Below are 57,230 nucleotides of genomic sequence, written 5' to 3' on the forward strand. Positions count from 1 at the left end.
TTCCCAGCGGCGCAGTGTCGTAATGGACACGCCCAGCGCGTTGGCGGCCTCACCGATGCTTGCCAATCTTTTCATATTGGAGAGTATCGGTAATATATGAATAGATTTCAAGTGAACTGCTCAAGCCCTGAAATCGGTGCACAGTACCGGTTTGTACTTCATCAGTAGCCCGCTTCTTTCTGGTGTCTGAAGGCCAGAATATACACCGCATCATCGGCCAACTCGTGGCGGTACAGGGCCACATAGCCGGAGTCACCGAAGGCGATCACCAGTTCGCGCAACTCGGGCATTTCGGGTAATGGGCGGCCAATCTCGGGCGTCGTTTCCAGCAGCAGGAATTGCCGCTCAATGGCCTGGCTGGCTCGGCTAGTGGCTTCGGTGTCCTTGGCAGACAAGAATTGCCGGCATCGCTCTAAGCCCTTCGCCGCGCCTTCAGTCACGATTACTCGTGGCACTCAGGCACCGCTTTTTCGTCCTGGGTGCCCCAGGTGTTCAACCAGCTTCGCACCTCTTGGCCGGTCAGATGCCGGCCGGTTTCCTTGTAAGCCACCCAGGAGGCCAAGGCTTCCTGCTTGAGGCTGTTGCGCGCCTCCTCACGCTCGACATACTCCCGGATGGCTTCCAGCATGATCCAGTGCGGTGAGCGGCGGCGCTGGCTGGCGAGCTCATGGACGCGGCTCTTCAGGGCGTCGTCGATCTTGAGGGATGTTGCCATGGTCAGCCTCTTATCACTCGGTGATACCTAATGATAACTTAGCCCTTTCCTGCCACTGAGTCCATCGGCTCGCGGACAGGTTATGGTTCTCGGCCCTCTCGTTTGCCAGGCACTTGCCCATTGATTGCGTTTATATGATGATGCAATCAATGATGTCTTGGGAGTGACAAGATGGCAAGCGTGACCGTAAGAAATTTGCCAGATGAGGTACACCGTGCGATTCGCGTGCAGGCCGCCCATCATGGCCGCAGCACCGAGGCGGAAATACGCGTCATTCTGGAAGCCGCCGCCCGGCCACCCGAGCGCGTCAAACTCGGTTCCATGCTGGTATCCATCGCCCGCGAGGCAGGTGAAATGACCGATGCCGAAGTCGAGCACCTCAACCAGCTCCGCGACAAGACGCCGGCCGAACCGATGGGTTTCGGATGATCGTCCTGGATACCAACGTCATTTCGGAGTTGTGGAGGGTCGAGCCGGATCCCAACGTGCTGGCCTGGATCGACGCACAGACGGTTGAAACGCTCTATCTTTCGGTCATCACCGTGGCCGAGCTGCGCTATGGTCTTGCCACGATGCCAGAGGGCAGGCGCCGCACGATCTACCAGGAGCGTCTTGAGCACGAGGTGTTGCCGATCTTTGGGGACCGCGTGCTGCCCTTTGATCTGGCTGCCTCTCAAGCCTATGCTGACTTGATGGCGAGGGCAGGAGGGAAGGCGATTGGCCAGGCAGATGGTTATATCGCCGCCACTGCCGCTGCTCACGGCTTGATGGTCGCAACACGGGACGTCAGTCCTTTCGATGCGGCACAGCTGAAAACCATCAATCCGTGGGAGGCATCGTCCTGAACATCCGCTCTCGGCGATACTGAGCAGATGACGGGGAGCAACGAAGAAATGGCCACTCAAAGAAAGCCTTCTTTGGATCCGGAAATCCTGTTGGGTGAGATCCTCATCGATGCGCATGGCGACGATGAGCAGCTCTGGGCGTTGCATGCAGGGATCAAGGATGGCCTGGATCTGCCGATGGATGTGCACGTCATTGGTGAGCCCCTCTCGCTCATCGCCATCGACCATGATGGCAATGCAAGGCGGGGGCCTCTGGCGGTTGCAGCGCTGGGAGGAGGCTGAGCACGTGTTTGAGCGCATCCTGCTGATGAACCCGCTGGACAACCAGGGGATCCGTTTCCTCCTGCCGGCCGTGCGGGGGCACGAGGCATGGGTGGATGATGAAGACTGAGAACTGACTGAGCGGCCCATGACCCGGAAGAAAAGCACCCCGACCTCCAACAAGGCCTCGACACGCCGACCCATGGCCGACAAGGTCATCAAGAAGATGCGCAGTCATGTGGGCGCCAGGGTCGTCGACCTCAGCGCCGTCATGGAAGGCAAAAAGAACGCCCAGGCCCTGCAGAAAACCGTCGCGAGTGCTGAGTATCTGGCTGACCTCCATCCTGCTCACGCGATCTACGTGTACGCGCAAAACCAGGCCTCTGTGATGGCCGAACCGCTCACCATTGGGTGGCAGGTGTTGTCGAGTCCGGCTCTGGCAAGGTCCACACTGCTCAAGTGGGGCGAGTACCAGCCAGACTGGGACCCCACCACCGGCAGCCCCCCAGTTGCCCCCGGCTTTCAAAGGAACCCCTTGCCCCTTACTGGAAGCCGAAAAAATAAAAAAGCCCGCATGGACGCGGGCTTAGGAACTTCTTGGGACTTTTCTGGAAGTGTGGTGGTGGAGCGGATGGGAGTCGAACCCACGACCTCAGCAGTGCGATTGCTGCGCTCTCCCAACTGAGCTACCGCCCCGTGCATGCTGAGTATAGGCCAGCGCGAGGGGTGTTCGCCAGAGGCGACGCTCAGGTGGAAACCGGCTTGAGCAGGATGCCTGCCAGCGGCGGCAGGGTGAGCACCACGGAGTAGGGGCGGCCCATCCAGGGCAGATCTTCGGCCTCGACCTCCAGGTTGCCCAGGTTGCTGCCGCAGTAGAAGTGCGAGTCGGAGTTGAAGATCTCCCGATATCTCCCCGGGGCTGGCACCCCGATGCGGTAGCCCTCGCGGGGGGCGGGGGTGAAGTTGAGGGTCGCAAGGATGAAATCGTCCTTGTCTTCCCCCTTGCGGATGAAGCTGAGCACCGATTGGGCGGCATCGTGACAGTCGATCCATTCAAAGCCCTGCCATTCGAAATCAAAGTGATGCAGAGCCTTCTCACGGGCGTAGAGGGCGTTGAGATCGGCCACCAGTTGCTTCACGCCCGAGTGGAAGGGGAACTGCAATAGATACCATTCCAGTTCCTTGGCATCGTCCCACTCATTGCCCTGACCGTATTCGCAGCCCATGAACAGCAGTTTCTTGCCCGGGTAGGACCACATGAGGGTGTACAGAAGGCGCAGATTGGCGAAGCGCTGCCACTCATCTCCCGGCATGCGGTAGAGCAGGGAGCGCTTGCCGTGCACGACTTCGTCGTGGGAGAAGGGCAGCACGAAGTTTTCGGTAAAGGCGTACAGCAGGCCAAAGGTGAGCTGGTCGTGATGGTAATGGCGGTGGATGGGGTCCTTCTTGAAGTACTCCAGGGTGTCGTTCATCCACCCCATGTTCCACTTGAGTGAGAAGCCCAGTCCCCCGAGCCAGGTGGGGCGTGTCACCTGGGGCCAGGAGGTGGACTCCTCGGCCATGATCAGGGCACCCGGATGGTTGCCTTGCACGCTGCTGTTGAGGTCCCGGAGGAACTCGATGGCGTCCAGGTTTTCCTGCCCTCCAAACTTGTTGGGCACCCATTCGCCTTCTTCCCGGGAGTAGTTCAGATAGAGCATGGAAGCCACAGCGTCCACCCGCAGGCCATCGATGTGGAACTCCTCCACCCAGTACATGGCGCTGGAAACGAGGAAGTTGCGTACCTCGTTACGCCCGTAGTTGAAGATCAGCGTACCCCAATCACGGTGCTCGCCCATGCGCGGGTCTTCATGCTCGTACAGGGCGCTGCCATCGAACCGGGCCAGGGCGTGGGCATCCTTGGGGAAATGTCCTGGAGCCCAGTCCAGTAGCACGCCAATGCCATTTTCGTGACAGTGGTTGACGAAATCCCTGAAGTCATCGGGGCTTCCAAAGCGGCTGGTGGGGGCGTAATAGCCAGTGGTCTGGTAGCCCCAGGAGCCATCGAAGGGGTGTTCGGTGACTGGCAGTAGTTCGATGTGGGTGAAGCCCATTTCCTTCACATAGGGCACCAGCGTGCGGGCCAGCTCACGATAGTTGAGGAAGTTGCCATCCTCACCAAGACGCCAGGAGCCCAGATGTACCTCATAGATGGACATGGGACGGTGCAGCCAGGCATCACCGGCCCGCTGTTTCAGCCATGCCTCGTCGGACCAGGAGAATGGTTCGGGGTCATGGACCACGGCGGCGGTCTGTGGGCGCAACTCGAAACGCTGCCCGTAGGGATCGGTCTTTACCTGGGTGGCCCCGGTATCCCGGTTGCGGATCTCGTACTTGTACAGGGTTCCGGGTTCAAGACCGGGGATGAAGAACTCCCACACGCCACTGCCCCCGCGCACCCGCATGGTATGGCAGCGGCCATCCCAGCGATTGAAGTCGCCCACCACGGAAACGCGTTCGGCGGAGGGGGCCCACACGGCGAAGCGCACGCCCTGGATGCCGTCCACCTCGTGGGCATGCGCCCCCAGGAAGCGATAGGCATGCCAGTGCCGGCCTTCGTTGAACAGGTGGATATCGAAATCCGACACGACGGGTCCGAAGCTGTAGGGGTCGTAGCCAACGTGTTCATGGCCATGACCGTCGTTCCAGCGGATGCGATAATGGCCTGGCAGGGCATCCAGGGGGCCACGCCACTCGAAGATTCCCCGGTCGTGGACCTTTTCCATGGGGTCATCCAGCTCGTCGATGCGGGCCTGGGTGGCGTGGGGCAGGTAGGCACGCACGACTCGCTGCTCCTGTTCCACGTGACTACCCAGCAGACTGAACGGGTCATGGTGTCTGGCGTCCAGGATGCGTTGAAGGTCTTCACGGTTGGTTGCACGCATGTGGGTTCCCGTCCTGGTTCGGCGGTTGGGCCTGCCTTGATGTGGCGGCCGGAAAATGTAATAGAATCGAAACGATCGCGTACCATGATGGCATGGGGACGCGATGTACCGGTCGGATGCAGCCCGGCGGAAAAAACCTTAACATGCTCCAGGGGCCACGTCCTCCACACACCCGGGTCACAGAAGGCAGGTATGAAACCACAATCCCAACGCTTCGTCAGCCGCATCACCCGAGATACCCTGGCACTCATCCTGGCAGGAGGGCGTGGCTCTCGCCTCAAGCAGTTGACCATGTGGCGGGCCAAGCCAGCGGTGCCCTTTGGGGGCAAGTTCCGGATCATCGATTTCCCGCTCTCCAACTGTATCAACTCGGGCATTCGCCAGGTGGGCGTGATCACCCAGTACAAGGCCCACTCCCTGATCCAGCATGTGCAGCGGGGCTGGAGCTTTCTGCGCGGCGAGTTTGGTGAGTTCATCGAGCTTTGGCCGGCCCAGCAGCGCATCGAGACCTCCTGGTACAAGGGCACGGCCGATGCGGTGTTTCAGAATCTGGACATCATCCGTGACCACGACCCCAGCTATGTGCTCATCCTGGCCGGTGATCACATCTACAAGATGGATTACGGAGACATGATCGCCTACCACGTGGAGTCCGGTGCCGACATGACCGTGGGTTGCCTGGAAGTGGACCTGGAAATGGCCCGGGGATTCGGTGTCATGGCCGTGGATGCCGATGGCCGTGTGGAGCGCTTCGACGAGAAGCCCGATCACCCAAGGTCCGTCCCCGGCAAGACGGACAAGGCGCTTGCCTCCATGGGCATCTATGTGTTCAACAAGGACTTCCTCTTCCAGCAACTGGTGGCCGATTCCGACACGCCCGGTTCCAGTCACGACTTCGGCAAGGACATCATCCCCAAGGTGCTCGAGTCCAGCCGGGTGATGGCCTACCCGTTCCGCGACGTGCAGACGGGCACGCAGGCCTATTGGCGGGACGTGGGTACCATCGATTCCTACTGGAGGGCCAATCTTGAGCTGATCGGGGTGACCCCGGAGCTCAACCTCTACGACATGGACTGGCCCATCTGGACCTACCAGGAACAACTGCCCCCGGCCAAGTTCGTGTTTGATGACGAGGACCGCCGTGGCATGGCCGTGGACTCCATGGTGTCCGGGGGCTGCATCATCTCCGGATCGCTGGTGCGGCACTCCCTGCTGTTCTCCAACGTCACCGTGAACTCCCATGCCCAGGTGACCGATTCGGTCATTCTTCCCGATGTGGATATCGGTCGTAACTGTGTGGTTCACAAGGCCGTGATCGACAAGGGATGCCGGATTCCCGAGGGCATGGTCATCGGACGGGATCGCGAGCAGGATGCCAAACGCTTCTACGTATCTGATGGCGGTGTGACGGTGGTGACACCGGATATGCTCGGCAACATGCCTCATCATGGCGTCTGATCAGCCGAACGCGGTCCATCCGCCGTTACGGGTGGTACTGTGCTGGCACATGCATCAGCCCCAGTACCTGGACGGCCATACCGGTGAATACGCACTGCCCTGGACGTATCTGCACGCCATCAAGGATTACGTGGATATGGCGGCGCACCTGGAGGCGGAGCCGGGCGCGCGGGCGGTAGTGAACTTTGCCCCGATCCTCCTGGATCAGATCGAGGACTACGCCGGCCAGGTAAGTGCCTTTCTCAAGGGCGAGGGCGAGATCCATGACCCGGTACTGGCCCTGCTGGTGGCCGATCGGCCACCCCATGAACCCTCCCAGCGACTCAACCTGGCAGAGGCTTGTACACGTGCCAATCGTCAGCGTCTGATCGAGCCGTTCGGCCCCTACCGCCTGCTGGCGGACATGGTGTCCTGGCTCAAGCAGCACCCCGACTATGTGTCCTATCAGGGGGATCACTTCTTCTTTGATCTGGTCACCTGGTATCACCTGGTCTGGCTGGGCGAGACGGTGCGCCGTACCGATCCACGCATCAAGCCCCTGATGGAACAGGGGCGGGATTTCACGCCGTCGCAGCGCCGGCTGCTCCTGGAGGTGATCGATGAACTGCTGGGTGGCCTCCTGGATCGGTATCGCCGCCTGGCGGACTCGGGTCGGGTGGAACTGTCCTTCAGCCCTTATGCTCATCCCATCATGCCGCTGATGCTGGACATGGCATCGGCTCACGAAGCGGCGCCATCGGCGGAATTACCCCTAAGCGGCCAGTATCCTGATGGCCGTGCGCGGGTGCAGTGGCATCTGCAACAGGGGCTGGAGAGCTTCGAGCGGCATTTTGGGCGGCGGCCGGCCGGCTGCTGGCCGTCCGAGGGCAGCGTCAGCGATGCGACGCTGGCTTTACTGGACGAGGCGGGTATCCGCTGGTCTGCGTCGGGGGAGGGGGTGCTCACCCATTCCCTCAGGCAGGGGCGGGACGAGGAGCTGCCCGAGGACCGTGACTGGCTGTACCAGCCCTACCGTTTTCAGGACCGTGAACTGTCCCTGTTCTTCCGCGACGATGGTCTTTCGGATTCCATTGGGTTTCGTTATACCGACTGGCACGGTGACGACGCCGTGGGGGATTTCGTGCATCATCTGGAGGGCATCGGTCAACGCTGGAACCGTGTCCATGGCAGCCAGGGGCGCGGCGCCCTGGTCACGGTGATTCTGGATGGTGAAAATGCCTGGGAGTATTACCCGGCCAATGGTTACTACTTCCTCTCCGCTCTGTACCGTCGGCTTGCGGAACACCCCGACATCGAACTCGCCACATTCGCCGATTGTCTCAACGTGAGTCCGCGGGAGTCGTTGAAGCATGTGGTGGCAGGGAGCTGGGTGTATGGCAACTTCGATACCTGGGTCGGTTCCCGGGACAAGAATCGAGGCTGGGAAATGCTCATTCAGGCCAAGCAGTGTTTTGATCGGGTGATGGCCCAAGGGCGGCTGACGGAGGCGCAAGTGGAGGCAGCCACCCGGCAACTGGCGGTATGCGAGGGGTCGGACTGGTGCTGGTGGTTTGGCGACTACAATCCGGCGGGCACCGTCAGCCTGTTTGAACGCCTGTATCGCCAACACCTGGTTCACCTCTACCGTTTGCTGGGAGAGGCCCCGCCAGAGGAGTTGTCGCACGTGCTCAGCCGGGGCAGTGGCGAACCCGCCGCCGGGGGCGTGATGCGGCAAGGACAAAAAACTGACGGGTGAGCCCGTCAGTTCGCCGAAGACCCGGAATCCCACGCACAGGACGGAGGAACTGTGGCAGAACACAGCGCCCAAGCATCATCCACGCTGGACCGGCGTCGTGCCGGCATCCTGCTCCATCCCACCTCCCTTCCCGGATCAGGTCGACAGGGCGCGCTGGGGTCACAGGCCCACCGTTTCGTCGACTTCCTGGCCTCTGCCGGCGTCACCGTCTGGCAGGTGCTGCCCCTGAATCAGCCCCATGAGGGCGGCTCACCTTACCAGTGCATGTCGGTGCATGCCGGCAGCACCCAGTTGATCTGCCTGGCCGATCTGAAAGCGCGTGGCTGGTTGGTGGATGATGCCCTGCCGGATGAGCAAGGGGCGCTGGATCCCTTCAACTCCGTGACTCTGCGCAAGGCCCACAAAGGGTTCATGGATGGGGCCAACGGCGATGATCGTCAGGCCTTCGAGGATTTCAGGGCGCAACATGCCTTCTGGCTGGAGGACTATGTCCTGTATCTGGCCCTCAAGCGTGAGCACGACCTGGCCCCCTGGTGGGACTGGGCGCCGGCGCTGCGCGACCGGGAGCCCGAAGCCATGGCCGGGGCGCGGGAGCGCCTGGCGGACAGCCTGGCGCAGTATCGTTTCGAGCAGTTTTTGTTCTATCTGCAATGGGCGGCGGTCAAACAGCACGCCAACCACCGGGGTATCCTGCTGTTCGGCGATATGCCCATCTTTGTGGCCCACGACAGCGCGGATGTGTGGGCCCATCGCGAGCTCTTCGATCTGGATGATCAAGGGCGACCGGTTCACGTGGCCGGTGTGCCACCGGATTATTTCTCTGCCACGGGCCAGCGCTGGGGCAACCCTCATTACGACTGGGAACGCATGCGGGAGGAGGGTTTCGCCTGGTGGATAGAACGCATCGGTGCTGCGCTGGAAATGGTGGATTTGATCCGAATCGACCATTTCCGTGGCTTCGAGTCCTACTGGTCCATCCCGGTCGAGGACGATACTGCCATGAACGGGCATTGGACCGTGGCGCCGGGCAAGGCGTTGTTCGAGCGCCTGCGGGAGCACTTTGGCAGCTTGCCTCTGGTGGCCGAGGATCTGGGGGTGATCACCGATCAGGTGGAGGCCCTGCGGGACGATAACGGTCTGCCGGGGATGAAGATCCTGCATTTCGCCTTCGAGGGCGGGGCGACAAACCCCTATCTGCCCCATCAGCATGTTGCCAATTCGGTGGTTTATACCGGCACCCATGACAATGACACCACCCTGGGGTGGTTCGAGACCTGTGACGAGAGCCTGCAACATCATGTGCTGGACTATCTGGGGCACCCGTCAGAGCCCATGCCCTGGCCGCTGATCCGCAGTGCTCTGGCCTCTGTGGCCCGCCTGGCGGTGGTGCCCATGCAGGACGCCCTGGCGCTGGACGGATCACATCGCATGAACGTGCCCGGGACCACGTCAGACAATTGGGCGTGGCGTTTCCAGTGGGAGGATGTGCCGCAGGAACTCGCCTCCGATCTGCGCCGCCTGGTGGAGTTATACGGGCGGGATTAGCCGGGTTGCAGTGTGCCTTGATGGCGCGATCCGGAGCGGTTCAGCTCGCTGCTGGGGAGACGGACGTTCAACGCAGGGCTGTGGGTGTGTCCATGTCGTCGGGCCAGGTCACTGTGTAGGAGAAGCGCAGGGTGAGCTCCTCGCCCGCTTCGACGGTGCGGTGCCAGGCCAGCAGGCCACGGTCGTCATTCATGTCCCGTTCCGAGGGTTCACTGGCGTCTTCGGCCAGGGTGACCGTGATGCGCTCGTCGCGGGAGACTGGCAGACGGTCAAGAATGGTCATCTCCACATCGCGGCCATGACTGTTGTGAAGTGTCATCAAGTAACTGCGTTGCAGCCTGTTCTGACGCCGAAGGCGGCCTTCCTGACCCTTTTCGTCACGCTCCATCCGGTAATCAATGCCGATGCGCTCGTCCACGCCGAAAGCCATCTCCAATTCACTGTTCGGGCGCAGCCCAGCGAGCTGATGCTGCCCCACCAGTGCGCCATCCTGAAACAGGGTCAGTGGACCCGGTAGCAGCGGCGTCTCACCCTCGAATACGCTTTCGGCAAACAGGTAGGCACGCGGCGCCATTCGGGGCGCGGCGCGCACCGAAAGCCGGGCTTCCATGACCTCTTCACCCAGGTTGTGGCGATGAGGCTGGTTATCCGAGGCGATGTTCACGCGGCCGGGCACCCGATAACGGGCCGTGAAGGTCGTGCCCTCCAGTTGTGCCGTGTCGGCTTCGGCCGCCAGGGCCGCTTCCGGCAACGACCTTGAGAGTCGTGTCGTGGTGGGTGCGGGCCTGGGGACATCCAGGTACCAGGGAGGGGGTAGCGGCAGATGCCCCCCCAGTCGAGGCTGGGCCGTGGACAGGTACAAGGGGATGTCCGACCAGTCCTGGCCGGTGTTCTGACGCACCTCGGCACGCTGGATCAGGCGCAGTTCCTGGGTGTCGGTGTCCAGGCGGGCCTCGTAGAGCGGAGTCCAGCGGGCGTCGCGGACGGTGTATTCCAGGGTGACCGTGGCACTGGCCGCCTCGGGGCTGTGATAGTGAATGCGTGCCTGGAGGCTGTCGCGTCGGCCACTTTGAAGTTGCTCAAGCTCGCGGCGCACACGCTGAATCTCGGCTTCCAGGGTGCGGCGGGCCCGTTCCTGTTGATGGATGGCGTCGAGAACGCTCAAGGCCCCTTCGCCCACCCGCTCCCAGGCCTTTGGCCATTCACCAGCGTCTGGCAGGGCCTCGGGATGCGTGCCCAGTTGCTCAATCAGGCGCATCTGCACCTGATGGGCACGAATCCGATCGTCGATGTGGCGCTTTTCATCCTCCAGTTCCCGGAGTTGCTCTGTGAGCGCCTGCTCACGTGGATGAGCGAGATCCCGTCCCGGGATGGTTCGGGTTTCCAGGGCCCCCAGCCGCATGCCCTGTGGCCCGCTGGCCCGCACGCGAACGGTGTTCACATCCAGCCGGGCGGGCAACCCATCGATGCTGACCACGCCTTCTCCCGCCTCCAGGGTCAGTTCCTTTTCCATGATGATGCCGGCCCGATCCGGGTAGACGGTCACCTGGGTGATTTGTCCGGCCTGGGCGGGAAGGGCAATGGCCAGGGTCATCAAGGCGGTACAAACAACAGGCTGGAGAGCGCGATGCATGATGGATTCCTGTCAGGCCGTGGGGAACTTCATCGCCAACGTACCTCGAATACGCAGTGGGCGACGCCTGCTGCGGCGCATTGTGTTTCCGTTACCCGGGTTTCGGGATGCACCAGCACCTGGAACAGACGCTGGAAGGTGCCCGCGTAGTAATCGCAGACCGGGTGCGCGGACTGCGCATCTCGGCACAGGGGGCTATTGGTGATGGTCAGCGTGAGGTTGGGGCGATGGCTGACCTGGAACTGGCCGCTGCCGGTGAAGGTCCAGGCATTGCGCTCGATGGCTTTGAGCAGTATGCGACTGGACGGGCCAGCAGGGAGGAGTTTCAGGATGGACTGCACCGGTTTGGGAATGCGGTTGGCCAGCAGGTAGTCGCCGGTGAGGTGACCTGCCTCCAAGGATACGGCGGCCGCCTGCTCCGGGGAGAGTGCTTCTCGCAGCGCCCGATGCAGGGCCGTCACGTCGCGCTCGTCCACCATGGTGGTGGGCGGGTGCGTCAGATGATCGGTGAGCCCTGCAGCCTCGAAGATGCGTGTCGTCAACGGCTCATCGTGCTGGTGGCGCAGCGCCTGGGCCATGCGAGTGATGGAGTTCGGCCCGATCCGGGCCACGGTTGGGTCGTGTTCGGTCATGGTGTGCAGTCAGTAACGAAGGCGACTGGGACTGACGGTCAGGCCCGGCGAGGGGGAATTCTTGTCCGGGTCGTTGGCCGCCTTGATGGTTGGGTAGATGGGCCTGAAATGGGCCTCATCGGGTTGGCGCGAGCGCAGCGCCCAATTCCATAGAGCCTGGGAGGGCAGGGGCAACACCAGGAACCAGTGTTCCAGGATCGCGAGGATCATGAGTATCGCCAGGAAGGTCGCGCCCGCCACCTGATGAGTGGTGGCAGATGGGTCCATGGCCGTCTGCACGATCAATACCGCGACGATGGTGGATGCGGTGACCGAGATCGGAAACAGCAGGTTCATGGGCTTCTTGCGGAAATAGCTTTCCAGATAGCGCAGATGATCGGGCAACCACTCTTCATTGAGGTTGCGAACACCCAGGAATACGTTGAGCTTGGTGCTGGTTCGCATCACCCACAGGATGAGGAAGGTGTACAGCCCCACCATGTTGGCGCCCCCCCAGGTGACCAGCACGATGGCCAGGGCTGCGATGATAAGGGCGAATTCATGGTAGAGGATGGCCTGAACGGCGTAGATGAATCGTCGCCAGCCCAGGGCACCTTCAGGGCAACGACTGCGCCTGGAGCCGGTGATCATGCCCATGAGGAAACTCATTTCCACCCAACCCCAGAGGATGATGGCGCCTGTGAAGGCCACATAGGCCCCAAACAGTGTTTCCTGATGGGCGGTCAAGGCCAGGGCGTAAAGCGCGATGCCCGCGAGCACCGAGGCGCCCAGCATGCTCCAGCGGTAGGTCCGTTGTGGCAGTCCGTCCAGATAGATGATGGCTCCGGTGCTGAACCACCAGAGGAATATCACGTAGAGGATAGGCAGACCGTATTGAATCACCGGCCCCTCACCGTGCACAGGTCATGGACACCCGGGCGGGCGTTGTCGTGGGTAGTGGGTGGGGCAAAGCGCTTGCCACGATGCCGTTCATCGCTGAATTCTCCTCATTTTCCCGGCACGCATGGGATCCCGGGGAACTGGGTTCGACTGCGGCCTGAGTCGATGGGCGAAACTTTACCGTCTTTTGGATACCGGTGGCGAGTCCCGCGAGGCGCTGCTAAGGAGAAGGCTCAGGAATCTTGAGCCGAATCAAGTAGCTCTGCAAAAGCAGCGGCGTTGGTGGAGCCAAACGCGTTGAGCTTGTAGCGGTTGCCGGTCACGGGATCTTCAAGGCTCAGACCACCATCCGACCAACGGGTCAGCAGGAAGGGTAGATCTTCATGGTCATCCAGATGCCGACGGTCCAGGGCAATGATGCGCAGGACGGTGCGCATGAAACCACCGCCACTGGGTTCGATGAGCTTGAGCACCTGGTTGGTGTCGGCGTCGACGATTTCCATGTAGCCGCCGGGCTTCTCCCGGGGCTTCAAGCGCACGGATTGCACAACCGTCAGATCCTGCTCGGCGGGTTCCGCTGTTGTCGCGGGTTCCGTCGAAGCCGGAGGGGAGACGGCGCTGCTGGCCAGATAGTACACGCCGAAGGCGATGGCCAGGAGAATAACGCCGATTCCTGGAAACAGGAATCGGCGCGGGGAACGGGAGGAGCCGTTGGAGTCAGTCATCAGGCGGTTTCACCGGCGGCTTGTCGGTGGGTCTGGGGTGCGGATGCCGTGTCAGCTGCTTCGGCCTGATCCGGGTTTTCGGCACGGTTCTTCTGATCTTCGGCCATGGCCTTGGCGAGGATATCCGCCACGCGCCGGGCATTGGGCACTCCGCGCAGCATGGGCTGTGGAGCCATCCAGCGCCAGGGTTTCACATGCGGCCAGAGGATGATGTAGGACACGCGCTCCGGCGGAATGAGCGTCAGCGGAATATCACCCGTGCCGTCCTTGTAGAGCTTGGCCGAGGCAGACTCAATCACGGAATAGGGCAGGTTTACACTCATCTGCAGTGCCACGCCAAATCGTATGACAATGCGCTGATTGGTGATGGTGTAGACCGAGGCTCTCGCCGTGAGCCAGGCCAACAGCAACAACAGGCCGACGGCAGTCACGGACAGGGTGAGCAGGAAGCTGGTGGAAGCGAGGGCCGTCACGAGGGACTGCGTTTCACCATAGGTAAAGATGGCTCGCAGGCCGATCAGGATGGCCAGATAGAGAATGACCTTTCTGACGTGAAATGCCCGAATGGCGAAGGTGCTCCAATGAGGAGCACCTTGCCACAAGATGCGCTCCCCCGAAGGGGGGAGCTCAGGCAGACCACGTATCGGTTCAGCGGCGTGGTCGTCGTGACTCACAGCAGGGGTTCCCTACGCTCCGGGGATGCATAGAAATGGCCACCACCGAAGTAGGCCATGATGCGGTCTTCTTCCAGACGCGTCACGCTCTCCATGCTCTTCGTGGAAGGGGCATCGGCGAAGTGCTTGGCCATCACGGAAGCCACACGAACCTCATAGGGGCGGCCGTCCTTCAGGCGCTGATCCATGGGCAGCTTGGGATCGGCATACTTGGCGCGGGTCACCTTGGAGAGGAACATGGGCACCAGGATACGGCGGGAGCTACCCTTGACTTCCACTTCCAGGTAGCGGGGCATGGCCTCGGAGCGGTCCACCCACACGTCGCGAACGGTGCCGGCGGGCTTGTCGTCGGCGGCGAACACGGTCATGCCGCGGGGATCGGGATCCTTCTTGGAGATCCCGAAGCCATGCTTGGTGATGCGCATGGGCACGATGCGGGCCTCGCCGTTCATGGTTACGTCAGGCTCATCGGCACGGTTGGCCCAGGAGGAGGGACCCACGCCGTCGATCATGGGGTTGCCAGTGGGATCCAGAGGGGCGCCGGGGAAGGGCCAGGCCGGCTTGGCATTGATGTCACGGGTATCGGGGTTGCCGTTGGCAATGATGAAGGAACCGCCGTCCATGGTGGGGTATTCCTTGGGACCCGGGGCAGCCGGATAACCTTGCACGGTAATGTGGGGGGAGCGGTCGGACTCCAGCGGGTAACCTTCCCGCTTGTTCTCCCGATGTAGATACCAGATTAGACCTGCGAAGAACAGCCAGAAGACGTACAGGGTGACCTGCGCGACGTCCATATATTCAGTAATGGCACCGGTTGGCATTGCTTTTCCTCCAAGTTTCGGGTGGGTTAGCCGGGTGATTTGGCTGGACCGAACCTCGATCAAGATTGCTTTCGGGTGACGCCCCCGCCATGCATGGGCGGCCCGAAGGCGTTGGGTGATACAAACAACATCAATTTCACTAGATTTTAGACCACAACATCGCCAATTTCCGGGTCTATAGGCCCCCTCGACCCGAAAAATCTTGCTTTCCCAAACGCTCCATACCTTGGGTGACCATACGGGCACACACCAGCTCTGGAGCGCTACTTTGAGATAATGCCAGACAAACCGTCAGGGTGTTGGTGTGAGCTGGCTTGAGCATGATCTGGATCAGCTTCGTCGGTCAAAGGCCGTGAACAGGGTGGATCAGGCCGGAGCCCCTCGCTTGAGTTCAAGGGCTTGCGAGGTATAAAAGCCACGAGAGATTCGCCGGGTACGCTCCGCACGCCACTCGTCCAGGGAGGGCTCTTCCCCGATCAGGCGCAGCAGCTTTTTCTCGGCCACCGGCTCAATGGCCGGGGAGCGGTCGCTCTTGGGGAACAGCTTGCCCACGGCGTGCATGACCGACAGGGCCGGGGTGCGTGGGGCGAAGGTGAACAGGATGGCAGCATGGGTGCGGCTCGTCAGGCCGGCCAGCACGCCCACAATGTCGGGCGCCTTGTAGTGGATGAAGGAATCCATGGCCACCACATAGTCGAACTCACCCAGTTCAGGACTGAGGAAATCGCCTACGCGGAAGTCGATTCGCCCTTCGCCCAGGTCCTCTGCCTCGGCACGTTCACGGGCCATGTCCACCAGATTGCCGGCCAGGTCAATGGCCACAACCTGGGCGCCGCGCTGGGCGGCAGCCACGGAGAGCATGCCGGTTCCGCAACCGGCGTCTAGCAGCCACTTGCCGCTGAGGTCGTCGGGCAGCCAGTCCAGCAGGTTCTGGCGCATCTCTTCACGCCCGGCGCGCACAGTGGCACGTACGCGCCCCACGGGGGTGTCGGAGGTCAGCTTTTTCCAGGCATCCACCGCGGTACGGTCGAAATAGGTCTCGAGCTGACCCCGGCGTTTTTGATAAGAGGGCGTTGGCATCAGTGGAATCCGTTGGCTTGGCTAACGCGTCAGCGCCCGAAGTGGGCCTTGGCGTCATAGAGCGTGTCGATGGAGATCTCGTGGAGACCCTTTTCCTTGGCAAAGCGTTCGGTGTTGCGGCGGGCCTTGCCGCGCACGAAGAAGGGGATCTTGCGAAGCTCCTTCTCGGCATCAGCTGACCACACGGGCTCACCGTCCTGCGCGGGTTCGGGGGCGGCGTCGGTCGTCACGGCTTCCGGTTGTACTTCCGCTGGAGCGGCCGCGACGCGGCGCTCGGTGGTGCCGGTACCGCCCAGGTGCGAGGGGGCTGCCTCGGCGTGGAATTCGAAGTCTTCCCGGAACATGCCCAGCAGGTGTTCCTCCAGGCCCATCATCAGTGGATGGACCCAGGTGTCGAACAGGACGTTGGCGCCACCAAATCCCATCTGCGGGGCGTAGCGGGCCGGGAAGTCCTGAACGTGTACCGGGGCCGAGATCACGGCACAGCCCACGCCCAGGCGCTTGGAGATGTGCCGCTCCATCTGGGTGCCGAGCACAAGTTCAGGCTGCAACTCTGCCACTTGCGCTTCCACTTCAAGATAGTCGTCGGTAATGAGCGGCGTTACATCGTAGAGCTTGGCCGCCTCACGTACCTCGCGGGCGAACTCGCGGCTGTAGGTGCCAAGGCCCACCACCTTGAAACCGAACTCTTCAGTGGCCACACGGGCGGCGGCGACGGCGTGGGTCGCATCGCCGAAGATGAAGACACGCTTTCCGGTCAGGTAGTTGGAGTCCACCGAGCGGGAATACCAGGGCAGGCGCGACTGGGCATTTTCCAGGGCAGGGCCAGGATCCACCTGGGCGATCCCGGCGACTTCCTGAATGAATTCCCGGGTGGCGCCCACGCCGATGGGGATCACGCGTGTGTAGGGCTGCTTGAAGGTTCGCTCAAGCCATTTGGCGGCGGTCTGGGCGATTTCCGGGTACAGCACCACGTTGAAGTCGGCTTCACCCAGGCGGGCGATATCGGCCGGAGTGGAACCCATGGGGGCGGTCACGTGAACGTCAATGCCCAGGCTGTCCAGTAGCTGGGTGATTTCCTGGATGTCGTCCCGGTGGCGAAAGCCCAGGGCCGTGGGGCCCAGCAGGTTGCACCGGGGGCGACGGGAAGCGGCCTCATCTGCGGGGCGGGCTTCAGCATTGCCAGCCAGTGAGCGCACCAGCTGATAAAAGGTTTCGGAGGCGCCCCAGTTTTCCTTGCGTGAATAGGAGGGCAGTTCCAGGGGGATGGCCGGCACCGGCAGGCCGAGAGTCTGGGACAGACCGCCCGGGTCGTCCTGGATGAGTTCGGCCGTGCAGGACGAGCCCACCAGCAAGGCCTGAGGCTTGAAGCGCTCGTAGGCCTCAATGGCAGTGTGGCGAAACAGCTCCGCCGTATCCTGACCCAGATCGCGAGCCTGGAATGTGGTGTAGGTCACGGGGGGGCGCTGATTGCGCCGCTCGATCATGGTGAATAGCAGGTCCGCATAGGTATCCCCCTGGGGGGCATGCAGGACATAGTGCAGACGTTCCATGCCGGTGGCCACACGCATGGCGCCCACGTGGGGTGGCCCTTCATAGGTCCATACCGTCAGTTGCACGAAATCAGACCCTCAATTTGGCTCGGCGCATCAGCGGCCGGGCAAACAGTTCAGCAAGATCGGCCGCCTGATCGTAGCCCTGAATCGGGGTGAAGACCAGTTCGATCGACCACTTGGTTGTCATGCCTTCTGCCTCCAGCGGATTCGCCAGGCCCAGGCCGCAGACCACGACGTCCGGGTGTGCCTCGCGGCAGCGGTCCAGCTGCTTGTCCAGGTGCTGTCCTTCGCTCAGGCAGGTGTCCTTTGGCAGCATGGCCAGCTCCTCGGCCAGGTGCTGGCGATGCAGGTAGGGCGTGCCCACCTCCACCAGTTCCATGCCCGCTTCACGGTGCAGGAAGCGAGCCAGGGGGATTTCCAGCTGGGAGTCCGGGAACAGGAAGATGCGCTTGCCCTTGAGCTCCTCGGCAATATGAGACAGACCGCGCCGTGCCCGCTCAATACCTGGTGCGGTGACTTTATCGAATAGCGCCGGATCCACACCGAAGGCATCGGCTGCGGCCCGCAACCACCCGGTCGTGCCTTCCACCCCAAGCGGGAACGGGGCTGACAGGCGTGTGGCACCCAGCCCCTCCAGGGCGCGCGCCGCCTCATTGAGGAAGGGCTGGGCCAGGATATAACGTGTGTTCGGCCCCACCGCCGGCAATTGATCGGAACGCCGGGCCGGCAGGTAGCGCACGTCATGGATGCCCATCTCCGCGAACAAGCGGGTGAACTGATCCTCGACGATATCCGCCAGCGAACCCACCACCAGCAAGGAGGCGGGATCGGCGTCGGTCTCCCGGGGGAGTTCCGGCACCAGGGCGGCGAGGCAGGTGTCCTCGCCCTGGGTGAAAGTGGTCTCGATGCCGCTGCCGGTGTAGTTGAGTACCCGTACCTGGGGCATGTGCTGCTGGGACAGGCGGGAGGCGGCCCTTTCAAGATCCAGCTTGATGACTTCGGAAGGGCAGGAACCCACCAGGAACAGCATGCGGATATCCGGGCGACGCTCCAGCAGCCGCGCCACGACGCGGTCCAACTCCTCGTTGGCATCCGCCAGCCCGGCCAGGTCGCGCTCTTCGATCAGCGCCGTGCCGAAGCGGGGTTCGGCAAAGATCATGACGCCGGCCGCCGATTGCATCAGGTGGGCACAGGTGCGCGAACCCACCACAAGGAAAAAGGCATCCTGAATCTTGCGATGCAGCCAGATGATGCTGGTCAGACCGCAGAAAACCGCATGCGGGCCGCGCTCGCGGATGATGTTGAAGTCCACCGTCTTCTCAGGACCGGCGCTGCTGGAAGGTTGCACTGGAACGGTCATTTGGAAGATTCCCCGCCGGAAGCAGCGGCTTGTGCCCGTTTCGCCTCGGCTTCGCCCAGGCGCGCAGCACGCAGCTTGATCAGGAACTGGGCGGCATTCACCACATACACGGCATAGGCCACCAGTGCCAGATACATCTGCTGCTCCACGGTCAGGAAGCTCCAGAACAGGGATGCCATGTAGATTGTGTGCAGGGCAATCACCATCATGCTGACCATGTCTTCCCAGAAGAAGGCCTTAGCGAACAGGTAATGGCCGAACACCACCTTCTCCCAGATGGCACCGGTCACCATGATGGTGTAAAGGATGAGGGTTTTGATGACGATGGAGGCGTGCGCCAGCCAGAGACCTTCTCCGGTCATCAGGTAACGCAATACCAGCCAGGTACTGACGATGAAGACCAGGAACTGCAACGGTGCCAGTATGCCTTGCACGAGGGTCCACGGGGTTTCATCCCGCCGCCGACGCTCCTCGGGGGTGTACAGGGGGCGGGTCTTGCGATCCCCGGCTCCGGCGTGCTGCATCGGGTATTTCTCCAGTCAACTCAACGTGGTGCGCTGAGTTTGTACAAGCCCCCCGGCTTTGTCAATCAAGCTGGACGTAAGGATTGGTTGACAATCCCGGGTGTCGTAACCATGATTTTCGTAGGTGAAAACGTTCGCAGGCCTGCTAAACTGCCTCCGTTGATGATGTCCGGACCGGTGGTTGGGTTTTCCGGGCAAATGGGAGGCCGCGTCGTTCCGGGCGGTCCGCTTTCAGCCTTTGGGGGAGATGTATGGTCACTGCGAGACGTCAGCTTGGTCGCGAGGGTGGGGAGTCCTCGCCGAACCCGAGACGGGAGGCCGACCGAAGTGCTGCGACTCGGCGTGATGCAGGAGCGGATGGGGCCTCTCGGTCGGCGGTGCCAGGCACCCACGGAATGTGTCCAGAGTCCATGCGCAAGGAACTCTCCCATGTGATCGAAGGCGAGATCATTCCGCGCCTGATGATGGCGCATCGCTCGGACGAGAGGACCCCGGCAGGCAGCACAACCCAGGACGCCCCCTCGGAAGGCGGCCATACCGGGGCAGTGCCCATTGGCGCACCGGTGGTGGAAGAGTTTTCGCGGATGGTGATCGAGCACGATGCCGCCGCAGCGCTGGCTTATGTGGAAACCCTGAGGACACAGGGTACGGCGCTTGAAAGTGTGTTCGTGCACCTGCTGGCCCCCACCGCGAAGCGGTTGGGCGAGTTGTGGGAAGAGGATCAGGCCGATTTCACCGAAGTGACGGTGGGGCTCTGTCGCCTGCAGCACGTTCTCCGGGAGTTGGGAGGGGCGTTTGAAGGGGAATTGGCCCTGCAGCAATCGGGTGGCAAGCGCATTCTCATGTCTCCCATTCCCGGGGAGCAACATACCTTCGGCCTGATGATGATTTCCGAATTCTTCCGTCGGGAGGGCTGGGACGTGACGTGCGACCCATCCCTGTCCACGCGGGACCTGAACCATCTGGTGCGCCAGGAATGGTTTGACGTGGTGGCTCTTTCGGTGAGCTGTCAGACCTTGCTCGATAAGGTCACCGCCACCGTGCGCGGGGTGCGGCGCGTTTCCCGCAATGCCTCCGTGGGGGTCATCGTGGGGGGGCGCCTCTTTACCGAGAACCCGCAACTGGTTTCAGTGGTCGGTGCAGATGAAACGGCCGCCGATGGTGCCTCCGCAGTGCGCCGGGCAGAAGCCATGCTGGCGCGACGCGCTGGGTGTTTCTCGCAAGGCCTCGGCCCGATGTGATGTTTTCAACCAGGATTTGAAACCGATAAGCGTGGAGCTCGTGAAGCCGTTCAAAGCCCCAAAGCAGGTGCTCGGGGATCTGGAGCCCGACGAAGTCGCCTCCCTGGTGGCTACGGCGGCCGATGTGTCCTTGGTGCTCGACGAGACGGGGATCATCCGGGATTTGGCCCTGGGAAGTGACGACCTCACCATGGAGGGGTATGGGCAGTGGGTGGGCAAGCCATGGGTGGATACGGTCACTGTGGAGAGTCGGGGCAAGATCGAGGCCTTGCTTCGTGATGCCTCCTCGCCGGCCAATGTGCGCTGGCGCCAGGTCAATCATCCCTCCAGCCGTGGCCACGACGTACCGGTCATGTACTCTGCCATTCAGGTGGGGGAGGGCGGGCGCGTGGTGGCCATGGGGCGGGATCTGCGAGGCGTGGCGGCGCTGCAACGCCGCCTCGTGGAGGCGCAACAGTCCATGGAGCGGGAGTATGCGCGCCTGCGCCACGCCGAAACCCGCTATCGCCTTCTGTTTCAGGTGTCTTCCGAGGCCGTGCTGATCATGGATGCGGCCACCCACAAGGTGGTGGAAGCGAATCCTGCGGCGGGGGAGCTCCTGGGGGATTCGCCCCATAAACTGGTCGGACGGGTCTTTCCGGAAGGTTTCGACCTGGAAAATACGCAGATGGTTCAGGACATGCTGGCAACCGTGCGTGCCACCGGCCGGGCTGAGGATATCCTGGTCCACTCGTTGGGTGCCGAGCGGGAATTCATCATCTCTTCCTCCTTGTTCCGTCAGGATAACGCCTCGCATTTCCTTGTACGCCTCCGGTGTCCTCGTTCCGAGGCCCTGGCCTCCGTGGGGCCACAGAGTGCCTCCCGCGTGCTCCAGATGGTGGAGCGGGCGCCGGATGGCTTCGTTGTCACCGATATGAGCGGCCGTATTCACAGTGCCAACCCGGCCTTCCTCGAAATGGCGCAACTACCCACCGAGGAGCAGGCCCGTGGGGAGTCCCTGGGTCGCTGGCTCGGGAGGCCAGGCGTGGACCTGGGGGTGCTCATTGGCAACCTGCGTGAGCACGGTGCAGTGAGATTGTTTGCCACGGCCCTGCGCGGTGAATACGGGTCTGCCTCCGAGGTGGAGATCTCCGCGGTGGCCGTGCTCGGCCTGGATGAGCCCTGTCTGGGCTTTACCATTCGCAACGTGGGCGCGCGCCTGGCTCGCGAGACCATGGTGAATCGGGATGGGCCGCGCTCCGTGGAACAGCTCACCGAGCTGGTGGGCCGGGTACCTCTCAAGGACCTGGTGCGCGAGAGCACCGACATGATCGAGCGCTTGTGCATTGAGGCAGCCCTGGAACTGACCAACGACAATCGGGCCTCGGCGGCGGAGATGCTGGGGCTGAGCCGGCAGAGTTTCTACGTGAAATTGCGCCGGTACGGGCTGGGTCACCTGGCTCACGAGAACGAAGAAAAGCTCTGAAACTTGACCTCCGTCAAGACGCCTTGCGACGCCCTTTCATTGGTGTCTATCTGACATTATCTATGGTGCTTCCTCGGGGTGTAAATGGTGCTTGACGAAAGGGGGGGGCGCGTATAATTTACCCGCCATGTCGCTCCCTCAGCCCCGTGCCATTCTCGAAGTCACTCACCCGGTCACCTGGTTTCCGCCCATGTGGGCCTACGCCTGCGGCGTGGTCTCCGCCGGCGTGGCGCTGGGAGAACGGTGGGTCCTGATCATCGTCGGTGTCATGCTGGCCGGCCCGCTGATCTGCGGTACGAGCCAGGTGGTGAACGACTGGTTCGATCGTCACGTGGATGCCATCAACGAGCCCCACCGACCGATCCCCTCAGGACGTATCCCGGGTCAATGGGGGCTTTGGCTGGCCATCATCTGGACGCTGGCCTCGCTGGCTCTGGCGACCGTGCTGGGTGTGTGGGGCTTCCTGGCTGCCGTCTTCGGCCTGATCCTGGCCTGGGCCTACAGCGCCCCGCCGACCCGACTCAAGCGTAATGGCTGGTGGGGTAATTCCGCCGTGGCCATATGCTACGAAGGTGTTCCCTGGTTCACGGGTGTCGTGGTCATGGCGGGCGTCTTCCCCGACTGGCGCATCATTGCCGTGGCTCTCCTTTACAGCATCGGCGCCCATGGCATCATGACCCTCAACGACTTCAAATCAGTGGAAGGCGATCGGCAGATGGGCCTGGGCTCGTTGCCGGTCAAGCTGGGCGTGGATCGCGCCGCCAAGCTGGCCTGCTGGGTGATGGCCATTCCTCAATTGTTCGTGGTTGCCTTGCTGCTGCTCTGGGGGGCTCCCATCTACGCCGCTGCCGTGGCCGCGTTGCTGGTGGTTCAGATCGGCCTGATGGTGCGCCTGCTCAAGCGGCCCAAGGAACTGGCTCCGTGGTATAACGCCACGGGGATCACGCTCTACGTCAGTGGCATGATGGTGACCGCCTTCGCCCTGGGCAGCATGGACCTGATGGCGTCGTGAGGGCCGATTGGGCAGGCGAACGGAGCTTGATTCAGGCGCCGTTCCCGGTCCCCGCCGCCTATCTGCAGGCGGCGCGCCCCGCTTCAGCGAGGGCCATGCCCGTCTCCCGTGACGACCGTTCGTCCATCAGGGCCCCGCAACCGGGCTCGGTGCATGCCCCACATGTCCTTGATCATCTTTCCTTGATCCCGTCCCTGATACCCTTTCGCGCGGGTAACAGAGACCGTGCGGGTGACCGGAAAGGCGGCACCCTCAGGTACAGTCTCCATCGTGGCGCTCCCCGGGGCGCGCTCTTCCCTGCGGCGACCCTGGGCGTCGTGGCAACCGGAACAGGTGAATGTAATGGCTGAAACACAGACCTTTGATATTGTTGTCGTGGGCGGTGGCCCTGCGGGGGCGACCGCGGCCAACGATCAGGCCCGCGCGGGCCGCAAGGTATTGCTGCTGGATCGTGGTGGGCGTATCAAGCCCTGTGGCGGGGCCATCCCGCCGGTAACCATGACCGAGTTCGATCTCCCCGAGTCGGTGCTGGTGGCCAAGATCCGCTGCGCCCGCATGTTCTCGCCCAAGGACCGCAAGGTGGACATGCCCATCCAGGGAGGTTACGTGGGCATGGTGGATCGCAAGACTTTCGACGAGTGGCTGCGCAAGCGTGCCGCCGAAGGTGGCGCCGAGCGACGCACCGGCACCTATGAGCGGATCGATCGTGACAGCGATGGCACGGCCATCGTCCGGTACAAGGATGAGTCGGGCGAAGAGGTGGGTGTGCGCGCCCGGGCGGTGATCGGCGCCGATGGCGCACGCTCCACGGTGGCCCGCCAGGAGGTTCCCGGTGCCGACAAGATCCCCCATGTGGCTGCTTATCACGAGATCATCAGCCGTCCCACCGCCAACGACGCGGAATTTGATCCTGAGCGTTGTGATGTGTATTACCAGGGCAAGCTGTCACCGGACTTCTATGCCTGGGTGTTCCCCCACGGCGACACGGTGAGCGTCGGCGTGGGCTCGGCCCACAAGGGCTTTTCCCTCAAGGGGGCTGTGGCGGATCTGCGCAAGGCTTCGGGCATGGAGGATTGCGAGACCCTGCGTCGTGAGGGCGCGCCAATTCCCTTGTACCCCATGAAGTGCTGGGACAATGGCAAGGACGTGCTGCTGGCAGGTGATGCCGCCGGTGTGGTGGCACCCGCCTCCGGTGAGGGCATCTACTATGCCATGCTCGGCGGGCGTCTGGCTGGCGAGGCGGTGGCGTCCTTCCTGGACTCCGGCAACCCGGCCATGCTCAAGCAGGCACGCAAGCGCTTCATGAAGGCCCACGGGCAGGTGTTCTGGATCCTGGGAATCATGCAGCGCTTCTGGTATAGCAGTGACAAGCGCCGCGAACGGTTTGTGGCCATCTGTCAGGACAAGGACGTACAGGAACTCACCTGGCAGGCCTATATGTACAAGAAGCTGGTCAAGGCCAAGCCTCTTGCCCACATCCGCATCTTCTTCAAGGACATGGGGCATCTGCTCGGGTTGTCCCGGGTGTGATCCGGCCTTGAGGCGCGCATGTCGGAACTCTTCGCCAACGGTCGCATTGTTGATTTCATCCTGCTGGCGATGCTGCTGGAGGGGGCCTTGCTCCTCTGGTGGCATCGTCGCACGGGGCGCGGACTTCCTGCGGATGTGATTGTGACCACGCTGCTGGCCGGGGGCTTTCTGTTGCTGGCGTTGCGTGCGGCCCTGACCGGTGCCGACTGGCCCTGGATATCCTTGTGGTTATCTGCAGGTCTGCTGGCCCATCTGGCTGACCTCTGGCGCAGGCTACGGTGATGCATGGGGTTTGAAGCGCACGAACCCGCTGGCGACGATTGCCGGGATCCCGAATCCAAGGGGCGCCATCTGGACGTATGCCTCTCGGGACCGGTGGGCTATCGCAAGTCCACTGGACTTGAGTGCTATGACCTGCTCAACCAGGCCTTGCCCGAATTGTGCCTGGACGAGATTGACCTGTCCGTCTCGCTGGCCGGTCGCATCCTGCGGGCCCCCCTGATGATTGCCCCCATGACGGGGGGCGATGCGCGTACCCATGAACTCAACCGCATCCTGGTAGCAGCGGCTCAGCGTTGGGGGGTGCCCATGGGGGTGGGCAGTCAGCGGGTGGCCATCGAGGATCCGTCCCGTGCTCGCTATTTCCAGCTTCGGGAGGAAGCCCCGGATGCGGTGCTTTTCGCCAATATTGGCGGGGCACAACTGGTCAAGGGCTGGGGGGTCGCCGAGGCCCGACGGGCTGTGGAGATGATCCGGGCCGATGCCCTGTTCGTGCATCTCAATCCCATGCAGGAGGCAGTGCAGGGGGGCGATCTGGATTTTCGCGGTCTGGCCGGCCGGCTGGCCCGGCTCTGTGAGGAACTGGCTGCTGATGGCGTCCCGGTGTTTGCCCGTGAGGTCTGTTTCGGGCTGAGCGAAGGCGCCGCCCGGGAGCTGCTGGCCTGTGGCGTGGCCGGCGTGGATTGCGCGGGTGCCGGCGGCACGTCGTGGGCCCGAGTGGAGGCCCTGTGTACCGATGGCGAGGGGGAGAGACACCTGGGCCAGGTCTTTGGTGAATGGGGGATTCCCACCGCCGAGAGTATCGTCAATGTCCGGCGGGTGGCGCCAGACCTCCCTCTGATCGCCTGCGGTGGCCTTCGAACCGGGCTGGACGTAGCCAAGGCTCTGGCCCTGGGGGCGGATGTAGCCGCCATGGCGAGACCGTTTCTGATCAAGGCCGCCCAAGGGCCCGAAGCACTGGACGCATTCATCGCGCAGGTGCTCAGGGAGTTGCGGGCGGCCATGTTTGCCAGCGGCGCCGGGGATGTGTCGGCCCTGCGCGGTACCCTGACTCCCCGCTGAACCAAGCCCTGTCCTCCTCTGTGCGAGTCCTGATGGCGGGAGCCGGCCTTGCCGGCGAATGGCGGTGTCCGCCGTAGCCGGGCTCTCGCGGCCAGGGTCGCTCCCACGGGGGGTTAGATCAGGGGGAACATCACCGTCAATGTCCACCCCAGGAAGGCAGCCAGGGCGAAGCCATCCGCCCAGGGCCGCTGAACCGGTCGGCTGACCAGCAGGGGCAGGGCCAGCATCACCGGCAGCAGGGGCAGGATGATCAACAGGAACATCATGCCATCCACGAGGGCGGCGGCAATACCTACCGTGACCATGGTGATCAGGGCCACACCCAGACCGACACCCAGTCCTCGCCAGCCGGCGCGTCCCTGCAGCGCGGTGGCAAACGCGATGGCCCAGGGCAGGATCAGCAGGGTCAGGATGGGCAGATAGGGCAGTCGATGCAGGGGCGGCCACCAGGCCAGCCAGAGCGCGGCCCCCATCACGCCAAAGCCCAGCACCAGCACACCCAGCATGATGGGACCCCACGCCAGGTCAGGCCATTCCGGCCGGGGTGGCCGGGTACCCAGCGCCAGCCAGATGCCCCCGGCCAGGGCCAGCCACAGGGCAAACTGGGGGCTGACCAGGATTCCGCCGATCCCGTCCAGATAGATGATCTCCCCAGTGCCGATGAGCAGCAGGGTGGCCAGCGCACCACTGATGGCGGCGCGTACCAGTGGGCGTCGGGTGCGCCCATGGGCCTGTGCCTGAGCCGTATCCAGGCGCAGCCGATCGTCATCCACCCAAAGCGGGGCCAGGGCACGCCAGAGGACGATGATGCCCACCAGGTTCAGCAACCACCAGAGCATGGGGCTGACCCTGGTGGCCGGCTGTGGGGAGATTTCCGATACCTGCGCCAGCCATTGAATGGAGGCTGCGTGCGCCTGGGGGCTGAACAGCACACCGATGTGTTCCACGCCGGGAACCACTTCAAGGGCCCGGGCAGTGCCTGTGGTGGGGTCCCCCCCTGGGCCACCCGCTTTTTCCAGCAGGTTCTGTGCTGCTTCCAGGAATGGTCCTTCCCAGGCCCCGGCCATCAGCAGCAGATTGGGTGGGCTGGACGGGGTGACCTCGCTCTGGCCTGGGGAGACTGCCACCACGGCCTGGATTGGCTGGACGGTGTCCATGGCCGCGTCGATCACCGCACCAGCACCCAGGGAGTGCCCCAGCAGGGACAGTCGCCTGGCATCCACTTCCGGCTGTTCGCCCAATAATGCCAGGGCCGACTGTACGTCACGCTGGAATTGCTCGGGGTCGTTCCACCAGTCCAGTGGTGCTCGGTTGCGCCCGTGCCCGCTCAGGTCGGGCAGGGCCACGACGAAGCCCGCGTCGGCGAGCGCCAGGCCCCAGCTGCGCATGAGCTGGGCGGAGCCCGCAAAACCATGGGCGACCACGACGCCGGGGGCATGGCTGGCATCGTTCGGCAGCAGCAAGGTGACGGGCACTCCATCGCGCTGCAGCTGGCGCTGCTCCACACCCTGTCCGGTATCGATGACCATGATCCAGGCCGTGATGATCACCGCGAGGGCGAGCAGGGCGGTGATGATCCTGAGAGCGGGACGGCTTGTGAGCATGGGTTGGATGTTCCTTGTGAGCGTGTGCCTGCTAAGCCCTGAGGCCCATTTCGTTATCCGTGGTCACGACGCCTGTCCGAGTCCCACCTGTGCCGGTAGCCAGTCCATGATGTCAACGGGGTGCTGGATGAAGCCATCAGCGCCCCAGGCGTCCGGGTTCTGGGTGGCATCGATATAGCCGTAGCGAGCTACCAGGGTGCGCATGCCCGCGGCCCGGCCCGCCTCGATATCCCGGTGAGCATCGCCGATATACAGACACTGCTCGGGCGTGCTCCCGGACTGCTCGCAGGCCAGCAGCATGGGCATGGGGTGGGGCTTGCGTTCGGCCGTCGTGTCGCCACTGATGACCGTGGCAGCGCGATCATACAGACCCATGGAGCGCAGCAGGGGGTCGGTCAGAAAGGCCGGCTTGTTGGTGACGATCCCCCAGTTCATGCCTCGGGATTCAATGGCTTCCAGGACCTCTTGCATGCCGGGGAAAAGTCGGCTTTCCCGATGGAGGTGGGCTGAGTAGATCTCCAGAAAGCGCTCACGCAGGCCATCGAATACCGCCCCGGCGGCTTCGGGGAACCCCAGGGTCACCAGGGCCGCACTGCCATGGGAAACATGATCCCGCACCTGCTCGAAGGGCAGGGGCGTGAGGCCCCGTTCCTGTTGCAGGCAGTGCAGGGCGTGGTGCAGGTCCGGCGCGGTGTCGGCCAGTGTGCCGTCCAGATCGAACAGGATGGTGCGCAAGGGTCACGCTTCCCGCACGGCGTGGGCCAGGTAGTTCACGTCCACGCCCGGACCCAGGCGATAGCTGCGGTTGAGCAAGTCGTAGTGCATGCCCGTGAGGTTGCGCATGGACAACCCGGCCTGCCGCATCCAGGCCTCCATTTCGGAGGGCCGGATGAATCGGGCATATTCATGGGTGCCCGGGGGCAGCATGCGCATCAGGTATTCAGCACCGAGGATGGCCATGGCAAACGACTTGGGCGTGCGATTCAGGGTGGCCACGCACAGATGACCACCCGGTTTGAGCAGACGCGCACAGGCATCGAGCACCGAGCCCGGATCGGGGACGTGTTCCAGCATCTCCATGCAGGTGACCACGTCGAACTGCCCCGGCATTTCCGCGGCCAGGGCCTCGGCGGAAGTCTGCCGGTAGTCCACTTCCAGACCGGATTCCAGCAGGTGCAGGCGGGCCACGCCCAGGGCGTTTTCACCCATGTCGATACCCATGACCCGGGCGCCACGGCGGGCCATGGCTTCCGACAGCAGGCCACCGCCGCAGCCCACGTCCAGCACCTTCTGGTCCTGCAGGCCACCGGTGCGTTCGTCGATATAGTCCAGCCTGAGCGGGTTGATCTCGTGCAAGGGGCGGCATTCGCCCTCAGGATCCCACCAGCGGTGGGCCATCTCGTCGAACTTGGCGATCTCGGCGGCGTCGACGTTCGTGTGTATCTCGGACATGGGAGTTGTCATCACGGGTCAGGTGGGCGGCTCAGTCGGCCTCCGCAATACGGGTTTGCCAACTGGATATCCGTTGGCGCAGCTGAGTGTCATCAATGGTGGTGAGTTGGCGATCCCGCAACAACGGGCGGCCTGCCACCCACGTATCGCTGACCTGGTGACGACCCACGGCATACACTAGATGGGAGACGGGGTCATACACGGGCTGACTTTCCAGTTCGCCCAGATTGACGGCGACCATGTCCGCGCTCTTGCCGGGGGTGAGGGATCCGATTTCATCGGCCAGGCCCAGGGCGCGAGCACCGTTGAGGGTGGCCATGCGCAGTGCGGTATGGGCAGGCAGTGCGGCGGCGTTGCCGCTGACGCCCTTGGCCAGCAGGGCGGCGGTGCGCATCTCGCCGAACATGTCCAGGTCGTTGTTGCTGGCTGTGCCGTCGGTGCCCAGGGCCACATTCACCCCCGCTTCCACCAGGGCCTGTACCGGGCAGAAACCGGAGGCCAGCTTCAGGTTGGATTCAGGGCAATGCACTACGTGGGTGCCGGCACCGGCCAGGTGCGCGATCTCGCCGCTTTCCAGCTGGGTCATGTGCACGGCCATGAGGTTGGGACCGGACAGCCCCAGTCGGGCCAGACGTTCCAGGGGGCGCACGCCAAAGCGGGCCTTGGATTCCTCCAGCTCGTGAGCCGTCTCATGCACGTGCATGTGCACGGGAATGTCCAGTTCTGCCGATAGGGTGGCCAGGCGCTTGAGGGGTTCATCGGCCACGGTGTATGGCGCATGCGGAGCAAAGCAGAACGACAGCAGGCTTTCGCCCTTGTGGCGGTCGAAGATGTCCAGCCCTTTCTCGATGTACTCGGATGCCTGCGACGCCCAGGCGCTGGGGAAGTCGATGACGATCAGGCCGATGGCGGCGCGGATGCCCACCTGGCCGCTGACCTGGGCGGTGGTCTCCGGGAAGAAATACATGTCGTTGAAGCAGGTGGTGCCACCGCGCAGCATCTCCGCTGCCGCCAGCAGGGTGCCGTCATGGACAAAGGCCTCACCCACGAAACGTCCCTCGGCGGGCCAGATATGGTTCTGCAGCCAGTCCATCAGCGGCAGATCATCGGCCAGGCCGCGCAGCAGGGTCATGGGAGAGTGGGTGTGGGCGTTCACCAGGCCGGGGATCAGGGCGTGCTGAGCCAGGCGACGATGGGTTTCACCGTGATAACGTGCTTCCGCCTCTGCGGTCGGTAGCAGGTCCAGGATGCGACCCTCGTGAACCACCAGGCTGTAGCCTTCCAGCACCGTCTCGTCCGGCTCCACTGGCACGATCCAGCGGGGGGTGATGATCTTGTCGACGCTTTGCATCCGCGCAAGATAACGATTACGCGGGGGTTGGACAAGTATTCAGCCCGCTGCAGAGCGGTGGGGTCGGGGTAGGGGGCTGTGGCACGGGGCGACATATCCTGGCAAAGTACCGGGCTTCCCACCGGCAACCCGACACGTCATGAGCACACACACGCACGACTCCATCCGCGCGGTCCAGTGGACCGGCACCCAACTCAGCCTGCTGGATCAGCGCCTGCTGCCCCATGAGAGTGTCTATCTGGAGATGGACACGGCGACCGCGGCGGCCGATGCCATCCGTGACATGGTGGTCCGCGGGGCGCCGGCCATCGGTGTAACCGCTGCTTATGCCGTGGTGCTGGCAGCTCGGCGTGCCTGGGCGGCTGATCAGCGTGGCTGGCGCGCCGGCATGGCGCCTGATCTCAAGGCCCTGGCCGATTCCCGCCCCACAGCAGTGAACCTGTTCTGGGCCCTGGCACGCATGGGGCAGGTGATGGAGGGGCTGCCCGATGATCAGGATCCGGAGCCCGCCCTGCTGGCGGAGGCCGAGCGCATTCATCAGGAGGATGTGGATGGCAATCGATACATGGGGGATCTGGGGGCGGCCCTGCTGCAGGATGGCCGGGATGTGCTCACCCATTGCAATACCGGGTCGCTGGCGACCGGTGGCTATGGGACGGCCCTGGGCGTTATTCGCAGCGCCTACGCCCAGGGCCGGGTCAAGCATGTGTATGCCGATGAGACCCGCCCCTGGTTACAGGGGGCGCGCCTGACTGCCTGGGAACTGGTGCAGGACGGAATTCCCGTGAGCCTTTTGTGCGAAGGGGCGGCCGCCAGTCTGATGCGCGAGGGTCGCGTAGGGTGGGTGATCGTCGGTTCTGATCGCATCGCTGCCAACGGTGATGCTGCCAACAAGATTGGCACCTATGGGCTGGCGGTGCTGGCCCGTCATCATGGGGTGAAGTTCATGGTGGCGGCACCCACCACCACCATCGACATGGAAGCGGCCACCGGGGCGGATATCCCCATCGAGCAGCGCGGCCAGGAAGAGGTGCTGGAACTGGCCGGGCGCCGCGTGGCCGCCCCCGGGGCGAATGCCTGGAATCCGGCCTTCGATGTGACCCCGGCAGAGTTGATTGACGCCATCGTCACGGAGCGTGGTGTGGTGGAGAATCCCGACGTGCAGAAGATGAAGGCGCTGTTCGCGGCTGACTGAGCCGAGCCGGCCCGGCAGAGGCCGCAACCGTTCGCGGGCCGGTCATCCCGGCCCGCATCACTGCTGCCCCCTTCGTCGATGTGGTATCATCCGGCGTTTGTTTCAGTCCTTCCATGTCAACTACAGCGCCCTGAGACTGAATGGTCGAATTCGCCAAAGAAATCCTGCCGGTCAACCTGGAAGACGAGATGCGTCAGTCCTATCTGGACTACGCCATGAGCGTCATCATCGGTCGAGCCCTGCCAGACGTGCGCGACGGGCTCAAGCCCGTGCACCGCCGGGTGCTCTTCGCCATGCGGGTGCTGGGCAACGACTGGAACAAGCCGTACAAGAAATCCGCCCGCGTGGTGGGTGACGTCATCGGTAAATACCATCCCCATGGTGATTCGGCCGTGTACGACACCATCGTGCGCATGGCTCAGTCCTTCTCCATGCGCTACATGCTGGTGGATGGACAGGGCAACTTCGGCTCGGTGGACGGTGACGCCCCGGCGGCCATGCGGTACACGGAAGTGCGCATGGCGAAGATTGCCCATGAGCTGCTGGCGGACATCGACAAGGAGACCGTGGATTTCGTCGATAACTACGACGGCTCCGAAACCGAGCCCTCCGTCTTCCCCACCCAGCTGCCCAACCTGCTGATCAATGGATCGGCGGGCATTGCCGTGGGCATGGCCACCAATATCCCGCCTCACAACCTCACCGAGGTGGTCAACGCCTGCGTGGCGCTGATCGACGATCCGGGCCTGGGTGTGGAAGGCCTGATGGAGCACATGCCGGGTCCGGACTTCCCCACCGCCGGCATCATCAACGGTGACCGGGGTATCCACGAGGCCTATCGCACCGGGCGGGGGCGCATCTATGTGCGGGCCCGCTCCCATGTGGAGACCGACGAATCCAACGGGCGCAACAGCATCGTGGTGACGGAGTTGCCCTACCAGGTGAACAAGGCGCGCCTTCTGGAGCGTATTGCCGAACTGGTCAAGGACAAGAAGCTGGAGGGCATCAGCGAGTTGCGGGACGAGTCCGACAAGGACGGCATGCGCATGGTGGTGGAGCTCAAGCGCGGGGAAGTCCCCGAGGTCGTGCTCAACAACCTCTACCTGCAAACCCAGATGCAGAATGTATTCGGCATCAACATGGTGGCCCTGGTGGACGGGCAACCCAGGTTGCTGGATCTCAAGCAGATTCTCGAGGCCTTTTTGCGCCACCGGCGCGAAGTGGTGACCCGCCGAACCATCTTTGAACTCCGCAAGGCCCGGGAGCGGGCCCACGTGCTGGAAGGCCTGGCCGTGGCCCTGGCGAACATTGACGAGATCATTGCCCTGATCAAGGCATCGGGCAGCCCGGCAGAGGCCAAGGAAGGGCTTCTGGGTCGTGTATGGGCCCCCGGTGTGGTGCAGGACATGCTGGATCGTGCCGGCGCCTGGGCCTCGCGACCGGAGGATCTGGCCAGCGACTTCGGGCTGCAGGAGGGCGGCTACCGGCTTTCCGAGGCCCAGGCCCAGGCCATCCTGGACCTGCGCCTGCACCGCCTGACCGGTCTTGAACAGGACAAGATCGTCAATGAATACCGGGAACTGCTGGGGCGCATCGAGGAGCTGCTGGAGATTCTGTCCAGCCCCGGGCGCCTGATGGAGGTCATCCGTGAGGAACTGGTCGCCATGCGCGAACAGTACGGCGATACGCGCCGCACCGAGATCCTCAGCAATCACGTGGATCTCACGCTGGCAGATCTGATCACCGAGGAAGATGTGGTGGTCACCCTCTCCCACGCCGGTTACGCCAAGTATCAGCCCCTGACCGCTTACCGGGCACAAAAGCGCGGCGGGCGTGGCAAGACGGCCACCACCTTCCGCGACGAGGACTTCATCGACCGTCTGGTGGTGGCCAATACCCACGACACCATTCTGTGCTTCTCCAGTCGCGGCAAGGCCTACTGGCTCAAGGTGTATGAGTTGCCCATGGGCAGTCGCGCCGCGCGCGGGCGGCCCATGGTGAACCTGCTGCCCCTGGAAGAGGGCGAGCGAATCAATGCCATCCTGCCGGTACGCGAGTACCGGGAGGATCTGTTTGTGTTCATGGCCACCAGCAGTGGCATTGTCAAGAAGACCCCCTTGGTGGACTTCTCCCGCCCCCGTTCGAACGGCATCATCGCCGTGGGCTTGCGCGAGGACGACTGGCTGGTGGATGTGAAGGTGACCGATGGGCATCAGGATGTGATGCTGCTCAGCTCCGCTGGCAAGGCAGTGCGGTTCAGCGAAGACACCGTGCGAGCCATGGGGCGCACCGCCAGCGGTGTGCGCGGCGTGCGTCTGGGGCCGGACCAGCAGGTGATTTCCCTGATCATCGTCGATCAGGGCAACATCCTGATCGCCACCGAGAATGGCTACGGCAAGCGCACATCACCCGAAGAATTCCCCTTGCATGGCCGCGGCGGCCAGGGTGTGATCGCCATCCAGACGGGAGGCCGCAACGGTGCGGTGGTAGGGGCTACCCTGGTGGGAGATGAGGATCAGGTGATGCTCATCACCAACGGCGGCACCCTCGTTCGCACCCCGATCGGGGATATCCCGGTGCTGGGGCGCAACACCCAGGGCGTGCGTCTGATACGCCTTGCCGATGACGAGAATCTGGTGGAACTGGCGCGCGTCGAGGGCCTCAATGGCGACGACAACGAGAGCGGTGATGGCAACGGCGATGAAGCCGACGACGGCGGGTCGCTGCCGGAAGACGCCTCCTGACCCGATTCGCCCCGTAATCAATCTGTCCGTGATCCAAACCAGGAGTGAAACATGACACGTGTCTATAACTTCAGCGCCGGCCCTGCCGTGCTCCCCGAACCGGTGCTGGAGCGCGCCCGCGCAGAGATGCTCGACTGGAATGGCACCGGCATGTCGGTGATGGAGATGAGTCACCGCGGCAAGGCCTTCGTGTCCATCGCTGCTCAGGCAGAGCAGGATCTGCGCGACCTGCTCAAGGTGCCGGACAACTACAAGGTCCTGTTCCTTCAGGGGGGCGCCTCGGGTCAGTTTGCTGCCGTGCCCATGAACCTGCTGCGCGGCAAGAAACAGGTGGATTACGTGAACACCGGGTCGTGGTCCAAGAAGGCCATCTCCGAGGCCAAAAAGTATGCAGACGTGAACGTGGTCGCCACCAGCGAGGCAGACAACTTCACTCACGTCCCCGCATTCGACTCCTGGCAGTGCAATGGCGAAGCCGCCTACCTGCACTACACCCCCAACGAGACCATCGGTGGTGTGGAGTTCCACTGGGTGCCCGAAACCGGTGACGTGCCCCTGGTGGCGGATATGTCTTCCAACATCCTCTCCCGCCCCATCGACGTCTCCAGATATGGTGTGATCTACGCTGGCGCCCAGAAAAACATCGGCCCTGCCGGTCTCACCCTGGTGATCGTGCGGGACGACCTGATCGGTAACCCCATGCCCGGTCTGCCCAGCATCCTGGACTACAGGATCCAGGCAGATGCGGACTCCATGTCCAATACCCCTCCCACCTATGGCTGGTACCTGGCCGGACTGGTCTTCCAGTGGCTCAAGGAACTGGGTGGTCTGGAAGCCATGGAACAGATCAATCGCCGCAAGGCCGAGAAGCTGTACACCGCCATCGATAACTCCGCCTTCTATCACAACCCGGTGGAGGTGTCCGCACGGTCACTGATGAATGTGCCCTTCACCCTGGCAGATGCCGAACTGGATGGGCTGTTCCTCAAGGAGGCCGAGCAGGCCGGGCTGACCACTCTCAAGGGTCACCGCTCCGTGGGTGGTATGCGGGCCAGCATCTACAACGCCATGCCGGAGGCGGGCGTGGATGCACTGGTGGAATTCATGGTGGACTTCGAACAGCGCAAGGCCTGACATGTACAAGATTCTCACGCTCAATAATATTTCCCCCAAGGGCCTGGACCAGTTCGGGCACGAGCACTATGAAGTGGCCTCGGAGATGTCTCAGCCGGATGCCATCATGGTGCGCTCAGCCAACATGCACGACATGGATATCCCCGGTAGCCTCAAGGCTGTGGGCCGTGCCGGTGCCGGTGTGAACAACATCCCCATCGATGCCATGAGCGAACGGGGCGTGGCCGTTTTCAATGCCCCGGGCGCCAATGCCAATGCCGTCAAGGAGATGGTGCTGGCAGGGATGCTGCTGGCAGCACGCAATATCCCCCAGGCCTGGGACTACGCGCGGCAACTGGAAGGGGATGATGCCAGTGTTCACAAGCAGGTGGAGGCGGGCAAGAAAAAATATGCCGGCTTCGAACTGCCCAGTCGCACCCTGGGTGTGGTGGGCCTGGGTGCCATCGGTGTGCAGGTGGCCAACGCCGCCCGCTTGCTGGGCATGCGGGTGGTGGGCTACGACCCCCACATGACCGTGAACCGGGCCTGGCAACTCAATGCCGGCGTGGAGCAGGCGGTGAGCGTGGATGACCTGCTCAACCGCTGCGACATGGTGACCTTCCACATACCCCTCAATGATCACACCCGTCACCTGATCAACAGTGACCGGCTGCACAACATGAAGCGTGGCTCGGTGGTGCTGAATTTCGCTCGGGACGAAATCGTTGACGAGCAGGCAGTGCTGGCGGCACTGGCCTCCGGGCAATTGCACGCCTATGTATGCGATTTCCCAAGCAATGGTCTCAAGGGGCAGGACAGGGTGATCGCACTGCCACATTTGGGCGCCTCCACCAGCGAGGCAGAGGAGAATTGCGCCATCATGGTGGGGGAGCAGCTGCGCGACTACCTTGAGAACGGCAACGTGCGCAATTCCGTGAACCTGCCCGAGGTCATTCTGCCGCGCGCGGGCAAGTCGCGCCTTGCGGTCATGAACCGCAACCGTCCGGACATGGTGGGGCAGATATCCCACGTGCTGGGACAGAGCAACATCAACATCGTGCACATGGTGAATGAATCCCGCAACGGCATTGCCTACAATCTGATCGACGTGGAGGATGAGATTGATGAAGAAGCGGCGCGGGGTATCGCAGGTATTGATGGCGTGTTGCGTGTGCGCGTCCTCTGACGGAGCCGAGACGGCGGGGCAGATTGATTGATGAGTGCCGGGGACGAGACAACGCTCGCTGATATCCGTCAGCGTATTGATTCGCTGGATGCGCAGATCATGGCACTGATCAGTGATCGTGCCGCCTGTGCCCAGGAAGTCGCCCGCATCAAGCGGGAGGCCGATGAGCAGGCGGAGTTCTATCGCCCGGAGCGCGAGGCCCAGGTGCTCCGACGTATCCATCAGTCGAACCCCGGCCCCCTGGATAGCGAGGAGATGACGCGGCTGTTCAGGGAAATCATGTCTGCCTGTCTGGCCCTTGAGCAGCAACTGTCGGTGGCCTTCCTGGGGCCGGAGGGCACCTTCACCCAGGCAGCGGCCCTGAAGCATTTTGGCCATTCCGTGAAGACGGTGGCCATGAGCGCCATCGACGAGGTGTTCCGGGAGGTGGAATCCGGCAGCGCCCACTATGGTGTGGTGCCGATAGAGAACTCCACCGAGGGCGTGGTGACCCACACCCTGGACCGCTTCATGCAGTCTCCGCTGAGTATTTGCGGTGAGGTGGAGCTGCGCATTCATCATCACCTGCTGTCCACCGAGAGGGACCTGGCTCAGGTGGAGCGGGTCTACTCCCATCAGCAGTCCCTGGCCCAGTGCCGGGAATGGCTGGATGCGCGCCTGAGCCATGTGGAGCGGGTCGCCGTGAGCAGCAACGCCGAGGCCGCACGCCGCTCCGCACGGGAACCGGGCACGGCGGCCATCGCCAGTGAGGCGGCAGCGGAGTTGTACGGCCTGGGGGTGCTCTCTGCCAATATCGAGGACTCCCCCGATAACACCACCCGTTTTCTGGTCATCGGGCCGCGCTCCAGCGGCCCTTCCGGCCATGACAAGACCACGCTGCTGCTGTCTGCGCGCAACCGTCCGGGCTCCCTGTTTGCTCTTTTGTCACCGTTTGCCAATCACGATGTCAGTCTGACCCGCATCGAATCCCGACCCTCCCAATGTGTGAACTGGGAGTATGTCTTCTTCATCGACATCGTCGGGCACGCCGCCGATCCTCCGGTGGCCGGGGCCCTGAAGGAATTGCGGGAGGCGGCAGAGTTGGTGAAGGTGCTTGGCTCTTATCCCAAGGCAGTGCTGTAGTTCTGGCCATCGATGGCCGGACCGCTCCCAGGGGACGGGGCGCCCATCGACACAAACAGGAGAGAGTATGAGTTGTGATTTCCAGGCCCTGGCCAACGCCGGGGTGCAGAAACTGATGCCCTACCAACCCGGCAAGCCGGTGGAAGAACTTGAGCGTGAGCTGGGTATCTCCGAGAGCATCAAGCTGGCCTCCAACGAGAACCCCCTCGGCCCCAGCCCCCGCGCCATCCAGGCCCTGGGAAGCCTGCTGGATCAGCTGGCGCAGTACCCTGATGGCAACGGTTTTGCGCTGCGTAACCGCCTGGCAGAAAAGCTCGGCGTGGAGGCTGAGTGCATCACCCTGGGTAATGGCTCCAACGATGTGCTGGAGCTCATCGCCCGCGCCTATCTGGCGCCTGGCCGCAGCGCGGTGTTTTCCGCCCACGCCTTTGCCGTTTACCCGCTGGCTGTGCAGGCCGTGGGCGCAGAGGCCCGGGTGGCCGCCGCTCATGCGCCAGACCATGCCATGCCCTGGGGGCATGATCTTGCTGCCATGGCGGACCAGGTGACTGCTACCACCCGGGTGATCTTCGTGGCCAATCCCAATAACCCCACAGGCACCTGGGTGGATGGTCAAAGCCTGCATGATTTCATCGCCGCCCAGCCGGCCGATACCCTGGTGGTGGTCGACGAGGCCTATTGCGAGTATGTGGAAGAACCGGATTACCCGGATGCCACGCGCTGGCTGGCCGAATTCCCCAACCTGATCGTGACCCGGACCTTCTCCAAGATCCACGGTCTTGCCGGGCTGCGCATTGGCTATGCCGTCTCTCACCCGCAGGTGGCAGACATCCTCAATCGGGTGCGCCAACCCTTCAATACCAATGCCCTGGCTCAGGCGGCGGCCCTGGAGGCCCTGGATGACGACGCCCACGTGAGACAGTCGGTACAGGTGAACCGCGAGGGCCTGCAGCAGCTCGGTCAGGCCTTCGACGAACGCGGTCTGGGTTACATCCCTTCCGTGGGTAATTTCATCTGTGTGGACGTGGGTGGCGAGGCCGAGCCGGTCTATCAGGCACTGCTTCACCAGGGGGTGATCGTCCGGCCTGTGGGCGGCTATGGCTTGCCCCGTCATCTGCGCGTCACTGTGGGGCGTGCCCATGAGAACCGGCGTTTCATCGACGCCCTGGACCAGGTGCTGAAGCGGTGATACGTCGTCTGACCATCTTTGGGGTGGGCCTCATCGGAGGCTCACTGTCCCTGGCCCTGCGGGCCGCGGGCACCTGCCAGGAAGTGGTGGGTTGCTCCCGCTCGGAAAGCCATCTGCGCGAGGCACAGGATCTCGGCGTCATCGACCGCTACACCCTGGACCCGGTGGAGGCCGTCAAGGGTGCGGATATGGTGGTGCTGGCCGTACCACTGGGGGCCATGCGAGGGGTTTGCGAGGCCATCCGCGGCCATCTGGAGCCGGATGCCTCCCTCACTGATGTGGGCAGTGCCAAGGCCAGCGTCGTCGAGGCTGTTCGTGAGGGGTTCGGCGAAATGCCGTTGGGGTTCGTTCCGGGGCACCCCATCGCCGGCACCGAGAAGAGCGGCGTAGCGGCTGCCTTTCCCACCCTGTTCCATGAGCGACGAGTGATCCTCACTCCCCTGGAGACCACGGATCTGGGTGCCCTGGCCCGGGTTCGGACCATGTGGGAAGAAGCCGGTGCGGTGGTTGAGACCATGTCGGTGGAACACCACGACGAGGTTCTGGCCGCCACCAGCCATCTGCCCCATCTGCTGGCCTTTGGCCTCGTGGACAGTCTGGCGCGCATGGGTGAGCGAGAGGAGATCTTTCGTTATGCCGCTGGCGGTTTTCGGGATTTCACCCGCATTGCATCCAGCGACCCGGTCATGTGGCGGGATGTCTGCCTGGCCAATCAGGAGGCCATCCTCAAGGTGATGGGTCGTTACCAGGAAGATCTGGGCATGATCACCCGGGCCATCGAAGCGGGTGATGGCGATTCCCTGCTGGAGATTTTCCAGCGTGCCAAGGGTGCTCGTGACCGTTTTTGCCCATGAGGGCGGCATCCAGCACCGTTTTTTGTTTTCAAGACCGAAGGCTACCTGATATGTCCGAGATGACCCGGCTGACCGCTGCCGAGGAGAGCATGCATGACTGACCCACAGGAGGTGATACTGCAGGTGGAGCCTGGCGGTCGGCTGCATGGCCAATGCCGGGTGCCCGGAGACAAGTCCATTTCCCATCGGGCCATCATGCTGGGTGCCCTGGCCGAAGGTGAAACCCGCATTACGGGATTTCTCGAAGGCGAGGATTGCCTGGCCACCCTGAAGGCTTTCCGTGCCATGGGCGTGGAAATCGATGGCCCTGAAAAGGGACAGGTGCATGTGCGGGGCGTGGGCCTGCATGGCCTCAAGGCGCCCGAGGGCGCCCTGGATGTCGGTAACTCGGGCACCTCCATGCGCTTGATGGCCGGGCTGCTCTCCGGCCAGGCCTTTGACTCCACCCTCACCGGCGATGCCTCCCTGACGCGTCGCCCCATGCGCCGGGTCACCGAGCCCCTGGCTCGCATGGGCGCACGCATCCGTACCAGCGATGATGGCACGCCGCCTCTTTGCATCGAGGGTGGTGCGCTGCTCCAGGGGATCGACTATCGCATGCCTATCGCCAGCGCCCAGGTGAAGTCCAGCCTGTTGCTGGCGGGGCTGTACGCGCAGGGGCAGACCTGCGTGACCGAACCGGCCCCCACCCGAGACCACACGGAGCGTATGCTGGCCGGCTTTGGCTACCGGGTGCAGCGTCATGATGGGTGTGTGTGCCTGCGCGGGGGAGGCCAGTTGCAGGGGGGCATCATTGATGTCCCGGCAGATATCTCCTCGGCAGCGTTCTTCCTGGTAGGGGCGAGCATTGCCCCGGATTGCGAGCTGCGCCTGGAGCACGTCGGCATGAACCCCACGCGCACAGGCATCATCGACATCCTCAAGCTCATGGGCGCCGATATTCAGGTGGAGAATCCGCGTGAGGTAGGGGGCGAGCCGGTGGCGGATCTGCTGGTGCGCTCGGCGCCACTGCGCGGTGTGCGCATCCCTCCTGAACTGGTGCCCCTGGCCATTGACGAATTCCCGGCGCTGTTCGTGGCAGCGGCCTGTGCCCAGGGCGAAACCGTGCTCACCGATGCCGAGGAATTGCGAGTGAAGGAGAGTGACCGGATCCAGGTGATGGCTGAAGGCCTGACCACGCTGGGCATTCGGGCTCGTCCCACGCCGGATGGGATCGTGATCGAAGGTGGGCAGTTCACCGGGGGAACCGTTGACAGTCACGGCGACCACCGGGTGGCCATGTCCTTTGCGATGGCCGCCCTGCGGGCCCAGACACCGATCCGGATACGCCACTGTGCCAATGTGAACACTTCCTTCCCCGGTTTTGTACAACTGGCGGGGCGCATGGGGCTCAATATTCAGCAGCAGGAGGGTGGGGCATGAGTGCGCCTGTCATCACCGTGGACGGGCCAAGTGGTTCGGGCAAGGGCACCATCAGTCGCCAGGTGGCCGAAAGGTTGGGGTGGGGTTTTCTTGATAGTGGTGCGCTGTATCGTCTGGTGGCCCTGGCTGCACTGCGCCGCGAACTGCCCCTGAATGATGCGGATGCCCTGTTCGATCTGGCCCGCAACCTGGATGTGCATTTTGAAACCGGGGGTGAAGAGGGTCCGCAGGTCTTTCTGGACGGCCAGCGCGTCGCCTCGGAACTGCGCACCGAGGCCTGTGGCGACGCTGCCTCCCAGGTGGCAGCCCTGCCGCCGGTTCGCGAGGCCCTGCTGGCCCGCCAACGGGACTTTCGCGTGGCCCCGGGATTGGTAGCCGATGGCCGCGACATGGGTACGGTTGTCTTCCCCGATGCACAGTTGAAGGTCTTTCTTACAGCCAGTCGTGAAGAGCGCGCCCAGAGGCGTTACAAGCAGTTGATGGAACAAGGACTTAGTGCTAACCTTCAGTCCCTTTTAGACGAGCTTGCCGAGCGTGACCGGCGTGACACCGAGCGGGCCGTGGCCCCGCTCAAACCGGCGGAGGATGCCGTTGAGGTGGACTCCACCCACATGAGCATCGACGCGGTGCTCGATGAGATATTCTCATTGGCGGCCAAGCGCGGCTTAAATACCGTCCCCGGCAGGTAAGCCAGGGATTCTTTTAAAAACAACCGGTTTGCAAACGGACTTATTGCAGGCCTTAATCAATGCAGGTTCAACTAACCCATGACAGAAAGTTTCGCGCAAATGCTCGAGGAGAGCATGGCCAGCACCCAGATGCGGCCCGGCTCCATCCTTCACGGCACCGTCATCGACATCCGCAACGACATGGTTGTGGTGAACGCCGGTCTGAAATCCGAAGGTGTGATTCCGATCGAGCAGTTCTATAACGACAAGGGAGAAGTCGAAATCCAGGTGGGTGACGAGGTTGAAGTCGCCCTGGAAACCCCCGAAGACGGCTTCGGCGAGACCCGCATGTCCCGCGAGAAGGCCAAGCGGGCCAAGGCCTGGGAACGCCTGGAAGAAGCCATGGAGAAGGACGAAACCATCTCCGGCATGATCAGCGGCAAGGTCAAGGGCGGCTTCACTGTCGAACTGGGCGATATCCGCGCATTCCTCCCCGGCTCCCTGGTGGATGTTCGCCCCGTGCGCGACACCGCCTACCTGGAAGGCAAGGAGCTGGAATTCAAGCTCATCAAGCTGGATCGCCGCCGCAACAACGTCGTGGTGTCCCGCCGTGCCGTGGTGGAAAAGGAATACAGTGCCGAGCGCGAGGCCCTGCTGCAGAACCTGCAGGAAGGCATGATGCTCACCGGTATCGTCAAGAACCTCACCGACTACGGTGCGTTCCTGGATCTGGGTGGTATCGACGGCCTGCTGCACATCACCGACATGGCCTGGAAGCGGGTCAAGCACCCCTCCGAGGTGGTCAATATCGGTGACGAGATCAACGTCAAGGTGCTCAAGTTTGATCGCGAGCGCAACCGTGTGTCCCTGGGCCTCAAGCAACTGGGTGAGGATCCGTGGGAGAACATCACTCGCCGCTACCCCGTCAGCACCCGCCTGTTCGGCAAGATCACCAACATCACCGACTACGGCTGCTTCGTGGAAGTGGAAGACGGCGTCGAGGGTCTGGTGCACGTCTCCGAAATGGATTGGACCAACAAGAACGTCAATCCCGCCAAGGTGGTGACCGTGGGCGAGGAAGTGGAAGTGATGATCCTCGATATCGACGAGGAGCGTCGCCGCATTTCCCTGGGCATGAAGCAGTGCCAGCCCAATCCGTGGGACGAATTCGCCGCCATGCACAACAAGGGCGAGAAGGTCACTGGTGTGATCAAGTCCATCACGGACTTCGGCATCTTTGTGGGCCTGGACGGCGGCATCGACGGTCTGGTTCACCTGTCCGATCTGTCCTGGAACATGCCTGGCGAAGAAGCCGTGCGCAACTTCCGCAAGGGCGAAGAGATCGACGCCGTGGTTCTGTCCGTGGACCCCGAGCGTGAGCGTATCTCCCTGGGCCTCAAGCAGCTGGACAAGGATCCCTTCTCCAACTTCGTGGCCGAGCACAGCAAGGGCAGCATCGTCAAGGGTGTGATCAAGGAAGTGGACGCCAAGGCAGCCATCATTGATCTGGGCGATGGCGTCGATGGCGTGCTGCGTGCTTCCGAACTGTCCCGGGATCGCGTTGAAGACGCCCGCACCATGTTGAATGTGGGTGAGCAGATTGATGCCAAGTTTGTCGGCGTGGACCGCAAGAACCGCACCGTGAGCCTGTCCATCAAGGCCAAGGAAACCGATGAAGAGCAGGAAATGATGCAGGACTACAGCAGCTCCTCGGTGGCCACCACCTCGCTGGGTGACATCCTCAAGGAACAGCTGGCCGGTAACGATTCGGATAAGAAGTAATCGGGAGGGCACCAAGCACGCTGGAGCCAGGGATGGCTCCATCGGGCCGCTGACTCCGCGCTCGAAGGCACCCGGCGAACCAGCCAGGGATTGTCATGGTGGTGTAACGTGCAACAGGGCAGAACGATGACGAAATCGGAACTCATCGATATACTAGCTCGCAAACAAAGCCATCTCGCGTACAAAGATGTCGAGCTGTCTGTGAAGACCATCCTCGAACAGATGAGCCAGGCCTTGGCGACTGGGGATCGCATCGAAATCCGTGGTTTCGGAAGTTTTTCCTTACACTTCCGCCCGCCACGGGTGGGGCGCAACCCGAAGACGGGCGAGACCGTGTCTCTTCCCGGGAAGTACGTGCCCCATTTCAAGCCTGGCAAGGAACTGCGGGAGCGGGTGAACGAGCCGGAAAAGCCTGACAAGGTGGCGATCCGCTGACGTGGCAACAACCAATGTCCACAATCGGGAATGCAGCCCATGAGTCGATTGATACTTATCTTGTTTGTTATCGTAGCCGTTGTGCTGGGAGCCAGCTTCACGGTCATCAACGCAGGGGACGTGGATGTCAACCTGTACCTGGAGACCTACCAGGTGCCCCTGTCCATCGTGGTGTTCGTGAGTCTGCTGCTGGGGGCCATCCTTGGGGGGTTGGCCACGTCCGGCATGGTGATGAGTCGGGGCCGTGAGGTGCGTCAGATGCGCAAGCGCTGCAAGCGTGCCGAAGACGAAATCGCCAGGCTGCGCCAGTTGCCCAGTAGCGGGAAGGTGTAAGCCTGCATGCTCGAACTCCTGTGGCTGCTGCTACCCGTAGCAGCAGCTTCGGGATGGCTCGCAGCGCGCCGTGCCCAACAGGGGTCCGAGGCCCCGGGTCGGGGCGCTGCCTTTTCGTCCGAGTACATCCAGGGCCTCAATTACCTGCTCAGTGAGCAGTCTGATCGTGCCCTGGAAGTCTTCATCGATATGGTGGAGGTGGATCCAGAGACGGTGGAGACCCACCTGATCCTGGGCAGCCTGTTCCGGCGAAGGGGCGAGGTGGACCGGGCCATCCGGATACACCAGAACCTCATGGAACGCCCCGGTCTTGAACCGGCCCAGCGGGCCAACGCCTTGATGGAACTGGGGCGTGACTACATGAAGGCCGGCGTACTGGACCAGGCAGAACATCTCTTCAAGGAACTGGTCGAGCTTGGCTACCTCCAGGCCGATGCTTACAAACGCCTCAGGTCCCTTTACGAACAGGAAAAGGACTGGTCGCAGGCCATCTGGGCCAGCGAGCAACTCTGCGAATTCTCCAGCGAACCCCAGAACCAACGCATCGCCCACTATCATTGCGAGTTGGGCGAAATGGCGCGTGGGCGGGGCGATCGCGAGGAAGCGGGGCGCTGCGCCCGCAGGGCGCTGAGCTTTGATCAGCATTGTGCCCGGGCCAGCATTCTCATGGGAGATCTGGCGCGGGAGGAGAATCATCCCCACTTGGCCATCGAGCACTACAGTCGGGTGATGCGTCAGGATGCGGGGTTCGTCACGCTGGTGCTGGAGCAGGCCCGGGAGGCATTCCAGACGCTGGGCGATACAGCGGGCTATGAGAATTTCCTGCAATCAGTGCGCGAGAATGATGCCTCGGTCAGTTCAGCCCTGGCGTTGGCACGACTGCTCCACGACAAGGGCCAGCGGGAGCCCCTGGACCAGTTGTTGACAGAAGAGATGGGGCGGGATCGGGTGCCTTTGCGGCTGGTGAAGGAATACCTTCTCATCATGTCTGCCCGCGGCGAAGCCGCTGATGTGGATGCGCTCGACAAGGTGGCCAGGGCTCTGGGCGCCTTCCTGAAAGAGCGCCCTCAATTTGGCTGTGTGCGTTGTGGCTTTCAGTCCCGTAATCATTTCTGGCATTGTCCAAGCTGCCATGCCTGGGGCAGTATCCGGCCCCTGGAACGGCCTCAGGTAGCCCGTCCGGAAACCTCCCTCACACCTCCGGCAGGTAGCTGAAGAGGCGGTGTGCACCCAAGCCTCCGTGCGTTGACCTCGCCTCTATCCATTTCATCCCTCACCCGAACTTCCGTTGCCCACATGCTGATCCAAAACTCTGAACCACGCATCATCATCGCCCTGGACTTTCCCGACGCCGATACGGCACTGTCGTTCGTGAAGTCCCTGGATCCTGCCCAATGTCGTCTCAAGGTGGGCTTCGAGTTGTTCGTGGCCGCTGGTCCGACGCTGATCGAAGCCTTGCAGACCCGCGGTTTCGAGGTCTTTCTGGATCTGAAATTCCATGATATCCCCAACACCGTCGCAGGCGCCTGCCGCACGGCCGCAGCCTTGGGTGTGTGGATGATCAACGTTCACGCCAGCGGTGGCCGACGCATGATGGAAGCGGCGCGGGAGGCGCTGGAAGGGGAGGGCAAGCGTCCTTTGCTGATCGCGGTGACCGTGCTCACCTCCATGGATGATGCGGAGCTGGAGACCTGTGGCATCGGGCGGGGTGTGGATGAGCAGGCCCGTTTCCTGGCTGGTTTAACCCAGGAAAGTGGCCTGGATGGAGTGGTGTGTTCGGCTCGGGAGGCCCCCGTTCTGCGACAGGAACTGGGTACCGAGTTCCTCAAGGTGACCCCGGGTATTCGCCCTCGCGGTAGTGAGGCGGGGGATCAAAAGCGCATCGTCACGCCCGCAGATGCCATCCGCGATGGGGCCACGCACCTGGTCATTGGCCGTCCCATCACCCGGGCGCAGGATCCGTCTGCCGTGCTTGCCGCCATCCATCAGGAGTTGTTGGGTCTGGAGACTTGAAGAACCCGCAGACTTGGGTAAGATAGCGGATGTGAGCCGCGGGATGGCAGGACAGACTGGCTCACGACACACCATGGATATGCCAAGGAGGCAATTGGTCATGAAGCATCTCTCCGTTTTGATCCTGTTTTTTCTTTGCACCTTCACCGCGGCTGGTTTGCAGGCCGGCGGCCCGGTGGATATCAACCGGGCGGACGCCCAGGCCCTTTCACAAGCCCTGCAGGGTGTGGGGCCTGCCAAGGCTCAGGCCATCGTGGAGTATCGCGAAGCGAATGGCCCGTTCCGGTCAGTCCACGAGCTGACACAGGTGGGGGGTATCGGCGTCCGGACTGTGGAAATCAATCTGGACGTCATTACGCTGGATCAGGATGTGGCAGCCAACCAATAGACGTCGGGAATATTGACCTGGCGACGAGGACCAAGGGGCAGCAGCGCTGCCCCTTGTCTTTTTGTGGGGCGGTCGCGCATGCTTCCACTACCACTCAACTGGACGCTGAAGACTCATTATGCACAAGAAGATTCGCAAGGCCGTCTTTCCCGTGGCAGGGATGGGAACGCGTTTCCTGCCGGCCACGAAGGCCAATCCCAAGGAAATGTTGCCGGTGGTGGATAAGCCGTTGATCCAGTACGCCGCCGAGGAGGCTGTGGCGGCCGGGATTGATGTTCTCGTGTTCGTCACGGGCCGTAACAAGCGCTCCATCCCTGACCACTTCGACAAGGCCTATGAACTGGAAACGGAGCTGGAAGAACGTGGCAAGGAGAAGATGCTGGAGATCGTGCGAAATATCCTGCCACCCCACGTGACGTGTGTGTATATCCGTCAGGCCGAGGCCCTGGGCCTGGGGCATGCGGTGGGCTGTGCCCGTCCCGTGGTGGGAGACGAGCCCTTTGCGGTGATCCTGGCCGATGACCTGATCGACGGCGAAGGAGGCGGTTCCGCCCTCAAGCAGATGGTGGACGTCTACGAGGAATATGGCTGCAGCATCCTGGGGGTGGAAGACGTGCCCAAGGACGAGACGCACAAATATGGTGTGGTCAGCCCCGAGCGCGTGACCGACAGGCTCTGGGATGTGAAGGGTATCGTGGAGAAGCCGGCCCCCGCCGACGCACCATCCAACATGGCAGTCGTGGGTCGTTACATCCTCACGCCCCGCATTTTTGACCTGATCGAAAACACCGGCAAGGGGGCCGGGGGGGAAATTCAATTGACGGACGCCATCTCCGATCTCTTGGGAGAGCAGCGTGTGTTGGCCCAGCGCTTCCAGGGGACCCGTTACGACTGTGGCAGCAAGCTGGGTTACCTGCAGGCCACAGTGGAATATGCCCTCAAGCACCCGGAACTGGCTGATGATTTCCGTGGTTATCTACAAAACGACGTGTGCAAGCGCATCCTGGGCTGATGATTCGATAGCTGGTCCGTGTCTCTTGTGCCATGGCGTTGTCCGCGGGCGGTCGTCGCCCGCGAGGCGGTGCACTGCCTCCCTGAGGACAGTCCCCGCAGGCTCCCACGGAATGACTTGAAGTGAAATGGAGCCAGTTCAGTCGTTTTCGGCGCCCCCGACAGCAGGACGGGGTTTCTCTGGGGCGGGCGGAAAACGAGAAGATGGAACGCGTGACGCGGGCCGTCAGGCGTGTGCGCGTCTCCCGTAATCTCCTGAAGCTTGTCTGGACCGCCGGGCCGGTCACCGGCCTGGGCCTCTACGGTGGCTACTACATCGGCTACGGACAAGCTCCGTCTCCCCAGCTTCTCACCTATTTCATCAGCTTTACCATCCTCTCGGGCCTGATCGGTCTGCTTGCCACGATTGTTTACGACAGCACCCACGGCATGTCCAAGGAGCAGGCCCGGGCGGATGTGCTGGAAACCATTGATATCCTCGGTGACCTCATTCTGGCTGTTCGTGATCTCTCCATGGAGGGTTTTGAAGTGGATGTTCGCCGCCGGGAGGCGGCTGTCCAGCTGCTGCAGCGCGTGGATCTGTCGCCGGATGGGGTGGCCTTTGCCTGCGAAGAGCTGATCGGAGACCCGGAATTGGGCCAGACACTGGCCCATATTGATCATCTTCGTCGGGCGGGCCTGTACAGCCGTATCCGGGATCTGCATCTGGAGCATGGGAAGCGTTTCGACAAGGCCCTTTCGGAGCTTCAGCCCGTGGCTCCCATCGCTGCCTCCATCCTGCGCGAGCGTTACATGGGTGGGGCGCCCAAACTGCAGCATGGTACGCCCAGGGACGAGTTCTTCGTGGAGCGCGTGATGGCAGCCATCGAACAGGACAATCCCCTGTTGATGACGGCGGCCGACGTGGAGGCCATGCTGGTATTGGCTTTCGAACTGATCAATGGTCGCGAGATTCCCCTGCTGCTGTTCAGTTACAGGGGAAAGTGGCGTCTGGCCGCAGCACTGGACCGGCTGGAGGAGCAGCGCAGTCGCTACCGCATAGCCCAGGCCGCGGGGGGCAACCGGATCCGTGCGCTGGCCTCCTGGCTGGTGGAGGCCGAGGCCCTACCCTACGAGGAGGTGCCGGAAGGATTGTCGACACCCGTGCTGGTGGAACGTGTGCTCCAGGCACTGGATGGCATGGCACGGGATCTTTCCGAACTGAGCGGGCGGGTCGGCGATCTTCCTGACGGCGTCACCTCGGGTGATATACGGCGCCAAGGCGATATCCTTGCCAATGCCGTACGGCTTTACCGCATGGCTCATGAGGCCTTCAAGGATATCGGTCGCGTGCACGCGGAGTTTCTCAAGGCAGCGGAGGATTGGGAGCGGTTCGTTTCTGCGTTTGGCGAGGAAACCGGTCAGTTGCGCCTGGGGCCAGGCAGCAAGGGCCTGCGGATTGTCGAGAAGGTGGTCAGCCTGGATGAGGATGCCCGGGAGGCTTTTTGCAGCCACATCGTCAATTACCTTCACGGTGAACATCTGGAGAAACGTGGTCGGCGCTTTTTCACGCGTCAGGACGGGCGTCGTCGTGCGCTGACCCTGGAGGGGGCCCGGCAATTGGCCGTGGAAGTGGCCCTGGCGCTGGAGCCGCATGTGCAACTGTCCCGGGCGGAGGTGCAGCGGGGTGTGGGTGCCACCAATGCCAGTTACCTGGGGGGGCTGGAGCCGGGGATGAGCGCTCAGGATAAGCGTGCCCTGGGCGAGGCGATGGCTCAGGACGTGGAACAGGATATGAGCCAGCCGGCAGAACGGCTGGCCCTGGTCCTGGTGAAGCACTACCGGGTGCAACTCACAGAGGATGCGTGTGAGTTTCTCAAGGAGACCTACGGGGCCAGAGAGCAGGTGTTGAGCATGATTTCCCAAAGTCAGGCCGAGGAGATGCCCCGAATGAACCTGCTGAGTCAGCGTCCCCCTGTGGTTCCCGTGCCCCGACGCAAGTGGTACCGGGCGCTGGCCCAGGCCCGCCGGGTCCTGCCGTGATCAGGGCTGGGGTGGGCGGCTCTTGGCCTGCTCTGGCATGTGTCGATTCAGGCGGGCCAGTGTGCTCTCCGGCAGCCCCCGGGTGAGGCGTCGCGCCGTGTGGTCATCCAGGCTGCGTAGCACAAGGATCTGCGACTTTTCCGCCAGTTGCAGGAAGTTCAGGCGTGCGGAGCCGAATTCACCGTGGCAACAGGCGCGATAAACGACCTTCGGGCTGACGGGGCGGCCAGCGGGGCTGGTGCCGGGTGTGTTGGGAAAATCCACCGACAGCATGGCGCGATTCAAAAGACGGGTGAGGTTATGGGCAATCCGGTTCATGGGCCTCTCCTGGCTGCCGGGGGCAGCACGGGTTGACGATGCATGGGGTACGTGACGGCCTTGTTGGCCGTGTGGGCATGCACGAGAGGACCTCGAAGAGCGGTCGAGAGGAAACACAGGCAGACACAAAACCCGAGGCGCGAACCTGAGCTCAAGTCACGCGTCTGGGTGAATGCCTGCGGGGATTTCAAGCTCCCTGACTGCGCCGACGGCGGCGACACATCAGGAAGCCCTGGAGCGGCAAGGGGTTACCGCGCGGAGGACTGACCCTGACGGACGTCGCGGCATGTCGGTCGCGGGCCAGCGAGGGCCTCGGCGCGCATGCATCTACAACAACTGTCCATCGTTGGAAAACGCCTCTGTTGCTAGACAAGTGCCGTGCGCACAAGGGCGCGACGACGCACACAGTTTACCGCGGGGTGCGCCCCATGTGAAGCCGGCAGGGTGGTCACCTCAGGAACGGGATAACAGCCCATCGCCCAGGCGAAAGCCGATCAGCCCCATGAGAACGATGGCGCTTACCAGTACCTCGGGACGGTCCCCCCGGTCCACCAGGGCGAAATGCCAGATGCCACCGGCCGCAGATAGATACCCCAGCCGATGCAGCCATTGCCATCGGCGGGGACCGAGTAATCCCTGGGCGCGCCGCACGGATGTGAGCACCAGTGGCACAAGCAGCAGCAGACTGATCAACCCCACCTGCAGGTGCAGCATGCGGGCGATCTCATCGACGATGAAGTCCCAGAACCAGGCCTGCTCCAGGCCGAGCCAGACCAACAGGTGCAGGCTCAGGTAGGTGAAGGCCCAAAGGCCCATCTGCCGGCGCACGGCCATGAATGCCGTCCACCCGGTCAGGCGAAACGCGGGCCCCAGGGCCAGGGTGGCCAGCAGCCAGTAGAGCCCCCAGCGACCCAGGTGATGCAGCAGGGTCTCCTCCGGGAACACCCCCAGATGATCCGTATGCCAGGCCCACGCCAGCCAGAACAGTGGTGTCAGCGCGGCGGCCAGTACGGCCAGGCGCGCCAGGGTGTGCCAGGGAAACGAGCGCGTGCGCTGTTGCTGCATCAGAAATTCTTCTCCAGATCCATGCCGGTGTACAGGGCGGCCACCTGTTCCTCGTAGCCGTTGAACATCAATGTACGCCGGCGCCCACGTTCGCCCAGGCGACGTTCCGTGGCCTGGTGCCAACGTGGATGGCGCACGTTCGGGTTCACGTTGGCGTAAAAGCCGTATTCCCTGGGTTGGCTGGCCTCCCAGGATCCTACCGGCTGATCCTCCACCAGGCGGATGGCGACGATGGATTTGATGCTCTTGAAGCCGTATTTCCAGGGGACCACCAGGCGCAGCGGCGCGCCATTCTGGTTCGGCAGAACCTCGCCATACATGCCCACCGCCAGCAGGGTGAGGGGATGCATGGCCTCGTCCAGACGCAGGCCCTCCCGATAGGGCCAGTCCAGGATGTCGCGACGCTGGCCCGGCATCTGCTCGGGGTCGTGCAGGGTCTCGAATTCCACAAAGCGGGCGCGGGAAGTGGGTTCAAAGCGCCGGAGGAGGTCCCCCAGGGGAAACCCCACCCAGGGGATGACCATGGACCAGGCCTCCACACAGCGTAGCCTGTAGATGCGCTCCTCCAGGTCATGGGGCTTGAGAATGTCCTCCAGGGTGTAGACACCTGGCCGGTCCACCTCGCCTTCGATACGCACCGACCAGGGATCGGTCCGCAACTGCTGGGCATGCCTCTTGGGGTCTTCCTTGCCGGTGCCGAACTCGAAGAAATTGTTGTAACTCGTGGCCGTCTCACGATCGGTGAGGGCTTCATCGGTGTTAAAACGCCCTGGTGCGACGTCGGATACCCGGTCGCGCCAGGCCAGGGCGCTGCCCGGGAACAAGCCGGGGAGAGCGGCGGCACCCAGCACGACCGCAGCCTGCTTCATGAAACGTCTGCGTTGGGCGTATAGCTCCCTGGGGGTGATCTCATGACTGGGTGGAACGGGATAGCGGTAACGGGTCATGCAGGCACCCCTCGCATTGTAATGGGTGGTTAGTTGATCAGGCTCATGGCTTTGACCATTACTGGACTGAATACGTTGAACAGCCCCGAGGTTCGTCGTAAAAAGGTATTTAGAATTAGTCTAATTCAATGAGACGCAACAGGTGAAGTAAAAGGAGATCATGATGAAAACATGGGCACGTACGATGGCTGGCGTTCTTCCAGCAGCGCTATTGATGGGGGCTGCGACCCTGCAGACGGCCACTGCACAGGATTTTGAAAGCTACAGGGACTATTTTGAACCACTGCCGGCGTTGCCGCCCATCCCGGCCAACAACTCCCTGACCCCTGAGAAGATCGAATTGGGCAAGATGCTGTTCTTCGAGCCACGCATCTCCGCCAGTGGCGTGATCAGCTGCGCCTCCTGCCACAACCCCGCCCTGGGCTGGGCAGACCGCATCCCCCTGGCCGTGGGGCATGAAGGGCAGGTGGGTGAACGCAACACTCCCACGGTGCTGAACTCCGGCTTCCTGGAGGCTCAGTTCTGGGACGGTCGCGAGCCCGACCTGGAAGGGCAGGCCCTGGGGCCCATCGAGGCGGACGTGGAAATGGCCATGGACCTGGGCGATGCCCTGAAGGAGCTGGCGAAGTTCGATGAGTATGTGGAACGCTTTGCCGAGGCCTTCCCGGAAAAGGACGAGCCCCTGGAGGCCGACAGCGTGGCCCAGGCCCTGGCCAGCTTCCAGCGCACCCTGAACACGCCCAACTCACCCTTCGATCGCTACCTGCGAGGCGACAACCAGGCCATGAGCGAACAGCAGAAGCGGGGCATGGTGGCCTTCGTGAACAGTGGCTGCATCGCCTGTCACCGGGGGCCCAACATGACCGACAGCCGCTTTCACCGCTTCGAGTTGCCGGGCTCCACGGATGAGGGACGTTACGTGATCACCGGCGAGGAACGGGATAGGTTTGCCTTCCGTACCCCCACCCTGCGAAACGTGGCGGTCACCTATCCCTACTTCAACAACGGCAGTGTGGATAATCTGCACGATGCCGTGCAGTTGATGGGTGAGCAGATGCTGGGCCGCAAGCTGGAAGAGGATGCAGTGGACGACATCGTGGCCTTCCTGCATGCCATGACTGGCGAGATGCCGCAGGTGACCTTCCCGGCGCTGCCGTGATCATCCTCTGATCGTCGGCCCCCTCGTGGTGCCCGGCATGGTCCGGGCGCCACGACTTTCGGGCATGTCAATGACCGGGGTTCGGGAAAAAACCACACTGCCCGACTATTCTCGGTGGAGAGACAGATCACCCGGGTCACGGCCCGGCGTGAACCGGGAGGGCACCATGCGTCGGATCTTCACCCTGGTCACCATGTTACTCGTGGCGACGGCCACGGTTTCCGCCTCGTCCGAGGAGGCATCATCCCTGGGTGAGGGGAATGCTGCCTTCAGGCATCTACCTCAGTACGAGTCCTATCTGAAAAACAACGATGACACGGTCATGACCGAGTTCGGTGGGTCGGTGCCCCATCGCAAGCATGACGACTTCAACCCCCTGCCCATCGGCTACAAGCACGCCCAGCCCTATCTCAAGAATCTCTGGCTGGGCTATCCCTTCATGTATCACTACGACCGGGCCCGGGGACACACCTTTGCCCTGACCGACGTGACCAAGACGGACCGGGTGAACCGGTTCAGCGAGCATGCCGGCCTGCCGGCCACCTGCTGGAACTGCAAGACCAACACCATGCCGCAGTTGCTGGAACGCCACGGCGATGATTTCTGGTCGCAAAATTTTCATGACTTTCGGGAAATGCACGATCCCGTACACCACACCGTGGGCTGCACCAACTGCCATGACCCCGCCGACCGGATGCGTCTGACCCTCACCAGTGTGCCCCTCAAGGAGGCCCTGGCGCGTCAGGGCCGCGATTGGCGCGAGGCATCCCGGGACGAGATGCGTTCCCTGGTGTGTGCGCAGTGCCACGTGGAGTATTACTTCGAGACCGGCGAGCACGGCGTGGCGGCCAAGCCGCACCTGCCCTGGGACAAGGGCATGAACCCGGAGGACATCTACCGCTTCAAGGCCGATGGCGACCCCGAGCGGGATGGCTTCAAGGGGCAGTTCGTGGACTGGACCCATGCGGTCTCGAAAACGCCCATGATCAAGGCCCAGCATCCCGAATACGAGATGTTCCACGACAGCGTTCATGCCCAGGCCGGCGTCAGTTGCGCCGACTGCCACATGCCCCGGGTGCGCATGGGGCCGGTCACCATCACCTCCCATCACTGGACTTCGCCGCTGAAGACCGAGGACATGATTCGCACCGCCTGCGCCGGCTGCCATGATGATCTCAGCCCGGCCCAGTTGCGCGAACGCACGGAGTACAATCAGGCCCGGGTCTGGCGGCAGTTGAACATCGCGCAGGAGAAGTCGGTGCGCGCCCATGAGGCGGTCCGCATGGCCATGGAACACCCGGGGGTGGACGAGGCGGTGCTGGCGCAGGCCCGGGAAAAGGTGCGCAAAGGCCAGTGGTTCTGGGATTATGTCTCGGCCGAGAACAGTGCCGGGGCCCATAATCCGGTGAAGGCCCTGGATACCCTGGCGTCGTCCCAGCAGTACAGCGATGAGGCCGTGCAATTGGCGATTCGCGCCACGGGCCATGCCATTGCCGCCGATCTGGATGCACCCATCGCGGAACAGGTGCCGCCCATCCGCGAGCATAGCCGCAAGTTGCAGCAGGATGAGGCACATCTGGCGTCCCACCCCTGGCTGGAATACTTGCCGTTGCTGCCCAAGGCAGAAAAGGTGTGGGATGGCACCGAGCGGGTGGGCCGTGGGGAAGGCAAGGAGGGCAGTGGGGATGCAGCCGCCGACTACCCCTGAGGCTGACCGGGGAACTGAAAGTCATATCCCGGGGCGCAGGCCAACCGGGTCCTGGAAGGGGAGGTGAACATGAGCAAGATCGGAGTTGCCACCATCCTGGTCCTCGTGCTGGTGCTCGTCGTGGGTGGCGGCGCGGGACACCAGGTGACCACCACGGATGCCTTCTGCAGCTCCTGTCATGCCTATGAGAAGGTGTCCTGGGATCAGGGGCAGCATCCCGAAGTGGGGTGCCTGGACTGCCACACCGGTGGTTTCATGCACGACAAGATTCAGGGCGCACGCAAGGTGTATCGGGTCTTCACCGGCCAGGTGGATCCTCATCACGACCCCTTGCCCAGCTACCCTGAGAAGACCCATGGCAATTGCGTGGCCTGTCATCTGAACGAGGCCGTGGTCGAATATCATCCCATCTTTGCGGCGCGTCATGAACGCTACATGGAGGCAGCCGAATTCTGCATGGCCTGCCATGAATCGGGGCACGTGCTCAGCGTGAGGGCACAGCGGGATCGCTGAGCGCACCGATGTGTCCGGACCCTCATCCCCACCCGTGATGGTACTGAAATGACCCGGGTTCCAGCCGATTCCGAGGCTCGTCTGCGCGAGCGCGAGGAACTCCTGGCTCAGTTCATCGAGCATGCGCCGGCCGCGCTGGCCATGTTCGACGAACGCATGTGCTATCTGGCCACCAGCCGACGCTGGCGGGAGACATATGGGCGCGGTGACCTCGAGCGCCCCGGGGCCTGCCATTACGACGTCTTCCCCGAGATCGGTGAACGGTGGCGGGAGGTCCATCGCAGGGGCCTCGCCGGCGAGGTGCTGCGGGCCGAGGAGGATCGTTTCGAGCGTGCCGATGGTGTGGTGCAGTGGTTGCGCTGGGAAGTGCGGCCCTGGCAGCGGGCGGACGGCAGCGTGGGGGGGATCATGATCCTCTCGGAGGATATTACCGAGCGCCATGAAAATGCCCTTTCGTTGCGCCTGCAGGCCCGGCGCGCCGAGGCCATGCTGGCCCTGCCGCGAGAGGCCGAGGCCCGGGGCGAGGCAGGTCTGATTCAGTATGGCCTGGAGTCGGCCGAAGACCTGACCGAGAGTGGCGTTGGCTTCATCCGTGTCCCCCATGATGATCCGGGTACCCCGGAACAGGTGGTCTGGTGTCGTCGTGACCTGAATGAGGCGGGCCAGGTGAGCTTTCAGCCGTTGAGTTCGTCTCAGGATGGATGGATCTGGCGGCGCCTGATGGAGGCTGGGCAGCCGCTGGTCTTCAATGATGAAGAGACGCTGAGTCGCCGGCTTACGCCATCAGGTGTTGCCGGACTCACGCGCCTGGTATGGGTGCCCGTGATCGAGCATGGTCGGGTGGTGATGGTGCTCGGCGTTGGCAATAAGCCACGGGAATACACCCACATGGATGTGGAAACCCTGCGTCTGATGGCCGAGCAGATCTGGCATCTGGTGCAGCGGCGTCGCACCGAGGCGGAATTGCGGCAGCATCGTGACCATCTTGAGACCCTGGTCAGCACCCGCACCGCACAGCTGGAGGAGGCGCGGCACCGGGCGGAGGAAGCCAATCGGGCCAAGAGCGCCTTCCTGGCGAATATGACTCATGAGATTCGTACCCCCCTGAACGCCATCGTCGGGCTGGTGCACCTGTTGCGCACCGGTGAGAAGGCCGCCGGGCAAGATGAAAAGCTCCACAAGGTGGATAGCGCCGCCAGACACCTGCTGTCCATCGTCAGCGATATCCTGGATATCTCCAAGATAGAGGCGGGCCGCTTTGTCCTTGAGAGCAGGGACTTTCACCTCTCTTCCGTGCTGGATCACGTGGCATCGGTTATTTCCGAGTCTGTACGGGCCAAGGGTTTGCTGCTGGAGACGGACTGCGACTCCGTGCCCCAATGGCTACGCGGCGATCCAGCCCGGTTGCGTCAGGCCCTGCTCAACCTGGCGGGAAACGCGGTCAAGTTCACCGAGCATGGCGGCATTCATCTGCGTGCCTGCCTCATGGGCGAGGACGAGCGTGGGCTCCGGGTGCGCTTTGAGGTGCGTGACACGGGCGTCGGCATTGCACCGGAACATCGGGATCAACTCTTCCAGGCCTTTCAGCAGGCCGATACCTCCATCACGCGGCGCTATGGCGGTACCGGGTTGGGTCTGGTGGTCACCCGCCGTCTGGCAGAATTGATGGACGGTAGCGTG

The 57,230-nt window shown here is 62.9% G+C and carries 54 protein-coding genes and 1 tRNA gene (1 of these 55 running past the window's edge); 33 read left to right on the top strand and 22 right to left on the bottom strand.

Translation table 11 applies throughout. The features are described 5' to 3' along the window. The 3 genes from LPW30_RS16215 to LPW30_RS12660 form a co-directional block, all read right to left on the bottom strand. The coding region (locus tag LPW30_RS16215) for a MerR family DNA-binding transcriptional regulator (RefSeq protein WP_420797722.1) at positions 1 to 75 on the bottom strand (75 nt) is incomplete at its 3' end. An 86-nt stretch (positions 76 to 161) separates the two neighbouring features. Next, on the bottom strand, positions 162 to 395 hold the full coding sequence (locus LPW30_RS12655; RefSeq protein ID WP_274520748.1) for a type II toxin-antitoxin system RelE/ParE family toxin: 234 nt from the start codon (positions 393 to 395) through the stop codon (positions 162 to 164). Positions 396 to 442: 47 nt separating this feature from the next. After that, entirely contained in the window at positions 443 to 715 is a 273-nt protein-coding gene (locus LPW30_RS12660; protein WP_239681045.1) for a CopG family ribbon-helix-helix protein, read from the bottom strand. 171 nt (positions 716 to 886) lie between these two features. On the opposite strand from LPW30_RS12660, the gene LPW30_RS12665 reads away from it, so the two are divergent. The 3 genes from LPW30_RS12665 to LPW30_RS12675 are packed head-to-tail and all read left to right on the top strand — an operon-like array spanning position 887 to position 1,842. Beyond that, a complete protein-coding gene (locus tag LPW30_RS12665) occupies positions 887 to 1,144 on the top strand; it encodes a FitA-like ribbon-helix-helix domain-containing protein (protein WP_239681046.1) in 258 nt (85 codons plus the stop codon). Next, on the top strand, positions 1,141 to 1,560 hold the full coding sequence (locus LPW30_RS12670) for a type II toxin-antitoxin system VapC family toxin (protein ID WP_239681047.1): 420 nt from the start codon (positions 1,141 to 1,143) through the stop codon (positions 1,558 to 1,560). The genes LPW30_RS12665 and LPW30_RS12670 overlap by 4 nt, the downstream gene beginning before the upstream one ends. A gap of 48 nt (positions 1,561 to 1,608) precedes the next feature. Further along, positions 1,609 to 1,842, top strand: coding sequence for a hypothetical protein (locus LPW30_RS12675; RefSeq protein WP_239681048.1), 234 nt, complete (start codon positions 1,609 to 1,611; stop codon positions 1,840 to 1,842). A gap of 599 nt (positions 1,843 to 2,441) precedes the next feature. Here LPW30_RS12675 and LPW30_RS12680 read toward each other — a convergent pair. Then, positions 2,442 to 2,517 (bottom strand) — tRNA-Ala (locus tag LPW30_RS12680). A 50-nt stretch (positions 2,518 to 2,567) separates the two neighbouring features. Beyond that, a complete protein-coding gene (glgB, locus tag LPW30_RS12685; RefSeq protein WP_025281571.1) occupies positions 2,568 to 4,745 on the bottom strand; it encodes a 1,4-alpha-glucan branching protein GlgB in 2,178 nt (725 codons plus the stop codon). A gap of 192 nt (positions 4,746 to 4,937) precedes the next feature. Between glgB and glgC the strand changes: the two genes are divergently transcribed. Genes glgC through malQ form a run of 3 tightly spaced genes read left to right on the top strand, consistent with a single transcriptional unit; the run spans position 4,938 to position 9,483 of the window. Further along, entirely contained in the window at positions 4,938 to 6,203 is a 1,266-nt protein-coding gene (glgC, locus tag LPW30_RS12690) for a glucose-1-phosphate adenylyltransferase (RefSeq protein WP_025281572.1), read from the top strand. Continuing rightward, positions 6,193 to 7,938 (top strand): glycoside hydrolase family 57 protein, encoded by a 1,746-nt coding sequence (locus LPW30_RS12695; RefSeq protein WP_084306802.1) that lies wholly within the window; start codon positions 6,193 to 6,195, stop codon positions 7,936 to 7,938. The genes glgC and LPW30_RS12695 overlap by 11 nt, the downstream gene beginning before the upstream one ends. 51 nt (positions 7,939 to 7,989) lie before the next feature. After that, positions 7,990 to 9,483 carry a 4-alpha-glucanotransferase gene (gene malQ, locus LPW30_RS12700; RefSeq protein ID WP_238625199.1) on the top strand — a complete coding sequence of 498 codons (1,494 nt, stop codon included), beginning with the start codon at positions 7,990 to 7,992 and terminating at the stop codon, positions 9,481 to 9,483. A gap of 67 nt (positions 9,484 to 9,550) precedes the next feature. On the opposite strand, the gene LPW30_RS12705 is transcribed toward malQ, so the two are convergent. The 10 genes from LPW30_RS12705 to bchF form a co-directional block, all read right to left on the bottom strand. Next, positions 9,551 to 11,116 (bottom strand): mucoidy inhibitor MuiA family protein, encoded by a 1,566-nt coding sequence (locus tag LPW30_RS12705; protein ID WP_239681049.1) that lies wholly within the window; start codon positions 11,114 to 11,116, stop codon positions 9,551 to 9,553. Positions 11,117 to 11,145: 29 nt separating this feature from the next. Next, on the bottom strand, positions 11,146 to 11,748 hold the full coding sequence (gene bchJ, locus LPW30_RS12710) for a bacteriochlorophyll 4-vinyl reductase (protein WP_239681050.1): 603 nt from the start codon (positions 11,746 to 11,748) through the stop codon (positions 11,146 to 11,148). 9 nt (positions 11,749 to 11,757) lie between these two features. After that, positions 11,758 to 12,630 carry a putative photosynthetic complex assembly protein PuhE gene (puhE, locus tag LPW30_RS12715; protein WP_025281576.1) on the bottom strand — a complete coding sequence of 291 codons (873 nt, stop codon included), beginning with the start codon at positions 12,628 to 12,630 and terminating at the stop codon, positions 11,758 to 11,760. A 230-nt stretch (positions 12,631 to 12,860) separates the two neighbouring features. Beyond that, positions 12,861 to 13,352 (bottom strand): photosynthetic complex assembly protein PuhC, encoded by a 492-nt coding sequence (gene puhC / locus LPW30_RS12720; protein ID WP_025281577.1) that lies wholly within the window; start codon positions 13,350 to 13,352, stop codon positions 12,861 to 12,863. After that, positions 13,352 to 14,026, bottom strand: coding sequence for a photosynthetic complex putative assembly protein PuhB (gene puhB, locus LPW30_RS12725; protein ID WP_025281578.1), 675 nt, complete (start codon positions 14,024 to 14,026; stop codon positions 13,352 to 13,354). The genes puhC and puhB overlap by 1 nt, the downstream gene beginning before the upstream one ends. Beyond that, positions 14,023 to 14,847: a photosynthetic reaction center subunit H gene (gene puhA, locus LPW30_RS12730; protein ID WP_025281579.1), complete on the bottom strand. Its 825-nt coding sequence runs from the start codon at positions 14,845 to 14,847 to the stop codon at positions 14,023 to 14,025. Before puhA ends, puhB begins: the two co-directional genes overlap by 4 nt. A gap of 366 nt (positions 14,848 to 15,213) precedes the next feature. Continuing rightward, positions 15,214 to 15,927 (bottom strand): magnesium protoporphyrin IX methyltransferase, encoded by a 714-nt coding sequence (bchM, locus tag LPW30_RS12735; RefSeq protein ID WP_025281580.1) that lies wholly within the window; start codon positions 15,925 to 15,927, stop codon positions 15,214 to 15,216. Positions 15,928 to 15,956: 29 nt separating this feature from the next. Then, on the bottom strand, positions 15,957 to 17,546 hold the full coding sequence (gene bchB / locus LPW30_RS12740) for a ferredoxin:protochlorophyllide reductase (ATP-dependent) subunit B (RefSeq protein ID WP_025281581.1): 1,590 nt from the start codon (positions 17,544 to 17,546) through the stop codon (positions 15,957 to 15,959). Positions 17,547 to 17,550: 4 nt separating this feature from the next. Then, positions 17,551 to 18,843, bottom strand: a complete 1,293-nt coding sequence (locus LPW30_RS12745; RefSeq protein ID WP_239681051.1) for a ferredoxin:protochlorophyllide reductase (ATP-dependent) subunit N — start codon at positions 18,841 to 18,843, stop codon at positions 17,551 to 17,553. Then, a complete protein-coding gene (gene bchF / locus LPW30_RS12750; RefSeq protein ID WP_025281583.1) occupies positions 18,840 to 19,367 on the bottom strand; it encodes a 2-vinyl bacteriochlorophyllide hydratase in 528 nt (175 codons plus the stop codon). The genes LPW30_RS12745 and bchF overlap by 4 nt, the downstream gene beginning before the upstream one ends. A 410-nt stretch (positions 19,368 to 19,777) precedes the next feature. Between bchF and LPW30_RS12755 the strand changes: the two genes are divergently transcribed. The 6 genes from LPW30_RS12755 (at position 19,778) to fni (ending at position 25,956) form a co-directional block, all read left to right on the top strand. Beyond that, positions 19,778 to 20,608 carry a cobalamin B12-binding domain-containing protein gene (locus LPW30_RS12755; protein ID WP_239681052.1) on the top strand — a complete coding sequence of 277 codons (831 nt, stop codon included), beginning with the start codon at positions 19,778 to 19,780 and terminating at the stop codon, positions 20,606 to 20,608. Positions 20,609 to 20,648: 40 nt separating this feature from the next. Next, the gene (gene ppsR / locus LPW30_RS12760; protein ID WP_239681053.1) at positions 20,649 to 22,073 is read left to right on the top strand and encodes a transcriptional regulator PpsR; all 1,425 of its coding nucleotides are present in this window, start codon (positions 20,649 to 20,651) and stop codon (positions 22,071 to 22,073) included. 127 nt (positions 22,074 to 22,200) lie between these two features. Next, positions 22,201 to 23,085, top strand: coding sequence for a chlorophyll synthase ChlG (chlG, locus tag LPW30_RS12765; protein WP_025281586.1), 885 nt, complete (start codon positions 22,201 to 22,203; stop codon positions 23,083 to 23,085). A 342-nt stretch (positions 23,086 to 23,427) separates the two neighbouring features. Continuing rightward, on the top strand, positions 23,428 to 24,615 hold the full coding sequence (locus LPW30_RS12770) for a geranylgeranyl diphosphate reductase (RefSeq protein WP_025281587.1): 1,188 nt from the start codon (positions 23,428 to 23,430) through the stop codon (positions 24,613 to 24,615). Between the two features lie 18 nt (positions 24,616 to 24,633). Continuing rightward, on the top strand, positions 24,634 to 24,897 hold the full coding sequence (locus LPW30_RS12775; protein ID WP_025281588.1) for a hypothetical protein: 264 nt from the start codon (positions 24,634 to 24,636) through the stop codon (positions 24,895 to 24,897). Positions 24,898 to 24,900: 3 nt separating this feature from the next. After that, positions 24,901 to 25,956 carry a type 2 isopentenyl-diphosphate Delta-isomerase gene (fni, locus tag LPW30_RS12780; RefSeq protein ID WP_239681054.1) on the top strand — a complete coding sequence of 352 codons (1,056 nt, stop codon included), beginning with the start codon at positions 24,901 to 24,903 and terminating at the stop codon, positions 25,954 to 25,956. 113 nt (positions 25,957 to 26,069) lie between these two features. On the opposite strand, the gene LPW30_RS12785 is transcribed toward fni, so the two are convergent. The 4 genes from LPW30_RS12785 to LPW30_RS12800 form a co-directional block, all read right to left on the bottom strand. After that, a complete protein-coding gene (locus LPW30_RS12785) occupies positions 26,070 to 27,560 on the bottom strand; it encodes an alpha/beta hydrolase (RefSeq protein WP_239681055.1) in 1,491 nt (496 codons plus the stop codon). Between the two features lie 63 nt (positions 27,561 to 27,623). After that, complete coding sequence (gene gph / locus LPW30_RS12790) at positions 27,624 to 28,295, bottom strand: phosphoglycolate phosphatase (RefSeq protein ID WP_238625191.1); 672 nt, start codon at positions 28,293 to 28,295, stop codon at positions 27,624 to 27,626. 3 nt (positions 28,296 to 28,298) lie between these two features. Further along, positions 28,299 to 29,012, bottom strand: coding sequence for a bifunctional 2-polyprenyl-6-hydroxyphenol methylase/3-demethylubiquinol 3-O-methyltransferase UbiG (ubiG, locus tag LPW30_RS12795; RefSeq protein ID WP_239681056.1), 714 nt, complete (start codon positions 29,010 to 29,012; stop codon positions 28,299 to 28,301). 31 nt (positions 29,013 to 29,043) lie between these two features. Then, the gene (locus LPW30_RS12800) at positions 29,044 to 30,363 is read right to left on the bottom strand and encodes a TRZ/ATZ family hydrolase (RefSeq protein WP_025281593.1); all 1,320 of its coding nucleotides are present in this window, start codon (positions 30,361 to 30,363) and stop codon (positions 29,044 to 29,046) included. 139 nt (positions 30,364 to 30,502) lie between these two features. On the opposite strand from LPW30_RS12800, the gene mtnA reads away from it, so the two are divergent. From mtnA to LPW30_RS12885, 17 genes are all read left to right on the top strand, one after another. Next, positions 30,503 to 31,558: an S-methyl-5-thioribose-1-phosphate isomerase gene (mtnA, locus tag LPW30_RS12805; protein WP_239681057.1), complete on the top strand. Its 1,056-nt coding sequence runs from the start codon at positions 30,503 to 30,505 to the stop codon at positions 31,556 to 31,558. Between the two features lie 140 nt (positions 31,559 to 31,698). Continuing rightward, the gene (gyrA, locus tag LPW30_RS12810; RefSeq protein ID WP_239681058.1) at positions 31,699 to 34,302 is read left to right on the top strand and encodes a DNA gyrase subunit A; all 2,604 of its coding nucleotides are present in this window, start codon (positions 31,699 to 31,701) and stop codon (positions 34,300 to 34,302) included. A 51-nt stretch (positions 34,303 to 34,353) separates the two neighbouring features. After that, positions 34,354 to 35,436, top strand: a complete 1,083-nt coding sequence (serC, locus tag LPW30_RS12815; RefSeq protein WP_239681059.1) for a 3-phosphoserine/phosphohydroxythreonine transaminase — start codon at positions 34,354 to 34,356, stop codon at positions 35,434 to 35,436. Position 35,437: 1 nt separating this feature from the next. Next, positions 35,438 to 36,601 carry a phosphoglycerate dehydrogenase gene (locus LPW30_RS12820; protein WP_025281597.1) on the top strand — a complete coding sequence of 388 codons (1,164 nt, stop codon included), beginning with the start codon at positions 35,438 to 35,440 and terminating at the stop codon, positions 36,599 to 36,601. 30 nt (positions 36,602 to 36,631) lie between these two features. Further along, the gene (pheA, locus tag LPW30_RS12825) at positions 36,632 to 37,723 is read left to right on the top strand and encodes a prephenate dehydratase (protein ID WP_025281598.1); all 1,092 of its coding nucleotides are present in this window, start codon (positions 36,632 to 36,634) and stop codon (positions 37,721 to 37,723) included. Between the two features lie 67 nt (positions 37,724 to 37,790). Next, the gene (gene hisC, locus LPW30_RS12830; protein WP_025281599.1) at positions 37,791 to 38,912 is read left to right on the top strand and encodes a histidinol-phosphate transaminase; all 1,122 of its coding nucleotides are present in this window, start codon (positions 37,791 to 37,793) and stop codon (positions 38,910 to 38,912) included. Beyond that, positions 38,909 to 39,766, top strand: coding sequence for a prephenate dehydrogenase (locus tag LPW30_RS12835; RefSeq protein WP_239681060.1), 858 nt, complete (start codon positions 38,909 to 38,911; stop codon positions 39,764 to 39,766). Before hisC ends, LPW30_RS12835 begins: the two co-directional genes overlap by 4 nt. 93 nt (positions 39,767 to 39,859) lie before the next feature. Further along, on the top strand, positions 39,860 to 41,188 hold the full coding sequence (gene aroA / locus LPW30_RS12840; RefSeq protein WP_239681061.1) for a 3-phosphoshikimate 1-carboxyvinyltransferase: 1,329 nt from the start codon (positions 39,860 to 39,862) through the stop codon (positions 41,186 to 41,188). Further along, the gene (gene cmk / locus LPW30_RS12845) at positions 41,185 to 41,877 is read left to right on the top strand and encodes a (d)CMP kinase (protein ID WP_025281602.1); all 693 of its coding nucleotides are present in this window, start codon (positions 41,185 to 41,187) and stop codon (positions 41,875 to 41,877) included. Before aroA ends, cmk begins: the two co-directional genes overlap by 4 nt. 78 nt (positions 41,878 to 41,955) lie before the next feature. Beyond that, entirely contained in the window at positions 41,956 to 43,638 is a 1,683-nt protein-coding gene (gene rpsA, locus LPW30_RS12850) for a 30S ribosomal protein S1 (RefSeq protein ID WP_025281603.1), read from the top strand. A 108-nt stretch (positions 43,639 to 43,746) separates the two neighbouring features. Next, positions 43,747 to 44,073 (top strand): integration host factor subunit beta, encoded by a 327-nt coding sequence (locus LPW30_RS12855; RefSeq protein WP_158407551.1) that lies wholly within the window; start codon positions 43,747 to 43,749, stop codon positions 44,071 to 44,073. Between the two features lie 60 nt (positions 44,074 to 44,133). Continuing rightward, positions 44,134 to 44,406: a LapA family protein gene (locus LPW30_RS12860; protein WP_238625184.1), complete on the top strand. Its 273-nt coding sequence runs from the start codon at positions 44,134 to 44,136 to the stop codon at positions 44,404 to 44,406. Positions 44,407 to 44,412: 6 nt separating this feature from the next. After that, complete coding sequence (gene lapB / locus LPW30_RS12865; RefSeq protein WP_239681062.1) at positions 44,413 to 45,621, top strand: lipopolysaccharide assembly protein LapB; 1,209 nt, start codon at positions 44,413 to 44,415, stop codon at positions 45,619 to 45,621. An 81-nt stretch (positions 45,622 to 45,702) separates the two neighbouring features. Then, the gene (pyrF, locus tag LPW30_RS12870; RefSeq protein ID WP_239681063.1) at positions 45,703 to 46,419 is read left to right on the top strand and encodes an orotidine-5'-phosphate decarboxylase; all 717 of its coding nucleotides are present in this window, start codon (positions 45,703 to 45,705) and stop codon (positions 46,417 to 46,419) included. Between the two features lie 100 nt (positions 46,420 to 46,519). Further along, positions 46,520 to 46,807 (top strand): ComEA family DNA-binding protein, encoded by a 288-nt coding sequence (locus LPW30_RS12875; RefSeq protein ID WP_025281608.1) that lies wholly within the window; start codon positions 46,520 to 46,522, stop codon positions 46,805 to 46,807. 118 nt (positions 46,808 to 46,925) lie between these two features. Further along, the gene (galU, locus tag LPW30_RS12880; protein WP_239681064.1) at positions 46,926 to 47,819 is read left to right on the top strand and encodes a UTP--glucose-1-phosphate uridylyltransferase GalU; all 894 of its coding nucleotides are present in this window, start codon (positions 46,926 to 46,928) and stop codon (positions 47,817 to 47,819) included. Positions 47,820 to 47,941: 122 nt separating this feature from the next. Further along, positions 47,942 to 49,840, top strand: a complete 1,899-nt coding sequence (locus LPW30_RS12885) for a hypothetical protein (protein WP_239681065.1) — start codon at positions 47,942 to 47,944, stop codon at positions 49,838 to 49,840. Here the strand turns inward: LPW30_RS12885 and LPW30_RS12890 are convergent, their stop codons facing one another. The 3 genes from LPW30_RS12890 to msrP form a co-directional block, all read right to left on the bottom strand. Next, positions 49,841 to 50,158 (bottom strand): hypothetical protein, encoded by a 318-nt coding sequence (locus LPW30_RS12890; RefSeq protein WP_025281611.1) that lies wholly within the window; start codon positions 50,156 to 50,158, stop codon positions 49,841 to 49,843. 453 nt (positions 50,159 to 50,611) lie between these two features. Further along, positions 50,612 to 51,223 (bottom strand): protein-methionine-sulfoxide reductase heme-binding subunit MsrQ, encoded by a 612-nt coding sequence (locus tag LPW30_RS12895; protein WP_239681066.1) that lies wholly within the window; start codon positions 51,221 to 51,223, stop codon positions 50,612 to 50,614. Continuing rightward, positions 51,223 to 52,170, bottom strand: coding sequence for a protein-methionine-sulfoxide reductase catalytic subunit MsrP (gene msrP / locus LPW30_RS12900; RefSeq protein WP_239681067.1), 948 nt, complete (start codon positions 52,168 to 52,170; stop codon positions 51,223 to 51,225). The genes LPW30_RS12895 and msrP overlap by 1 nt, the downstream gene beginning before the upstream one ends. Before the next feature lie 163 nt (positions 52,171 to 52,333). Here msrP and LPW30_RS12905 point away from each other — a divergent pair, with 163 nt between their 5' ends. The 4 genes from LPW30_RS12905 to LPW30_RS12920 form a co-directional block, all read left to right on the top strand. Continuing rightward, positions 52,334 to 53,329: a cytochrome-c peroxidase gene (locus tag LPW30_RS12905; RefSeq protein ID WP_420796971.1), complete on the top strand. Its 996-nt coding sequence runs from the start codon at positions 52,334 to 52,336 to the stop codon at positions 53,327 to 53,329. 166 nt (positions 53,330 to 53,495) lie between these two features. Beyond that, positions 53,496 to 55,037, top strand: coding sequence for an ammonia-forming cytochrome c nitrite reductase subunit c552 (locus tag LPW30_RS12910; protein WP_239681068.1), 1,542 nt, complete (start codon positions 53,496 to 53,498; stop codon positions 55,035 to 55,037). A gap of 69 nt (positions 55,038 to 55,106) precedes the next feature. After that, positions 55,107 to 55,550, top strand: a complete 444-nt coding sequence (locus tag LPW30_RS12915; protein ID WP_238625176.1) for a NapC/NirT family cytochrome c — start codon at positions 55,107 to 55,109, stop codon at positions 55,548 to 55,550. 48 nt (positions 55,551 to 55,598) lie between these two features. Continuing rightward, on the top strand, positions 55,599 to 57,230 hold the 5' portion of the coding sequence (locus LPW30_RS12920) for a response regulator (RefSeq protein ID WP_239681069.1). 543 nt of this gene lie beyond the right edge of the window; the window shows 1,632 of its 2,175 coding nt (coding positions 1-1,632); it begins with the start codon at positions 55,599 to 55,601; the stop codon falls past the right edge of the window.

The sequence above is a fragment of the Ectothiorhodospira variabilis genome (assembly GCF_022227625.1).
Classification (GTDB): domain Bacteria; phylum Pseudomonadota; class Gammaproteobacteria; order Ectothiorhodospirales; family Ectothiorhodospiraceae; genus Ectothiorhodospira; species Ectothiorhodospira haloalkaliphila.

Coding starts and splice junctions, on each gene's coding strand:
- galU (WP_239681064.1), top strand. CDS start 46,926: ATGCACAAGAAGATTCGCAAGGCCGTCTTTCCCGTGGCAGGGATGGGA.
- pyrF (WP_239681063.1), top strand. CDS start 45,703: ATGCTGATCCAAAACTCTGAACCACGCATCATCATCGCCCTGGACTTT.
- bchJ (WP_239681050.1), bottom strand. CDS start 11,748: ATGACCGAACACGACCCAACCGTGGCCCGGATCGGGCCGAACTCCATC.
- hisC (WP_025281599.1), top strand. CDS start 37,791: ATGAGTTGTGATTTCCAGGCCCTGGCCAACGCCGGGGTGCAGAAACTG.
- LPW30_RS12875 (WP_025281608.1), top strand. CDS start 46,520: ATGAAGCATCTCTCCGTTTTGATCCTGTTTTTTCTTTGCACCTTCACC.
- LPW30_RS12665 (WP_239681046.1), top strand. CDS start 887: ATGGCAAGCGTGACCGTAAGAAATTTGCCAGATGAGGTACACCGTGCG.
- LPW30_RS12785 (WP_239681055.1), bottom strand. CDS start 27,560: ATGCTCACAAGCCGTCCCGCTCTCAGGATCATCACCGCCCTGCTCGCC.
- LPW30_RS12910 (WP_239681068.1), top strand. CDS start 53,496: ATGCGTCGGATCTTCACCCTGGTCACCATGTTACTCGTGGCGACGGCC.
- LPW30_RS12895 (WP_239681066.1), bottom strand. CDS start 51,223: ATGCAGCAACAGCGCACGCGCTCGTTTCCCTGGCACACCCTGGCGCGC.
- LPW30_RS12775 (WP_025281588.1), top strand. CDS start 24,634: ATGTCGGAACTCTTCGCCAACGGTCGCATTGTTGATTTCATCCTGCTG.
- bchF (WP_025281583.1), bottom strand. CDS start 19,367: ATGCAGCACGCCGGAGCCGGGGATCGCAAGACCCGCCCCCTGTACACC.
- mtnA (WP_239681057.1), top strand. CDS start 30,503: ATGAGCACACACACGCACGACTCCATCCGCGCGGTCCAGTGGACCGGC.
- chlG (WP_025281586.1), top strand. CDS start 22,201: ATGTCGCTCCCTCAGCCCCGTGCCATTCTCGAAGTCACTCACCCGGTC.
- LPW30_RS12915 (WP_238625176.1), top strand. CDS start 55,107: ATGAGCAAGATCGGAGTTGCCACCATCCTGGTCCTCGTGCTGGTGCTC.
- pheA (WP_025281598.1), top strand. CDS start 36,632: ATGAGTGCCGGGGACGAGACAACGCTCGCTGATATCCGTCAGCGTATT.
- rpsA (WP_025281603.1), top strand. CDS start 41,956: ATGACAGAAAGTTTCGCGCAAATGCTCGAGGAGAGCATGGCCAGCACC.
- bchM (WP_025281580.1), bottom strand. CDS start 15,927: ATGCCAACGCCCTCTTATCAAAAACGCCGGGGTCAGCTCGAGACCTAT.
- LPW30_RS12745 (WP_239681051.1), bottom strand. CDS start 18,843: ATGACCGTTCCAGTGCAACCTTCCAGCAGCGCCGGTCCTGAGAAGACG.
- aroA (WP_239681061.1), top strand. CDS start 39,860: ATGACTGACCCACAGGAGGTGATACTGCAGGTGGAGCCTGGCGGTCGG.
- puhC (WP_025281577.1), bottom strand. CDS start 13,352: ATGACTGACTCCAACGGCTCCTCCCGTTCCCCGCGCCGATTCCTGTTT.
- LPW30_RS12800 (WP_025281593.1), bottom strand. CDS start 30,363: ATGCAAAGCGTCGACAAGATCATCACCCCCCGCTGGATCGTGCCAGTG.
- msrP (WP_239681067.1), bottom strand. CDS start 52,170: ATGACCCGTTACCGCTATCCCGTTCCACCCAGTCATGAGATCACCCCC.
- glgB (WP_025281571.1), bottom strand. CDS start 4,745: ATGCGTGCAACCAACCGTGAAGACCTTCAACGCATCCTGGACGCCAGA.
- LPW30_RS12755 (WP_239681052.1), top strand. CDS start 19,778: ATGCGCAAGGAACTCTCCCATGTGATCGAAGGCGAGATCATTCCGCGC.
- LPW30_RS12905 (WP_420796971.1), top strand. CDS start 52,334: ATGAAAACATGGGCACGTACGATGGCTGGCGTTCTTCCAGCAGCGCTA.
- glgC (WP_025281572.1), top strand. CDS start 4,938: ATGAAACCACAATCCCAACGCTTCGTCAGCCGCATCACCCGAGATACC.
- lapB (WP_239681062.1), top strand. CDS start 44,413: ATGCTCGAACTCCTGTGGCTGCTGCTACCCGTAGCAGCAGCTTCGGGA.
- LPW30_RS12820 (WP_025281597.1), top strand. CDS start 35,438: ATGTACAAGATTCTCACGCTCAATAATATTTCCCCCAAGGGCCTGGAC.
- LPW30_RS12675 (WP_239681048.1), top strand. CDS start 1,609: ATGGCCACTCAAAGAAAGCCTTCTTTGGATCCGGAAATCCTGTTGGGT.
- LPW30_RS12670 (WP_239681047.1), top strand. CDS start 1,141: ATGATCGTCCTGGATACCAACGTCATTTCGGAGTTGTGGAGGGTCGAG.
- LPW30_RS12660 (WP_239681045.1), bottom strand. CDS start 715: ATGGCAACATCCCTCAAGATCGACGACGCCCTGAAGAGCCGCGTCCAT.
- puhA (WP_025281579.1), bottom strand. CDS start 14,847: ATGCCAACCGGTGCCATTACTGAATATATGGACGTCGCGCAGGTCACC.
- LPW30_RS12890 (WP_025281611.1), bottom strand. CDS start 50,158: ATGAACCGGATTGCCCATAACCTCACCCGTCTTTTGAATCGCGCCATG.
- serC (WP_239681059.1), top strand. CDS start 34,354: ATGACACGTGTCTATAACTTCAGCGCCGGCCCTGCCGTGCTCCCCGAA.
- LPW30_RS12770 (WP_025281587.1), top strand. CDS start 23,428: ATGGCTGAAACACAGACCTTTGATATTGTTGTCGTGGGCGGTGGCCCT.
- LPW30_RS12705 (WP_239681049.1), bottom strand. CDS start 11,116: ATGCATCGCGCTCTCCAGCCTGTTGTTTGTACCGCCTTGATGACCCTG.
- LPW30_RS12695 (WP_084306802.1), top strand. CDS start 6,193: ATGGCGTCTGATCAGCCGAACGCGGTCCATCCGCCGTTACGGGTGGTA.
- ubiG (WP_239681056.1), bottom strand. CDS start 29,012: ATGTCCGAGATACACACGAACGTCGACGCCGCCGAGATCGCCAAGTTC.
- cmk (WP_025281602.1), top strand. CDS start 41,185: ATGAGTGCGCCTGTCATCACCGTGGACGGGCCAAGTGGTTCGGGCAAG.
- fni (WP_239681054.1), top strand. CDS start 24,901: ATGGGGTTTGAAGCGCACGAACCCGCTGGCGACGATTGCCGGGATCCC.
- gyrA (WP_239681058.1), top strand. CDS start 31,699: ATGGTCGAATTCGCCAAAGAAATCCTGCCGGTCAACCTGGAAGACGAG.